Annotated in this window: 49 protein-coding genes and 1 pseudogene (1 of these 50 only partly in view); 23 read left to right on the forward strand and 27 right to left on the reverse strand. The window is 67.1% G+C overall.

Translation table 11 applies throughout. From position 1 onward, the window contains the following. Nucleotides 1-211 precede the first annotated feature (211 nt). Complete coding sequence (locus G7B69_RS10375) at nucleotides 212-3,580, reverse strand: TonB-dependent receptor (RefSeq protein ID WP_243415116.1); 3,369 nt, start codon at nucleotides 3,578-3,580, stop codon at nucleotides 212-214. 136 nt (nucleotides 3,581-3,716) lie between these two features. Between G7B69_RS10375 and G7B69_RS10380 the strand changes: the two genes are divergently transcribed. From G7B69_RS10380 to G7B69_RS10390, 3 genes are read left to right on the forward strand one after another with little or no spacing between them, the layout of a single operon-like run. Beyond that, nucleotides 3,717-5,285 (forward strand): tryptophan halogenase family protein, encoded by a 1,569-nt coding sequence (locus G7B69_RS10380; RefSeq protein WP_166178940.1) that lies wholly within the window; start codon nucleotides 3,717-3,719, stop codon nucleotides 5,283-5,285. Beyond that, nucleotides 5,282-6,817, forward strand: coding sequence for a tryptophan halogenase family protein (locus G7B69_RS10385; protein ID WP_166178942.1), 1,536 nt, complete (start codon nucleotides 5,282-5,284; stop codon nucleotides 6,815-6,817). Before G7B69_RS10380 ends, G7B69_RS10385 begins: the two co-directional genes overlap by 4 nt. Beyond that, nucleotides 6,814-7,833 (forward strand): cupin-like domain-containing protein, encoded by a 1,020-nt coding sequence (locus G7B69_RS10390; RefSeq protein ID WP_243415117.1) that lies wholly within the window; start codon nucleotides 6,814-6,816, stop codon nucleotides 7,831-7,833. Before G7B69_RS10385 ends, G7B69_RS10390 begins: the two co-directional genes overlap by 4 nt. Here the strand turns inward: G7B69_RS10390 and G7B69_RS10395 are convergent. From G7B69_RS10395 to G7B69_RS10415, 5 genes are all read right to left on the reverse strand, one after another. Beyond that, nucleotides 7,830-9,284, reverse strand: a complete 1,455-nt coding sequence (locus tag G7B69_RS10395) for a tryptophan 7-halogenase (RefSeq protein WP_166178944.1) — start codon at nucleotides 9,282-9,284, stop codon at nucleotides 7,830-7,832. The two genes, G7B69_RS10390 and G7B69_RS10395, sit on opposite strands and share 4 nt — an antisense overlap. Further along, on the reverse strand, nucleotides 9,281-10,801 hold the full coding sequence (locus tag G7B69_RS10400; RefSeq protein WP_166178946.1) for a tryptophan halogenase family protein: 1,521 nt from the start codon (nucleotides 10,799-10,801) through the stop codon (nucleotides 9,281-9,283). The genes G7B69_RS10395 and G7B69_RS10400 overlap by 4 nt, the downstream gene beginning before the upstream one ends. A 51-nt stretch (nucleotides 10,802-10,852) precedes the next feature. Next, nucleotides 10,853-12,307: a sugar porter family MFS transporter gene (locus tag G7B69_RS10405; protein WP_166178948.1), complete on the reverse strand. Its 1,455-nt coding sequence runs from the start codon at nucleotides 12,305-12,307 to the stop codon at nucleotides 10,853-10,855. Nucleotides 12,308-12,412: 105 nt separating this feature from the next. Beyond that, nucleotides 12,413-13,099: a TorF family putative porin gene (locus G7B69_RS10410; RefSeq protein ID WP_166178950.1), complete on the reverse strand. Its 687-nt coding sequence runs from the start codon at nucleotides 13,097-13,099 to the stop codon at nucleotides 12,413-12,415. A gap of 108 nt (nucleotides 13,100-13,207) precedes the next feature. After that, nucleotides 13,208-13,672, reverse strand: coding sequence for a MarR family winged helix-turn-helix transcriptional regulator (locus G7B69_RS10415; protein WP_166178952.1), 465 nt, complete (start codon nucleotides 13,670-13,672; stop codon nucleotides 13,208-13,210). Nucleotides 13,673-13,746: 74 nt separating this feature from the next. Here G7B69_RS10415 and G7B69_RS10420 point away from each other — a divergent pair, with 74 nt between their 5' ends. From G7B69_RS10420 to G7B69_RS10470, 11 genes and pseudogenes are all read left to right on the forward strand, one after another. Continuing rightward, on the forward strand, nucleotides 13,747-15,156 hold the full coding sequence (locus G7B69_RS10420) for an aldehyde dehydrogenase (protein WP_166178954.1): 1,410 nt from the start codon (nucleotides 13,747-13,749) through the stop codon (nucleotides 15,154-15,156). Between the two features lie 10 nt (nucleotides 15,157-15,166). After that, nucleotides 15,167-16,336, forward strand: coding sequence for a 4-hydroxybenzoate 3-monooxygenase (pobA, locus tag G7B69_RS10425; RefSeq protein ID WP_166178956.1), 1,170 nt, complete (start codon nucleotides 15,167-15,169; stop codon nucleotides 16,334-16,336). Nucleotides 16,337-16,411: 75 nt separating this feature from the next. Beyond that, a pseudogene (locus G7B69_RS10430) lies at nucleotides 16,412-17,945 on the forward strand (acyl-CoA carboxylase subunit beta). A 6-nt stretch (nucleotides 17,946-17,951) separates the two neighbouring features. Then, nucleotides 17,952-18,428, forward strand: a complete 477-nt coding sequence (locus G7B69_RS10435) for a hypothetical protein (RefSeq protein WP_166178958.1) — start codon at nucleotides 17,952-17,954, stop codon at nucleotides 18,426-18,428. After that, on the forward strand, nucleotides 18,425-18,841 hold the full coding sequence (gene mce, locus G7B69_RS10440) for a methylmalonyl-CoA epimerase (protein WP_166178960.1): 417 nt from the start codon (nucleotides 18,425-18,427) through the stop codon (nucleotides 18,839-18,841). The genes G7B69_RS10435 and mce overlap by 4 nt, the downstream gene beginning before the upstream one ends. After that, entirely contained in the window at nucleotides 18,831-20,978 is a 2,148-nt protein-coding gene (gene scpA, locus G7B69_RS10445; protein WP_166178962.1) for a methylmalonyl-CoA mutase, read from the forward strand. The genes mce and scpA overlap by 11 nt, the downstream gene beginning before the upstream one ends. A gap of 301 nt (nucleotides 20,979-21,279) precedes the next feature. Then, entirely contained in the window at nucleotides 21,280-22,308 is a 1,029-nt protein-coding gene (gene bioB, locus G7B69_RS10450) for a biotin synthase BioB (RefSeq protein WP_166178964.1), read from the forward strand. Nucleotides 22,309-22,531: 223 nt separating this feature from the next. Next, nucleotides 22,532-24,547 carry an acetyl-CoA carboxylase biotin carboxylase subunit gene (locus G7B69_RS10455; protein ID WP_166178966.1) on the forward strand — a complete coding sequence of 672 codons (2,016 nt, stop codon included), beginning with the start codon at nucleotides 22,532-22,534 and terminating at the stop codon, nucleotides 24,545-24,547. Between the two features lie 28 nt (nucleotides 24,548-24,575). Beyond that, nucleotides 24,576-25,694, forward strand: a complete 1,119-nt coding sequence (locus G7B69_RS10460) for an 8-amino-7-oxononanoate synthase (RefSeq protein ID WP_166178968.1) — start codon at nucleotides 24,576-24,578, stop codon at nucleotides 25,692-25,694. After that, the gene (gene bioD, locus G7B69_RS16825; protein ID WP_166178970.1) at nucleotides 25,691-26,299 is read left to right on the forward strand and encodes a dethiobiotin synthase; all 609 of its coding nucleotides are present in this window, start codon (nucleotides 25,691-25,693) and stop codon (nucleotides 26,297-26,299) included. The genes G7B69_RS10460 and bioD overlap by 4 nt, the downstream gene beginning before the upstream one ends. Then, nucleotides 26,296-27,546: an adenosylmethionine--8-amino-7-oxononanoate transaminase gene (locus tag G7B69_RS10470; RefSeq protein ID WP_166178972.1), complete on the forward strand. Its 1,251-nt coding sequence runs from the start codon at nucleotides 26,296-26,298 to the stop codon at nucleotides 27,544-27,546. Before bioD ends, G7B69_RS10470 begins: the two co-directional genes overlap by 4 nt. Here G7B69_RS10470 and G7B69_RS10475 read toward each other — a convergent pair. Further along, the gene (locus G7B69_RS10475) at nucleotides 27,539-28,183 is read right to left on the reverse strand and encodes a queuosine precursor transporter (protein ID WP_166178974.1); all 645 of its coding nucleotides are present in this window, start codon (nucleotides 28,181-28,183) and stop codon (nucleotides 27,539-27,541) included. The genes G7B69_RS10470 and G7B69_RS10475 overlap by 8 nt on opposite strands. Nucleotides 28,184-28,301: 118 nt before the next feature. Here G7B69_RS10475 and G7B69_RS10480 point away from each other — a divergent pair, with 118 nt between their 5' ends. From G7B69_RS10480 to G7B69_RS10495, 4 genes are all read left to right on the forward strand, one after another. After that, nucleotides 28,302-29,615, forward strand: coding sequence for a NupC/NupG family nucleoside CNT transporter (locus G7B69_RS10480; RefSeq protein ID WP_166178976.1), 1,314 nt, complete (start codon nucleotides 28,302-28,304; stop codon nucleotides 29,613-29,615). A 289-nt stretch (nucleotides 29,616-29,904) separates the two neighbouring features. Further along, nucleotides 29,905-32,574 carry a TonB-dependent receptor gene (locus G7B69_RS10485; protein ID WP_166178978.1) on the forward strand — a complete coding sequence of 890 codons (2,670 nt, stop codon included), beginning with the start codon at nucleotides 29,905-29,907 and terminating at the stop codon, nucleotides 32,572-32,574. A gap of 90 nt (nucleotides 32,575-32,664) precedes the next feature. After that, the gene (locus G7B69_RS10490; RefSeq protein ID WP_166178980.1) at nucleotides 32,665-34,416 is read left to right on the forward strand and encodes a bifunctional metallophosphatase/5'-nucleotidase; all 1,752 of its coding nucleotides are present in this window, start codon (nucleotides 32,665-32,667) and stop codon (nucleotides 34,414-34,416) included. Between the two features lie 203 nt (nucleotides 34,417-34,619). Beyond that, complete coding sequence (locus tag G7B69_RS10495) at nucleotides 34,620-35,000, forward strand: hypothetical protein (protein WP_166178982.1); 381 nt, start codon at nucleotides 34,620-34,622, stop codon at nucleotides 34,998-35,000. Here the strand turns inward: G7B69_RS10495 and G7B69_RS10500 are convergent. Next, entirely contained in the window at nucleotides 34,997-36,145 is a 1,149-nt protein-coding gene (locus tag G7B69_RS10500; protein ID WP_166178984.1) for a two-component system sensor histidine kinase NtrB, read from the reverse strand. The two genes, G7B69_RS10495 and G7B69_RS10500, sit on opposite strands and share 4 nt — an antisense overlap. Before the next feature lie 106 nt (nucleotides 36,146-36,251). On the opposite strand from G7B69_RS10500, the gene G7B69_RS10505 reads away from it, so the two are divergent. Then, nucleotides 36,252-36,929, forward strand: a complete 678-nt coding sequence (locus tag G7B69_RS10505; protein WP_166178986.1) for a response regulator transcription factor — start codon at nucleotides 36,252-36,254, stop codon at nucleotides 36,927-36,929. On the opposite strand, the gene G7B69_RS10510 is transcribed toward G7B69_RS10505, so the two are convergent. From G7B69_RS10510 to G7B69_RS10520, 3 genes are all read right to left on the reverse strand, one after another. Beyond that, on the reverse strand, nucleotides 36,922-38,115 hold the full coding sequence (locus tag G7B69_RS10510) for a L,D-transpeptidase family protein (protein ID WP_166178988.1): 1,194 nt from the start codon (nucleotides 38,113-38,115) through the stop codon (nucleotides 36,922-36,924). The genes G7B69_RS10505 and G7B69_RS10510 overlap by 8 nt on opposite strands. Before the next feature lie 97 nt (nucleotides 38,116-38,212). Then, complete coding sequence (locus G7B69_RS10515; protein ID WP_166178990.1) at nucleotides 38,213-38,848, reverse strand: NAD(P)H-dependent oxidoreductase; 636 nt, start codon at nucleotides 38,846-38,848, stop codon at nucleotides 38,213-38,215. Between the two features lie 19 nt (nucleotides 38,849-38,867). Next, nucleotides 38,868-39,683, reverse strand: coding sequence for a universal stress protein (locus G7B69_RS10520; protein WP_166178992.1), 816 nt, complete (start codon nucleotides 39,681-39,683; stop codon nucleotides 38,868-38,870). Nucleotides 39,684-39,841: 158 nt separating this feature from the next. Between G7B69_RS10520 and G7B69_RS10525 the strand changes: the two genes are divergently transcribed. The 3 genes from G7B69_RS10525 to G7B69_RS10535 are packed head-to-tail and all read left to right on the forward strand — an operon-like array spanning nucleotide 39,842 to nucleotide 42,546. Then, nucleotides 39,842-40,225 carry a protocatechuate 4,5-dioxygenase subunit alpha gene (locus G7B69_RS10525; RefSeq protein WP_243415118.1) on the forward strand — a complete coding sequence of 128 codons (384 nt, stop codon included), beginning with the start codon at nucleotides 39,842-39,844 and terminating at the stop codon, nucleotides 40,223-40,225. Next, nucleotides 40,222-41,076 (forward strand): class III extradiol dioxygenase family protein, encoded by an 855-nt coding sequence (locus tag G7B69_RS10530; protein ID WP_166178996.1) that lies wholly within the window; start codon nucleotides 40,222-40,224, stop codon nucleotides 41,074-41,076. The genes G7B69_RS10525 and G7B69_RS10530 overlap by 4 nt, the downstream gene beginning before the upstream one ends. 12 nt (nucleotides 41,077-41,088) lie before the next feature. Further along, nucleotides 41,089-42,546, forward strand: a complete 1,458-nt coding sequence (locus G7B69_RS10535) for a lignostilbene-alpha,beta-dioxygenase (RefSeq protein WP_166178998.1) — start codon at nucleotides 41,089-41,091, stop codon at nucleotides 42,544-42,546. Here G7B69_RS10535 and G7B69_RS10540 read toward each other — a convergent pair whose 3' ends face one another. From G7B69_RS10540 to ccoN, 11 genes are all read right to left on the reverse strand, one after another. Continuing rightward, on the reverse strand, nucleotides 42,547-42,807 hold the full coding sequence (locus G7B69_RS10540; RefSeq protein ID WP_166179000.1) for a hypothetical protein: 261 nt from the start codon (nucleotides 42,805-42,807) through the stop codon (nucleotides 42,547-42,549). It abuts the gene before it with no gap. Between the two features lie 154 nt (nucleotides 42,808-42,961). After that, on the reverse strand, nucleotides 42,962-44,275 hold the full coding sequence (hemN, locus tag G7B69_RS10545) for an oxygen-independent coproporphyrinogen III oxidase (protein WP_166179190.1): 1,314 nt from the start codon (nucleotides 44,273-44,275) through the stop codon (nucleotides 42,962-42,964). Nucleotides 44,276-44,307: 32 nt separating this feature from the next. Further along, complete coding sequence (locus G7B69_RS10550; protein WP_166179002.1) at nucleotides 44,308-44,538, reverse strand: hypothetical protein; 231 nt, start codon at nucleotides 44,536-44,538, stop codon at nucleotides 44,308-44,310. After that, nucleotides 44,535-44,678, reverse strand: a complete 144-nt coding sequence (gene ccoS / locus G7B69_RS10555) for a cbb3-type cytochrome oxidase assembly protein CcoS (RefSeq protein ID WP_166179004.1) — start codon at nucleotides 44,676-44,678, stop codon at nucleotides 44,535-44,537. Before ccoS ends, G7B69_RS10550 begins: the two co-directional genes overlap by 4 nt. Then, a complete protein-coding gene (locus G7B69_RS10560; RefSeq protein ID WP_166179006.1) occupies nucleotides 44,675-46,795 on the reverse strand; it encodes a heavy metal translocating P-type ATPase in 2,121 nt (706 codons plus the stop codon). Before G7B69_RS10560 ends, ccoS begins: the two co-directional genes overlap by 4 nt. Next, nucleotides 46,792-47,241, reverse strand: a complete 450-nt coding sequence (locus tag G7B69_RS10565; protein ID WP_243415119.1) for a FixH family protein — start codon at nucleotides 47,239-47,241, stop codon at nucleotides 46,792-46,794. The genes G7B69_RS10560 and G7B69_RS10565 overlap by 4 nt, the downstream gene beginning before the upstream one ends. Beyond that, on the reverse strand, nucleotides 47,238-48,680 hold the full coding sequence (gene ccoG / locus G7B69_RS10570; RefSeq protein ID WP_166179008.1) for a cytochrome c oxidase accessory protein CcoG: 1,443 nt from the start codon (nucleotides 48,678-48,680) through the stop codon (nucleotides 47,238-47,240). Before ccoG ends, G7B69_RS10565 begins: the two co-directional genes overlap by 4 nt. Beyond that, on the reverse strand, nucleotides 48,667-49,569 hold the full coding sequence (gene ccoP, locus G7B69_RS10575) for a cytochrome-c oxidase, cbb3-type subunit III (RefSeq protein ID WP_166179010.1): 903 nt from the start codon (nucleotides 49,567-49,569) through the stop codon (nucleotides 48,667-48,669). Before ccoP ends, ccoG begins: the two co-directional genes overlap by 14 nt. Beyond that, a complete protein-coding gene (locus G7B69_RS10580; protein WP_166179012.1) occupies nucleotides 49,559-49,732 on the reverse strand; it encodes a cbb3-type cytochrome c oxidase subunit 3 in 174 nt (57 codons plus the stop codon). The genes ccoP and G7B69_RS10580 overlap by 11 nt, the downstream gene beginning before the upstream one ends. Further along, nucleotides 49,729-50,475, reverse strand: coding sequence for a cytochrome-c oxidase, cbb3-type subunit II (gene ccoO / locus G7B69_RS10585; RefSeq protein ID WP_166179014.1), 747 nt, complete (start codon nucleotides 50,473-50,475; stop codon nucleotides 49,729-49,731). The genes G7B69_RS10580 and ccoO overlap by 4 nt, the downstream gene beginning before the upstream one ends. 12 nt (nucleotides 50,476-50,487) lie before the next feature. Further along, the gene (ccoN, locus tag G7B69_RS10590) at nucleotides 50,488-52,143 is read right to left on the reverse strand and encodes a cytochrome-c oxidase, cbb3-type subunit I (protein ID WP_166179016.1); all 1,656 of its coding nucleotides are present in this window, start codon (nucleotides 52,141-52,143) and stop codon (nucleotides 50,488-50,490) included. Between the two features lie 212 nt (nucleotides 52,144-52,355). Between ccoN and G7B69_RS10595 the strand changes: the two genes are divergently transcribed. Beyond that, nucleotides 52,356-53,027: an OmpW/AlkL family protein gene (locus tag G7B69_RS10595; protein ID WP_166179018.1), complete on the forward strand. Its 672-nt coding sequence runs from the start codon at nucleotides 52,356-52,358 to the stop codon at nucleotides 53,025-53,027. Here the strand turns inward: G7B69_RS10595 and G7B69_RS10600 are convergent, their stop codons facing one another. The 5 genes from G7B69_RS10600 to hmgA all read right to left on the reverse strand — a co-directional run. Further along, nucleotides 53,028-53,711, reverse strand: coding sequence for a Crp/Fnr family transcriptional regulator (locus G7B69_RS10600; RefSeq protein WP_166179020.1), 684 nt, complete (start codon nucleotides 53,709-53,711; stop codon nucleotides 53,028-53,030). Between the two features lie 116 nt (nucleotides 53,712-53,827). Beyond that, on the reverse strand, nucleotides 53,828-54,046 hold the full coding sequence (locus G7B69_RS10605; RefSeq protein ID WP_166179022.1) for a hypothetical protein: 219 nt from the start codon (nucleotides 54,044-54,046) through the stop codon (nucleotides 53,828-53,830). A gap of 110 nt (nucleotides 54,047-54,156) precedes the next feature. Further along, a complete protein-coding gene (maiA, locus tag G7B69_RS10610) occupies nucleotides 54,157-54,807 on the reverse strand; it encodes a maleylacetoacetate isomerase (protein WP_207786002.1) in 651 nt (216 codons plus the stop codon). Next, on the reverse strand, nucleotides 54,804-56,096 hold the full coding sequence (gene fahA, locus G7B69_RS10615) for a fumarylacetoacetase (RefSeq protein WP_166179024.1): 1,293 nt from the start codon (nucleotides 56,094-56,096) through the stop codon (nucleotides 54,804-54,806). Before fahA ends, maiA begins: the two co-directional genes overlap by 4 nt. Beyond that, a protein-coding gene (gene hmgA / locus G7B69_RS10620; protein ID WP_166179026.1) for a homogentisate 1,2-dioxygenase crosses the window boundary here: on the reverse strand, nucleotides 56,093-57,192 show its 3' portion. Its footprint extends 181 nt past the window's final position; the window shows 1,100 of its 1,281 coding nt (coding positions 182-1,281); the start codon falls outside the window, past its right edge — the gene reads right to left on this strand; the stop codon is at nucleotides 56,093-56,095. Before hmgA ends, fahA begins: the two co-directional genes overlap by 4 nt.

A 57,192-nucleotide genomic window follows, 5' to 3' on the forward strand; every position in this document is an offset into this window, starting at 1 on the left:
CGGGGTCTAACCCGGCAGAAGGAGGAAGACGTGTGCACCCGCGCCTCCCGGCCCCTTGCTTCCTCAGGTAAGGAAGCGGCGGTCCACATAACCGATATGGTTCGTTATGTCAATAGAAAAGTGCCGATAGCGCCTATAAACAAAGGCGCCGCCGTCCCGGATGGAACGGCGGCGCCCCGAGAGAGCCGCGAAAGGAGCTACGCGGCGGGTTCTAGAAGCTGCCCCTGACGATGAACGAATAACGCCGGTCGTTCATGAAGTAGGAGCGCGGAGCCAGCGCGGCGGGATCGCCGGTGTAGGCCTGCAAGGTCTTGGTGACCTCGTTGAGCAGGTTCACACCCTGGACGCCGATCTTGATCTGCGGAGTGACGCTGAAGAAGATCGACCCGTCGAGCTGTCCGGTCGCTGCGTTGAAGATCGAGAAGTACGGAATGATCACGTCCGAAGCCGTGAGCAGGAACTTCGACCGCCAGTTGTAGGCGGCGCGAATGCTGATCGGGCCTTTCTCGTAGAACGCTGCGACGTTGAAGTTGTGCTTCGACAGCTGCTCGAGGGGCAGGTGGCCGGGTGGCACCGGCGAGGTGTTGGCGACGCCGCCGCCGTTGAGGAAGCTGTTCGGCAGGCCCGAGCTGTCGATGTAGGTGTAGTTCGCGCTCATCCCCAGGCCCGAGAGGAGCCCCGGCAGGAAATCGTAGGTCTGCTGATAGGCGACCTCGAAACCCTTGATCTTGCCGTGGCCATTGTAGTTCGCGGGTCCGCGGATGATGATGTCGCGCGACTGGCCGAGGTCGTTGGTGAACTGCTCGGTGCGAACCGACTGGTAGAAGAAGTTCGTGACGTCCTTGTAGAACGCATCGAACGTCAGCGAGCCGACCCGGGCGAAATACCACTCGGCGGTGACGTCGAACTGCCACGCCGTCGCCGGCTTCAAGGTCGGATCGCCGGCGGTGGCGGTCAGGTTGCCGGTCGTGTCGAGCCCCGCCGTGAAGTAGTCGCGAATATAGCCGTTCTGCGGCCGGGTGAGGACCTTGGAGCCGGCGAAGCGCAGGATCACGTCGTCGCTCACGCCGAGCTTGAGGTTCAGGCTCGGCAGGAAGTAGTCGTAGTGATTCTTCACCGTCTCGGCGACGGGGGTGCTGTTGGCGACGAAATCGCGCAGGGCCTGATAGCCGGCAGCGCCGAGATTGCAGACGCCGCCGGGCCGCGAAGGCGCCCCGAACGGCCGGTTGGCAATGGCGCAGCGTGTATTATAGTCCTGGTTGATTCCCAGCGCCTGCTGCGTGCCGATGCCGATCACGCCCGACGAGTTCAAGTGCGTGGACACCCAGCGCACCCCGATGTTGCCTGAGAGGCGCAGCATGCCGTCGCTCTCGAACTTGATCTGGGTGTAAGCCGCGAAGTCCTTCTGGTCGACCGGCTGGATTTCCGACGGCAGGTAAGGCGTGCCGGCGATGACGCCGGCCCGGTCGCTGAGCTGGTTCCAGGTCGAGCTGCCTCCCTGAGCGGAATACAAGGCTTCGATGCCGTGGGCGAAATCGACGCCGCTGGCGTAACCCTTGGTCAGGTTGCCGTTGTAGTAGTAGCCTCCCGGCGGGCCGGGAACCTCACCGCGGAAGAAGTTCGGGAATTCGTAGAACGAGATCCTGCTCTGGTCGACGTCGGCGAAGTTGATCGGGCGGTTGCCGCCCCACACTTCGCTCAGCATGCCCCAGTTGTAGGTCGTGTAGCGAACCGTCTGGCTGGCATCCGAATAACGGGCGCCGGCCTTGACGCTGCGGATGAACGAGCCGTCGTCGAACTTGTACTCGAGGTCGCCCTTCAGTGCGTACTGGTGGCCGGTGCTGTTCTCGATGTGATCCATCGCCGAACGCCAGAACTGGAAGTGCGGATCGGTGAAGTAGGTCTCGTCGGTCGCCGCGGCCAATTGCGGGCTCGGCGCGGACCAGGTGTAGGACAGCGTGCTCGGCTTGTGCGGAATGATCACCGGCAGGTTGCCGGTCAGGTCGAGCTCCTGGTCGGTGAAGTTGGAGCCCCACAGTCCGAAGTCGAGGTTCTGCACGTGTGACTTGGCGTACTGCGCATCGCCCCACAGGGTCAGCCTGTCGGTCAGCTCGGACCTGAAGTTGAGGCCCCAGTCCTGGTTGAGCGTCTCTTCGTGAACCTGGCGGTTGACGAGAGCCGATTGCATGCCGCCGATCGGCACGTAGGGATCGCCAGGCCCGTTGGTCGCACCGCGCCAGCCGTTGTTCGGGTTGGTGATGTAGCCCGACTGGAACAGGTTGTTCGAATCGTAGACGTAGTTCTCGAACCCGCCCATCGGGCACTGCGCGCGCGCTTGCTGCGAAGCGTTCGGCGCCGGGAGGCCGGCGCTGTCGATCGAGATCGGGCCGTTGGCGTTCTGCTGGCAGCCGAGCGGATAAGTATTGTAATCCGACAGGTCGGACGAGGTCTCGAAGGTCTTCTCGCCCCAGTTGTTGACCGAGTGAGACCGAATGTACTCGGCGGTGACCACGGTGCCATGATCGGCCGTTTCGAACTGGGCGGCGGCGGAGAAACCGTCACGCTTGCGGTCGAACTCCTGCGTGCGGAACTGGCCGCCGATCGGCGCATAGCGGACGCTGGCATAGTCGGCAAAGCCGTCGGCGCCCGGCGTTTCGGGCGTGCCGCAGTTTGAGCCGCCCGGCGGCAGCGTCATCGTGTCGGTGTCGCTGGGCAGCGGGTTGCGGCAGACGAGCGTGTCGGTGGTGTTCGAGGCGCGCACCCGGGTGTTGTCGCGCGTCTGGAAGTTCGAGATCTGCGCGCCGTCGGCGCGGCTCTTGATCTCCGAGTACGAGCCGCTGAGCAGGATCCCGAAGGTGCCGCCGCCGGCGGTATCCCAGGTCTTGCTGATCAATCCGGAGAACGTCGGCGTCCACTTCTTGCGGAAGTCGCCGTAGTTGGCCTCGCCGTCGAACGCGATGTGGAAGCCCTTGTTGTCGAACGGCTTGCGGGTGTTGAGGTTGACCGTGCCGGCCAGGCCGCCCTCGATCATCTCGGCGGTCGCGTTCTTGGAGACGATCACCGAGCCGAGCAGCTCGGAGGGAACGTCGGCGAAGTTGAGCGCCTGGCCGTTGACGCCGGCCGCGAAGGAGGTGCGCCCGTTGAACTCCGAACGAACGAAGGTGAGGCCGCGGATGGCCACGCCCGAACCTTCGACCGAGAAGTGGTCGGGGTCGTTCGATCCGGCGAAACGGTTGATCTCGACGCCGGGGAGGCGCTGCAGCGCCTCGGTCACCGAACGGTCGGGCAGGGCGCCGATGTCCTGCGCGGTGATCGCGTCGACCACGGTGTCCGATTCGCGCTTGATGTTCTGCGCGGTCGCCAGGCTCTGGCGGATGCCGGAGACGACGATCTCGTTGCCGTTGGCGTCTTTGGTGGTGTCGCCCGCCGGCGGGGCAGGCGGATTGTCCTGCGCGTAAGCCCCCGCCGAAGCGAGCAGCGCACCGACCGCAAACAGCGAAGCGCCGCCCCTCAGCGAGCGCCGCAGCATCTTCGTGGTACCCGAATCGACCGTCAAACGATCGTACCGTGACTTAGCCACGAGCCGTCCTCCCCCATGTTAGCGCTACCAATTTGCGGCAGGCTTTTGCTTTTTCAATCGTGCTGATTATGCGGTAAGACGCGCTTTGGCAAGAGCCTCTCGTCTGCGGTGAAGTGAAAATCGGGAAGGGTTGTGGATGAATCGGGCTGACGGCGACCGAAGCCGAGGTAGCGATACCGAAATCGGCCGGGTGGTGATCGTCGGCGGGGGTACCGCGGGGTGGATGGCGGCAGCCGCGTTCTCGCGTTTCCTCAACAACGGGCGACGCCGGATCACCCTCGTCGAATCGGACGCCATCGGCACGATCGGCGTCGGCGAGGCGACGATTCCGCCGCTGATCACCTTCAATCAGATGCTCGACATCAATGAGAACGCCTTCCTCAAGGCCACGAGGGGCACGTTCAAGCTGGGCATCCAGTTCGTCGACTGGGGTCGTGCCGGCGACAGCTATTTCCATCCCTTCGGCACCTACGGGCAGGACCTCAACGGTGTCTCGTTCCATCAGTTGTGGCTGCGCGAGGTCGCCCGCGGCGCCGATCCCGGCAGCCTCGACGAGTATTGCGTCAGCGCCCTCGCCGCCAAGTCGGGCCGCTTCGGCCGCCCGGCGCCTGGCGCGAAGTCCGCCATATCCAGCCTGTTCTACGCCTTCCACTTCGACGCCAGCCTCTACGCGCGGCACTTGCGCGATCTGGCCGAACGGCAGGGTGCCGAGCGGCGGGAGGGCACGATCGTCAAAGTCCACCGCGACGGCGAAAGCGGCGACGTGACGGCGGTCGAGCTCGCCGGCGGCGAGGTGGTCGAGGGCGACCTGTTCATCGACTGCTCAGGCTTTCGCGCGCTGCTGATCGGGGAGGAGCCCGGCGCCACATGGGACGACTGGAGCCGATGGCTGCCGTGCGACCGGGCGATCGCGGTGCCGACCGCGCTCGCCGGGCCGCCGGAGCCGTTCACCCGCTCCACGGCGCGGCCGGCGGGCTGGCAATGGCGCATCCCCCTTCAGCACCGGATGGGCAACGGCCATGTCTTTTCGAGTCAGTACATGGACGAGGACGAGGCTCGCACGATCCTGCTTGCCAACCTCGAAGGCGAAGTGCTCGCCGAGCCGCGGACGATCCGCTTCGCCGCCGGCCGGCGCAAGAACAGCTGGAGCCGCAACGTCGTTGCCCTGGGATTGTCCTCGGGCTTCATCGAGCCGCTCGAATCGACCAGCATTCACCTGATCCAGAACGGCATCCAGCGGCTCCTGGCGCTGTTCCCCGACGAGCCGATCAGCCCGGTCGAACGCGACGAGTACAACCGCGGGATGGGCGAGCTCTACGACGACGTGCGCGATTTCATCATCCTCCACTACAAGATGACCCAGCGCGACGACACGGCGTTCTGGCGCTACGTCCGTGACATGGAGATTCCCGAGGGCCTGGCGCGCAAGATCGAGCTGTGGCGGCTGCACGGGCGGATCTTCAGGGAGAACGCCGAGCTGTTCGGCACCGCCAGTTGGGTCGCGGTCATGCTCGGCCAGAACCTGTGGCCCGAGGCTCACGAGCCGCTGGCCGATTCGCTGGACGAGAACAAGGTGGCACAGGCCATGGCGGCGATGCGGGCCCACTTCAGCAAGGCCGTCGAGTCGCTTCCGACGCAGGAGCAGTTCTTGCGCGCAGCCGGGGCGTGGGCCGGGGTAGGCGCGGGCGAAGAGATCATCGCGTGATCGGCGAACCGATCCGCAAGGTGGTCATCGTCGGCGGCGGCACCGCCGGGTGGATGGCCGCGGCGGCGCTGTCGCGGATCGTCGGCGGCTTCCCCGGCCTCGCGATCGAGCTGGTCGAGTCCGAGGCGATCGGCACCGTCGGCGTCGGCGAGGCGACGATCCCGCAGATCACCCATTTCAACGCCATGCTCGGGATCGACGAGAACGAGTTCGTGCGCGAGACCCACGCGACCTACAAGCTGGGCATCGAATTCGTCGACTGGACGCGGCCCGGCCACCGCTACATTCATCCGTTCGGCTCGCACGGGCTCGACATGCTGGGGATCGAATTCCACCATCACTGGCTCAAGGGCCGCACGCTCGGCGATACCAGCGAGCTCGACGCCTATTCGATCGCCGCGGTGGCCGCCAAGGCCGGCAAGATGGCCTGGCCGACGCCCGAGAATCCGAAGTCGCCGCTGAGCAAGCTCGGTTACGCCTTCCAGTTCGACGCCGGCCGCTACGCCCGCTACTTGCGCGGCCGCGCCGAGCACCAGGGCGTCACCCGCACCGAAGGCCGCATCACCTCGGTCGAGCGCGACGGCGAGAGCGGCTTCGTTACCGCCGTGGTGCTCGAAAGCGGCGCCCGGGTGGAAGGGGAGCTGTTCATCGATTGCTCGGGCTTCCGCGCCCTGCTGATCGGGGAGGAGCTGGGCGTTCCGTTCGTCGACTGGAGCCACTGGCTACCGTGCGATCGCGCGGTGGCAATTCCCTGCACCCTCGCCGGGACCAGCGAGCCGCTGACCCGCTCGACCGCGCGCCCGGCCGGCTGGCAATGGCGGATCCCGTTGCAGCACCGCATCGGCAACGGTCACGTCTACTGCTCGGCGCACATGAGCGACGACGAAGCGATCCACCTGCTGCTGGCGAACCTCGACGGCGAACCGCTCGCCGAGCCCAACCGCCTGCGCTTCACCGCCGGCCACCGGGCGAGGGCGTGGGACAGGAACGTCGTCGCGCTGGGCCTCGCCGGCGGCTTCCTCGAGCCGCTCGAATCGACCGCCATCTATCTCGTGCAGACCGGCATTGCCCAGCTGATGACGCTGTTCCCGACCCGCGCCTTCGGCGAGGCCGAGATCGAGCGCTACAACCGGCTGACCGAGCGCGAATACGTCGACATCCGCGATTTCCTGGTACTGCACTATCGCGCCACCGAGCGCGACGACACGGCCTTCTGGGACTATTGCCGCAACCTCGATCCGCCCGAAGGGCTGGAGGAAAAGCTCGCCCTGTTCCGCTCGTCGGGACGGATATTCCGCGAGCACCACGAACTGTTCACCGAGAGCAGCTGGCTCGCCGCGATGGTCGGCCAGGGCATTGCCGCCGGCGGCTATCACCCGGTCGCCGACATGCTGTCCGACGCCGAGACGCTCGACCGGCTTGCCCACATCCGCGCGGTGATCGCCCGCACCGTCGAACAGATGCCGACGCAGGAGCAGTTCCTCGCCGCCAACGGGTCGGCGATCGATGCCTCGCTCCGGTTGAGCGCGTGACCGGCCTGCCCGCGCCGCAACCGATCCGCGAGGTCGCGGAGGTCGATCTGGCCCGCTTCCGCGACGAGATCCGCCCGGCGGGCGAACCGGTCGTCATGCGCGCCCTGGTGCGCGACTGGCCCGCGGTTGCCGCGGCGCGCGAAAGCGACGCGGCGATTGTCGACTATCTGGTCGCTTGCCGCCCGGCGCGGCCGATCCAGGCCATCGCCGCGCGGCCGGAGGAGAACGGCCGCTTCTTCTACAACGCCGACATGACCGGGCTCAACTTCATCCAGGGCCGCGGCCGGCTCGAGGACTTCCTGCGCGACCTGCTCCTCGCGAAAGGCTCGGAGCACCCACCGGCGATGGCCGTCCAGTCGGAAATCCTGCCGGAAGTCCTGCCGGCCTTTGCCGAGGCGAACCGCCTGGCTCTCGTGCCGGGGATCGCGCCGCGCATCTGGATCGGCAATCGCATTCGCGTCGCTCCGCATTACGACATCAAGGAGAACATCGCCTGCTGCGTTGCCGGGCGCCGCCGCTTCACCTTGTTCCCCCCGGCGCAGCTGGCGAACATGTATCCCGGCCCGTTCGAAATCACCCCGGCCGGCACCCCGGTAAGCATGGTCGATCCGCAGGCGCCCGACCTGGCGCGCTACCCGAAGTTTCGCCAGGCCTGGGCGGCGGCGCAGCAAGCCGAGCTCGAACCGGGCGATGCCCTCTACATTCCTTACACCTGGTGGCACGGCGTCGAATCGCTCGAGCCGGTCAGCATCCTGGTCAACTACTGGTGGAACGACGCTCCGGAGGGGGTCGCACCGGCCTACGACGCCCTGCTGCACGCGATGCTGGCGTTTCGCCATCTTCCGCCGGGCGATCGGGAAATCTGGAAGATGATGCTCGATCATTACGTGTTCGAGGCGAACGGCGATCCGGCCGCTCACCTGCCCGAGCATGCCAAGGGGATCATGGCCCCGGCGAGCCCGGCCTTGTTCGCCCGGCTGCGCGCGGCGCTGAAGGAAGCGTTCGGCCGGTCCTAACCGGCCATCGTTTGCCGCATCCACTCGCCATAAGGCGGCGCGGCGTTCACCGCTGCCGCGGCACGGGCCTCGAAGGCGCGCGCCAGATGTTCATCCGACCCGTCGCCGGCCAGCGCCAGCGGTCCTTCGCCCTGCGGACGGCCGAGCGCCTGGAGCAGGGCGCCGAATTCCTGCACCAGCATCGGCGCATCCTCGGAAAACGGCACCCGTCCGCGGCGGCCGAACTGGTCGAGCGTGCGGTCGAGCTCGGCCGAGCAGACGAGCCCGGGAAATCGCGCCACCGCAACGGGGGCGGCATAATGCGCGGCGAGCCAGTCGCAGGCGCGGTCGGCCATCATCGAGGCGCGGCGGTTGAACTCCGCGCGCTCGGCCGGATCGACGGTCCGGCCGGGCAGCAATTCGAGCAGCAGCGCCAGTTGCCGATGCGCGAGATCCTGCGCGATCCCGCCGAGCGGCTCGAGCTGCGCGGCGGCGTCGCCGAGGGCGACGACATTTCCGAGCCACGGTGCCTCGGCGCGGCCGGGCGCGAAGGGAACCAGGGCCGAGGGCTCGGCACCGAGGGCGGCGCGCATCGCCGCGCCGTCCGCTTCGCCGGCCAGTGCGAGCACCGCCAGCCGGCCGTCGCGGCCGCCGAGTTCCCAGCGCCAGCCGAGCGGCGTCCAGGTCGCCCGGTCTTCGAGCGCGAGGATCCCTTCGCCGGACAGGCCCATGAGCACCGCGCGCGAAGGGATTTGCCCACCCCAGTCGACCCACCGTGCGCCGGGCATCTTGGAAAGCAGCATCGCGCCCGAACCGCTGCAGTCGATGAACAGGTCGGCCGCCAACTCGCCGCCGCCATCGATGGCCAGCGCGGCGATGCCGCCGTCGCTGTCCGGGACCACGCTGAGAACCGCCCGCCGCTCGTGCTGGACGCCGAGTGTCTCGGCGATGCCGATCAGGTGCGCGCGGTAAGCGGGTACGTTCCAGCGCAGCGCATAGTCGACTTCGGCCAGCGGCGAGTCCGCCTCGCCCGAAGGCGGCGCGAAGCGGCCCGCGGCGGCGAGCACTTCGCCGAGCGAGCGCGGCGGCGCGCCGGTTTCGGCGTTGCGCGGCCCGCCGCCCCACTCGCGGGCGAAGGCGGTCTTCATCGCCGGATCGATTGCCGCGCCATAGCCGGCCGCGCGCTGCCATGCGGGGCCGTTGCCGCCGAAATAGCGCGTGACCAGCCGATGGCTCGCGCCGGCCTGGCGGACCAGATCCTCCTCCTCGATCCCGAGCCGGTCGTGAAAGCGGTTGGTGAACGGCAGCGCGGTTCCAAAGCGCTCGGCGAAGGCCGCCGGGTCGGGCGGTATCGCGATGACCACCACTTCCGTTCGCGGCAGCGCGCGGCGCAGCGCGACCGCGGCGAGCACGCCGAGCGGCCCGTCGCCGAAGACGACGATGCGCTGCGGCAGTTCGCGCGGTTCGCTCATGATTGCATAGCCAGCCGCCGCTCGTTGGCGGTCAGGAACTCGCGGTGGCCGGGCATCGCCCCGACCTCGGCGACGATGGCGTTGCGCAGCGCGGCCATCGCCCGCGCGACTTGCTCGGGATCGGGCAATCGCACGCGCGCGTCGTGCCGCTCGGGCCAGACCCCCTGGCCGAGGTACACGGCGATCCAGCTGGCGTCGTAGAACAGCCCGTCGGAGTATTTCTCGACCCGTCCCGCCTCGCGCCACAGCGCCATCTTTTCGGCCAGGGTGTCGGGCACGGCCATCGTGCGCACGTGGTTCCAGAACTCCGAATCGTCGCGCGTGGTGGCGTGGAAGTGGAGGATCAGGAAGTCGCGCACACGGTCGTATTCCATGTCGACCAGGCGGTTGAATTCGTCGCGGTCGCGCGGGTCAATGGGGCCGCCGATCGGGAACAGCTCGATCAGGTAAGTGATCGCCATCTGCGAGAGATAGATCGAGGTCGATTCGAGCGGCTCGAGGAAACCGCTGGAGAGCCCGACGGCGATGACGTTCTTCTGCCAGCTCGCCTTGCGCCGCCCGGCGCGGAAGCGCAGCACGCGCGGATCGGCGAGGGGCTTGCCGTCGACAGCGCCGACGATCGCCGCGCAAGCCTCGTCCTCGGAGAGGAACTGGCTCGCGAAGACGTAGCCGTTGCCCATCCGGTGCTGCAGCGGAATGCGCCAGCGCCATCCCGCGGGCATGGCGATGGCGGCGGTGAAGGGGGTGATCTCCTCGCTCACATGGCTGCACGGCAGCGCAGCGGCGCGGTCGCACGGAAGCCAGCCAGACCAGTCCTCCCACTCCTCGCCCAGGGTGGTGCCGAGCAGCAGCGAGCGGAAGCCCGAGCAGTCGACGAACAGGTCGCCGGCGATCTCCTGCCCGCTTTCGAGCTCCAGCGCGGTGACGTCGCCGCTTTCGGGGTCCTGCCGCACTTCGACGACCTTGCCTTCGATCCGGTCGACCCCGAGGGTCTTGCCGTGCTCGCGCAGGAATGGCCCGAACAGCGTGGCGTCGAACTGGTAGGCGTAGCCGTACGTCGAGTTGAGCGTGCCGTCGGTGGTCGGCGGGCGGAACTTGCCCGCCAGCGCGGCGGTCACCGCGAGCGAGTAGTGGCCGATCGGCTCGGCCAGGCCCAGGCGCTGCAGCTCGAGCCAGTAGTGATGGAACGGCACCCCGGCGACTTCCTCGCCGAACGTGCCGAACGGGTGGACGTAGCTCTCGCCGATCCGGCCGAAGTCCTGGAAGTCGATACCCAGCTTGTAGGTCGCATGGGTCGCCTGCATGAACGCGGCCTCGTCGATGCCGAGCCGCTCGACGAAGCCGCGGATGTGCGGCAGCGTCGCCTCGCCGACCCCGACGATGCCGATGTCCTCGCTCTCGACCAGCGTAACCGTGACCAGCGGCCCGAGCAGCTTGGCGAGCGCGCACGCGCTCATCCACCCGGCGGTTCCGCCGCCGAGGACGACGACGCGCAAGGGCGACGGGCGTTCGCTCATGTCCGCGAGACTAGAGCGGCGCGGGCGCTCACGCCAGCGCCGCTCTCAGGCCTAGCCCAGCGGGGTCGTCGCGACCTCGGCGTCGCCCGCCGCGGTCGGGGCGGTCCAGCCTTCCATTTCCTCGAGCTCCTTGCCCTTGGTTTCCTTGATGAAGGCGCGGACGAGGAAGAAGCTGATCACCGCGCTGGCGGTGTAGAAGGCGTAAGTCGCGGCGAGGCCGAGGCTGTCGGCCATCCACGGGAAGATCTGCACCACCAGGAAGTTGGCTCCCCACTGGGCGAACCCGGCCACCGCCAGCGCCGAGCCGCGGATCTGGTTGGGGAACATCTCGCCGAGCATGACCCACATCACCGGGCCCCAGCTGAAGTTGAAGAAGATCACGTAGAGGTTGGCGGCGACCAGCGCGACCCAGCCTTGCGTCGGGGCGAGGATCAGGTTGCCGGCGGCGTCGGTGCCGGCGGCGCTGAACGCCCAGGTCATCGCCCCGAGGGTCACCGCCATGCCGACCGAACCGATCAGCAGCAGCGGCTTGCGGCCGATCTTGTCGATCAGCATGATCGCCGCGAACACCGCCGCGATCGATACCAGCCCGGAGACCACGTTGCGCTCGAGCGCGGCGGATTCGGACACCCCGGCGAGCTTCCACAGCGTCTCGCCGTAATAGAAGATGATGTTGATGCCGACGAACTGCTGGAACGTCGCCAGGAGGATTCCGGCCCAGACGATCGGGCGGAACACGGTGCCCGGCACGAACACGTCGGCGATGCGCGGGCGATGATCGCCGGCAAAGCTCGCCTGGATGTCGCCGACCTTGCGCTCGGCTTCGGCGGGACCGAACAGGCTGGTGAGGACCTTGAGGGCCTCTGCCTTGCGCCCCTTGCTGACGAGGTAGCGGGGGCTCTCCGGAATGAAGAACAGCGCGACGAGGAACACCACCGCGGGCAGCGCCTGGGCGAGATACATCCAGCGCCAGGCTTTGACGCCGGCGAGTTCGCCGAGCGAATCGCCGGCCGCGTTGGCGACGAAGTAGTTGACCACGAACGCCGCTGTCAGGCCGGTGATGATCATCACCTGCTGCACGGTCGTCAGCCGCCCGCGAATGTTCGCCGGGGCGACTTCGGAGATGTACAGCGGGCTGAGCACGCTCGCCGCGCCGACCGCCATGCCCCCGCAGAAGCGGGCGATGACGAAGATGGTGTGGTCGTGCGTGAGGCCCTGCGTCACGGCGCCGGCGACGAACAGCGCCGCGGCGATGAGCATCACGTTGCGGCGGCCCATCACGTCGGCGAGGCGGCCGGCGAGCGCCGCGCCGACGGCGCAGCCGATCAGCAGCGAGCCGACCGTGAAGCCGAGCGTGGCGGGCGTGAGATTGAATTCCGCGGTCAGGCCGGTCTGGGTGCCGTTGACCGCACCCGAGTCGTAGCCGAACAGCAGGCCGCCGATGGTGGCGACGGCGACGATCGCCGAGATCAGCGCCATGTTCACGCCGGTACGCGAATTGCTCATAAGGTCCTCTCCCCTCGCGCCTTTGGCAGCGCGTAATGTTAGCGCTACCTTACCGCGCGCAGCGGGTTCGGCAAGTGTCTTTGCGTCAAGATGCTCGTCTTGGCCTCAGAAGCCGTGGATCAGGCTCACGACGAGGGCGGTCGCGTCGGTCGCCCGGCCCGCCGGGCTGCCCTGGACCCGGCCCGAAAGATCGAGCCGCAAGGAAGTCGCTCCGAACTTGCGCGCGGCGCCGATCCGCCAGTCATACCGCTCGCGCGGGAGGAAGACGGGATGCAAGCCGAGATAGCTGAATACGCCTGCGTGAGCGCTCAGCACCCAATTGGGCGCCGGCTGGATCCCGCCGTCGACTTCGGCGTAAAGCGTCGACGTGCCGGCGCGATAATAGTCGGGCGAATAGCTGACCCGCGCGCTGACGTGCGGTGCGGCCACGCCGAGGTACAGCTCGGTATAGGCCAGGCGCCGGTTGCCGTAGGCGTAGTAATAGACCGACCGCGATACGCCCGCGTCGAGCGACACTTGCGGTGTGACCCGCAGCGCATAGCCGCCGTTGACCTGGAACCCGGCGAACTCCGGCTCGCCGTCGTGGAGGCTGCCGATGGCCGTCGCGCCGATATAGACCCCCGAGGGATCGTCGTAGGACAGCGACAGCGAGGCCGCCGGATCGCCTTCGCTGACCGAATACCCGCGCACGCGGTAATCGCTGAGCACTGCGCCCTCGACGGCGACCTGGGCAGAGACGGGGGCCGGGAAAACGCCGGCCGCAGCGATAGCCGCTGTTGCAAGGCAGCTCATCCCGCGGGATCGCCAAGGCTGTCGGAACGGCAAGGGTGTCATCGGCCGCGCGAGGGGTAACATCTCGCATGAGGGCTGAAAAGCGGGCCCTGACGGTCGCGTCGCGATTCAATCCGCGTCGGCGCGCTCGGGCCCGATCGCAGCGAGCATCGCGGCGAGGCGGGCCCGGCTGGCCGCGTCGAGACGTCCGAACATGCGCTCCTCGTGCGCCCTCACGCGTTCCAGCGCGGCGGAAAACACGTCCGCTCCCACTGCCGTCAGGGTCAGGGTAATGGCTCGGCGGTCGCTCGGCGCCTGCCCCTTTTCGATCCAGCCGGCCGCCGCCATGTCGGCGACCAGGCTGACCATGTTGGCGCGCTGGATGTCGAGCAGCCGAGCGGCGGCGCCCTGGGCGATGCCCGGATTGGCCTGCACGACCGAGAGCAAGCCGATCATGCCGCGGGTAATCCCGAGCGACCCCAGCTCCGCTTCGAAATCGCGCCGCACTTCGTTCCACGCCCGGCGAAGGCGGTAACCGAGCAGCCCGTCGAGGGGCCCGAGAGCGAGGGTCCGCGGCTGGGATCGGCGTGCCATGAGCCAACAATAACGACTTTATTGCGGATGCAAACTTGTTATACGGTACAACAAACAAATCCGGAGAGATCGACATGGCCACGCCCACTTTCGAACGACACAACCCGATGACCGGAGAGGTCGCTTCCTCTGCCCCCGCGATGGGCGCGGCCGATGTGCCGGCGATTGCCGCGCGGGCGAAGCAGGGATTCGCCGCCTGGTCGAAATTCGGGCCCAATGCCCGCCGCGCCGTGCTGACGAAGGCCGCTGATGCGCTGATGGCGCGCAAGGATGCGTTCGTCGCGGCGATGATGGGCGAAATCGGGGCGACCGCCGGCTGGGCGATGTTCAACCTCGCCCTCGCCGCCGGCATGGTGCGCGAGGCGGCCTCGCTGACCACGCAGATCGGCGGTGAGGTCATTCCCTCCGACCACGAAGGCACCATCGCCATGGCCTTGCGCGAACCGGTCGGCGTCATTCTCGGGATTGCCCCATGGAATGCGCCGATCATCCTCGGCGTGCGGGCCATTGCCGTGCCGCTCGCCTGCGGCAACAGCGTCATCCTCAAGGCCAGCGAGAGCTGCCCGCGCACGCACGCGCTGATCATCGAGGCTTTCGCCGACGCGGGTTTCCCCGAAGGTGTGGTCAACGTGGTGACCAACGCGCCGCAAGATGCCGCCGAGGTGGTCGGCGCGCTGATCGACGCACCCGAAGTGAAGCGGATCAACTTCACCGGCTCCACGGCGGTCGGCAAGATCATCGCCAAGCGGGCGGCCGAGCACCTCAAGCCGGTCCTGCTCGAGCTCGGCGGCAAGGCGCCGATGCTGGTGCTCGAGGATGCCGACCTCGACGAAGCAGTGAAGGCGGCGGCGTTCGGCGCCTATATGAACCAGGGCCAGATCTGCATGTCGACCGAACGGATCATCGTGGTCGAAAGCGTGGCGGACGAATTTGCCGCCAGGTTCGCGGCAAAGGTCAAGTCGATGCCGGTGGGCGACCCGGCGGCGGGCAACACCCCGCTCGGCGCGGTGGTGGACCGCAAGACGGTCGACAAGTGCTATGGGCTGATCCAGGACGCCATCGAGAAGGGCGCCGAGTTGCTCACCGGCGGCGAAACGACGCACAACGTGCTCATGCCGGCGCACCTCGTCGACAAGGTCACGCCCGACATGAAGCTGTTCCGCGACGAAAGCTTCGGACCCGTCGTCGGCATCGCCCGCGCACGCGACGAGGCCCACGCGATCGAGCTCGCCAACGACACTGAGTACGGTCTCTCGGCCGCGGTGTTCACCCGCGACACGGCGCGTGGAATCAAGGTCGCGCGGCAAATCGAATCGGGCATCTGCCACGTCAACGCCTCGACCGTGTCGGACGAGCCGCAAATGCCGTTCGGCGGCATGAAGGCCTCGGGCTACGGCCGCTTTGGCGGCAAGGCGGGGATCGACGCCTTTACCGAGCTGCGCTGGATCACCTTCGAGACCGAACCCGGCCACTACCCCATCTGAGGGCCCTGCGATGAAGACCCAGGTGTGTATCGTCGGCGCCGGGCCGGCCGGGCTTCTCCTCGGCCACCTGCTGCGCGCGGAGGGCATCGAGTGCGTGGTGATCGAGCGGCGCTCGCCCGATTACGTGCTCGGCCGCATCCGTGCGGGCGTGCTCGAGCGGGTCACCGTCTCGCTGATGGAGCGGCTCGGGCTCGACGCCCGGCTCAAGGCCGAGGGCCTGCCGCACGACGGCTTCAACCTCGCCGACGGCGAGCGGCTGGTGCGGATCGACCTGGCAGGCCTGACCGGCCAGCACGTCGTGGTCTACGGGCAGACCGAGCTGACCAGGGACCTGATGGACGCGAGCGAGGAGCGCGGCCTCGAGGTGATCTACGAGGTCGAGGACGTCGCCCTCCACGATGTCGACGGCGACGCGCCGTTCGTCACCTTCAGCAAGGGCGGCGCCGGGCAGCGCATCGACTGCCGCATCATCGCCGGCTGCGACGGGTTCCACGGGCCGAGCCGCCGGGCGGTCCCGGCGAGCGTCGGCAAGGATTACGAGCGCGAATACCCGTTCGGCTGGCTCGGCATTCTCGCCGACGTGCCGCCGTGCAACCACGAGCTGATCTACGCCAACCACGAGCGCGGCTTCGCGCTCGCCTCGATGCGCAGCAAGACGCGCAGCCGTTATTACGTCGATGTGCCGCTGACCGACCGGATCGAGGACTGGCCGGACGAGCGGGTCTGGGACGAGCTGGCGATCCGCCTCGGGCCCGAGGCGGCCGCGCACATGACCCGAGGCCCCGCGCTCGAGAAGTCGATCGCCCCGCTGCGCAGCTTCGTGTTCGCGCCGATGCGCCACGGCAGCCTGCTGCTGTGCGGCGATGCGGCGCACATCGTCCCGCCGACCGGGGCCAAGGGCCTCAACCTCGCGGCGAGCGATGTGCATTACGCCGCCGAGGCGCTGCTCGGCTTCTTCAAGCGCGGCGATGCCGATGCGATCGCCGGCTATTCCGACAAGGCGCTCGCCCGGGTGTGGAAGTCCGAACGGTTCAGCTGGTCGCTGACCCGGCTGATGCACCGCTTTCCCGAGGACGGGCCGTTCGAGCGGGCGATGCAGGTCGCCGAACTCGACTACATCGCCTCCAGCCGCGCGGCGCAGACCAGCATCGCCGAGAACTACGTCGGGCTGCCGGTGTAGGCCGCTGCCACTTGCCCCCATTGGCGCACCCGGTTACGGCCGCAACTAAAGCGTAACACTCGCCGGGAGAGCGCATTGTCGGCCAACATCGAGGAGCTCGAACGCCGCCGCGCCGCCGCGCGCCTCGGCGGGGGCGAGAAGCGGGTCGCGGCGCAGCACGCCAAGGGCAAGCTGACCGCGCGCGAGCGGCTCGAGATCCTGCTCGACGAAGGCAGCTTCGAGGAGCTCGACATGTACGTCGAGCACAACGCCACCGACTTCGGTATGGACCAGCAGCGCGTGCCCGGCGACGGCGTGGTCACCGGCAGCGGCACGATCAACGGACGGCTGGTCTACGTCTTCAGCCAGGACTTCACCGTGTTCGGCGGTTCGCTGAGCGAGCGACACGCCCAGAAAATCTGCAAGGTCATGGACATGGCGATGAAGGTCGGCGCGCCGGTGATCGGGCTCAACGACTCAGGGGGCGCACGCATCCAGGAAGGCGTCGCCAGCCTCGCCGGCTATGCCGAGGTGTTCCAGAGGAACGTGCTCGCCTCGGGCGTGATACCGCAAGTCAGCCTGATCATGGGCCCGTGCGCGGGCGGCGCAGTCTATTCGCCGGCGATGACCGACTTCATCTTCATGGTGAAGGATTCGAGCTACATGTTCGTCACCGGTCCCGAGGTGGTGAAGACCGTCACCAACGAGGTCGTGACGCAGGAAGAGCTGGGCGGAGCGGTCACCCACACGACCAAGACCGGCGTTGCCGACCTGGCGTTCGAGAACGACATCGAGGCGCTGCTCGCCGCGCGCGAGTTCGTCAGCTACCTGCCGGAGAACAACCGCTCGGGCGTGCCCGAGCTGCCGACCGGCGATCCGTGGGACCGCATCGAGGACAGCCTGGACACGCTGATCCCGGCGAGCGCCAACCAGCCCTACGACATGCACGAGCTGGTGCGGAAGGTGCTCGACGAGGGCCAGTTCTTCGAAATCCAGCCGAACCACGGCGGCAATATCCTCTGCGGCTTCGGCCGGGTCGAGGGGCGCACGGTCGGCGTCGTCGCCAACCAGCCGATGGTGCTCGCCGGCGTGCTCGACATCAACGCCAGCCGCAAGGCCGCGCGCTTCGTGCGCTTCTGCGACGCGTTCTCCATCCCGATCGTGACCTTCGTCGACGTCCCCGGCTTCCTCCCCGGCACCGCGCAGGAGCTGGGCGGGATCATCAAGCACGGCAGCCAAGCTGCTGTTCGCCTATGCCGAGGCGACCGTGCCCAAGATCACCGTGATCACCCGCAAGGCCTATGGCGGCGCCTACGACGTCATGGCCTCCAAGCACTTGCGCGGCGACCTCAACTACGCCTGGCCGACCGCCGAAATCGCCGTGATGGGTGCCAAGGGCGCGGTCGAGATCATCTTCCGCTCCGAGCGCGACGATCCCGACAAGATCGCCGAGAAGACCAGGGAATACGAAGACCGCTTCGCCAACCCGTTCGTCGCCGCGAGCATGGGCTTCATCGACGAGGTGATCTATCCGCACTCGACCCGGCGGCGTATTGCGCTGGGGTTGCGGAAGCTGCGCAACAAGCAGCTCGAGAACCCGTGGAAGAAGCATGATAACCTGCCGCTGTGAGGTCTCTTGAAAGACGACGAGCCTGATTGGATTTTCGAGGAGCGTAAGGCGATTGCCCGCGACGCGATTGCGCGGTTTTTTGACGGCTCGGTAACACTCCTAAAGTGGGTTCTGACGTCCACTGCAGTTTTTCATTCGGCCGCATTGATCGCTGGTTTCAACTCTGAGCGCTTTGCTCCGATCATGTTCGCGGGACCGGCGTGGGCCTTTCTTGGAGGTATCGGACTAACCCTCGGCAGTGGCATCCTGCTTTCAATCGGTGCGGCCGATTATGCGGGAAACCTTACCAACTCACTTTGGAGAGGTGAGGGGCTAGATACGGTAGACAATAACACCTACGATCCTGAGCCGAATGCTACGATTGTAATCGGAGCTGCGCTTCTAGGACTATCGATAGCCGCGTTCATTTTAGGCGTCGGTTCCGCAGCATATCAGATTGGCAAATTGCCATCGCCAGCAGCACAAATAGAGAAAACTAAATGAAACTCGGGCGTCTCAACCATGTAGGTGTCGCCACGCCCACGCTCGACCGGGCGATCGCCTTCTGGCGCGAGACCATGGGCGCGGAGGTGATCCGCGAGCCGTTCGATTTGCCCGCTCAAGGCGTGCGGGTGTGCTTCGTCGATACCCCGAACGGCCAGGTCGAGCTGCTCGAACCGCTCGGCGAGGATTCGCCGATCGCCGGCTTCCTCGCGAAGAACCCGCTCGGCGGGCAGCATCACTTGTGCTTCGAGGTGCCCGAGATCCACGCGGCCAAGGCGTGGTTCGAAGGGCAGGGCTGCCGCGTGCTCGGCGAGCCCCGTATCGGCGCGCACGGGACGCCGATCTTCTTCGTCCACCCGAAGGACATGGGCGGCGTGCTGACCGAGATCATGGAGACGCCCCGTGACCACTAAGGGTGCGGCGACCACTGACGACTGGCAGGCTCGCGCCGCGAAGGAAACCAAGGGCAAGGCCCTGACCTGGCGCACGCCGGAGGGGATCGCGGTCAAGCCGCTCTACACCGCCGAGGATACCGCCAGCCTCGACCCCGGCCTGCCCGGCTTCGCGCCGTTCACTCGCGGGCCCTACGCCTCGATGTACGCCGGGCGCCCGTGGACCATCCGCCAGTACGCCGGGTTCTCGACCGCCGAGGATTCGAACGCGTTCTACCGCCGCAATCTCGCCGCCGGGCAGAAGGGTCTCTCGGTCGCGTTCGACCTCGCCACCCATCGCGGCTACGACAGCGACCACCCGCGCGTGGTCGGCGATGTCGGCAAGGCGGGGGTGGCGATCGACACCGTCGAGGACATGGAGATCCTCTTCTCGGGCATCCCGCTCGACACGATGAGCGTCAGCATGACGATGAACGGCGCGGTGCTGCCGGTGCTGGCGTTCTACATCGTCGCGGCGGAGAAGCAGGGCGTCAGCCAGGACCAGCTCAGCGGGACCATCCAGAACGACATCCTCAAGGAGTTCATGGTCCGCAACACCTACATCTACCCGCCCGGGCCGAGCATGCGGATCGTGTCGGACATCATCGCCTACTGCGCGGGCCACATGCCCAAGTTCAACTCGATCTCGATCTCGGGCTATCACATGCACGAGGCCGGGGCGACGGCTGTGCAGGAACTCGCCTTCACCATCGCCGACGGCAAGGAATATGCGAAGCGGGCGATGGCTGCGGGGCTGGCGCTCGACGACTTCGCGCCGCGCCTGTCGTTCTTCTTCGGCATCGGCATGAACCTGTTCATGGAAGTCGCCAAGCTGCGCGCCGCGCGCACGCTGTGGTGCGAGGTAATGGAAAGCCTCGGCGCGAAGGAGGAACGCAGCAAGGTCCTGCGCACCCATTGCCAAACCAGCGGCGTGAGCCTGCAGGAGCAGGACCCCTACAACAACGTGATCCGCACCACGATCGAGGCGCTGGCGGCGGTGCTCGGCGGCACGCAGAGCCTGCACACCAACGCCCTCGACGAGGCGCTGGCGCTCCCGACCGATTTCTCCGCGCGGATCGCACGCAACACCCAGCTGGTGCTGGAGGAGGAAACGGGGATCACCCACGTCGCCGATCCGCTCGGCGGGTCGTACTACGTCGAGGCGCTGACGGCTGAATTGGTGGAGAAGGCGGGGGCGCTGATCGCCGAGGTCGATGGGCTCGGCGGGATGACAGAGGCGGTGGCGAGCGGCATGCCCAAGCGGCTGATCGAGGAAGCCGCCGCCGCCAAGCAGGCGCGGGTCGACCGGGCCGAGGACGTCATCGTCGGGGTCAACAAGTTCGCGCTCGACGAGCACGCTGGAATCGACACGCTCGACATCGACAACCACAAGGTCCGCGACGGCCAGATCGCGCGCATCGCCAAGGCCCGCGCCGGGCGTGATGCGGCGAGGTGCCTGGCGGCTCTTGATGCCCTGACGGAGGGGGCGAGGGGCGGCGCGAACCTGCTCGAACTGTCGATCGAAGCGGCGCGTGCGAACGCCACGCTCGGCGAGATCTCCACCGCGCTCGAAATCGCCTTCGGCCGCTACGACACCGTGCCGACCCCGGTCACGGGCGTCTATTCGAAGGCCTACGCGGGCGACCCGCGCTATGCCCAGGTCCTCGAAGGCGTGCAGGCGGTCGGCCGCGCGCTCGGCCATGCGCCGAAGATCATGGTCGCCAAGATGGGCCAGGACGGCCACGACCGCGGCGCCAACGTGATCGCCAGCGCCTTTGCCGACATGGGCTTCGAGGTCGTCGCCGGCCCCCTGTTCCAGACCCCGCGCGAGACGTGCGCGATGGCGCTCGAGCGCGAGGTCGACGTCGTCGGCGCCTCGAGCCTCGCCGCCGGGCACAAGACGCTGATCCCCGAGCTGATCGAGGCCCTGCGCGAAGCCGGCCGGACCGACATCAAGGTCATCGCCGGCGGCGTGATCCCGCCGCAGGACTACGACTTCCTCCGCGAGGCCGGGGTGCAGGCGATCTTCCGCCCCGGCACCAACCTGCTGGACGCCGCCGAGGAAGTGCTACGGCTGCTCGGCCACAACATGCCGCCGCTGCGGGAGGCTGCGGAGTGAGGCGGAAGCTTATTCAAGCTCTCTTTGTCGTGCTCGGCCTGGCTTGGCTGGGTTACTCCGTATTCGATCCTTTTTGCGTCCACGTTCGGAGATTGCTTCGACGATCAGGTTTGCCAAAATTTCAAGAGCGCGTCGGCCCAACTGGTCTTCTGGCGCGGCTTGTGCGTCGCAATCATCCTAGTTCTTGCCTATCGTGTTTTCCGAGTGGAGCCTGAAGAGTGACCGCCTCCCATTGCCGTCACCCTGAACTTGTTTCAGGGTCCATCGCGCCCCACGACCATCCGCTTGAGAGGAAAAATGGATGCTGAAACAAGTTCAGCATGACGAACTAAGAAACGACTGGACCCGCGCCGAGATCGCCGCGCTGTTCGAGCTGCCGTTCACCGAGCTCGTGTTCCGCGCGGCCGAAGTGCACCGGGCGCACCACGCGGCCGGCGAGGTGCAGCTGTGCACGCTGCTCTCGATCAAGACCGGCGGGTGCCCGGAGGATTGCGGCTACTGCTCGCAGAGCGCCCACGCCGACAGCGGGGTCGAGGCGACCAAGCTGATGGACGTTCAGGCGGTGCTCCAGTCCGCCGCGCAGGCGAAGGACGCCGGCAGCCAGCGCTTCTGCATGGGCGCCGCCTGGCGCAATCCCAAGGACCGCGACATGCCGGCGATCGTCGAGATCGTACGCGGGGTGCGCGCGATGGGGCTGGAGACCTGCATGACGCTCGGCATGCTGACGCCCGCGCAGGCCGACCAGCTCGCCGAGGCCGGGCTCGACTACTACAACCATAACATCGACACCGGCCCCGAGTATTACGAGCGGGTCATCACCACCCGCAAGTTCGAGGACCGGCTGGAGACGCTCGACAACGTCCGCGCGGCGGGGATCAACGTCTGCTCGGGCGGGATCGTCGGCATGGGCGAGACGCGCGAGGACCGCGTCGGCTTCGTCCACACGCTGGCGACGCTGGAGCGGCATCCCGAAAGCGTGCCGGTCAACGCGCTGGTGCCGGTCAAGGGCACCGTTCTCGGCGACATGCTCGAAGGCACGCCCCTGGCGAAGATCGACGACATCGAGTTCGTCCGCACGGTGGCCGCGGCGCGGATCACCATGCCGCTGAGCATGGTGCGGCTGTCCGCCGGGCGCGAGAGCATGAGCGAGGCGACCCAGGCGCTGTGCTTCATGGCCGGCGCGAACTCGATCTTCACCGGCGACAAGCTGTTAACCGCGCCGAATGCCGGCGACGACGAGGACGCCGCGCTGTTCGCCAAGCTCGGGCTGACGGCGCTGCGCGGCGAGGAGCCGATGCGGGCGTGTGCGAGGGCGGAGGCGGCGGAGTGAGGCGCGTTGCACCAGCCTTAATCGTCCTCCTGGTGGTGATCCTCATCGCTTTCGGGATGTTTCGTTCCGGCATGTTCATGCACGGTGATTGAGGTGGGCTGCGCTTTCTCCACTCGTCGTGCTGAACTTGTTTCAGCATCCATTTCTCGTCCTGCTCCGTCCGTGCGTGGTGCGCGATGGACCCTGAAACAAGTTCAGGGTGACGAGCTTGGGGGGCGATAGGGTGTTCTCCAAAATCCTCATCGCCAATCGCGGCGAAATCGCCTGCCGGGTGATCCGCACCGCGCGGCGGATGGGGATCGCCACGGTCGCGGTCTATTCGGATGCCGACGCCCGCGCGCCGTTCGTCAGGCTGGCGGACGAGGCAGTGAACATCGGCCCGGCGCCGGCGGCCGAGAGCTATCTCGTGCCCGAAAAGATCATCGCCGCGTGCAAGGCGACCGGGGCCGAGGCGGTGCATCCGGGTTACGGCTTCCTGTCCGAGCGGGCGAGCTTCGTCGAGGCGCTGGAGTCCGAAGGGATCGCCTTCATCGGGCCTCCCGCCAGCGCCATCGCGGCGATGGGCGACAAGATCGAAAGCAAGAAGCTGGCGCAGGCCGCGGGGGTCAACGTCGTCCCCGGCTTCCTCGGCGAGATCGCCGATACCGAGCACGCCGTGCGGATCGCCGGCGAGATCGGCTATCCGGTGATGATGAAGGCCAGCGCCGGCGGCGGCGGCAAGGGCATGCGCCTCGCCTGGTCTGAACAGGACGTGCGCGAGGGCTTCGAGGCGACCAAGCGCGAGGGGCTCAACTCGTTCGGCGACGACCGGGTGTTCATCGAGAAGTTCATCGAGGACCCGCGCCACATCGAGATCCAGCTGCTCGGCGACAAGCACGGGACCGTGCTCTACCTCAACGAGCGCGAGTGCAGCATCCAGCGGCGCCACCAGAAGGTGGTCGAGGAAGCACCGTCGCCGTTCGTCACGCCCAAGATGCGCCAGGCGATGGGCGAGCAGTGCGTCGCGCTGGCGCAGGCGGTCGGGTATCACTCGGCGGGCACGGTCGAGCTGATCGTTTCGGGCGCGGACCCGACCGGCGAGAGCTTCTACTTCCTCGAAATGAACACCCGCCTGCAGGTCGAGCATCCGGTGACCGAGGCGATTACCGGGATCGACCTGGTCGAGCAGATGATCCGCGTCGCCGCGGGCGAGAAGCTGGCGTTTTCGCAAACGGACGTCGGCATAAACGGCTGGTCGATCGAAAGCCGGGTCTACGCCGAGGACCCCTATCGCGGCTTCCTGCCGAGTACCGGGCGGCTGGTGCGGTACGGGCCGCCTGAGGCGAAATTCCACCAGGCGCCGGGCGAAACCGACGGCGAGGCCTACGTCCGCCTCGACGACGGCGTTGCCGAAGGCGGCGAAGTGTCGATGTTCTACGACCCGATGATCGCCAAGCTGATCACCTGGGCGCCGACGCGGGGCGAAGCCGCGGCGTTGCAGGTGGCGGCGCTCGACGCGTTCCGCATCGAGGGGCTCGGCCACAACGTCGATTTCCTCAGCGCGATCATGCAGCACCCGCGCTTCCTCGCCGGCGAGCTGACCACGGGCTTCATCGCCGAGGAATGGCCCGACGGCTTCCACGGCGCCCCGGCGAGCGAGGAATTGCTCAACGCCGTCGCCGCGATCGCCGCCGGCATCGAATGCTCGCACCGCGCGCGGGCCGGGCAGACCAGCGGCAAGATCAACGGCATCCCCGCGAACCTGTCCGACTGGGTCGTGACGATGACCGGCCGCGACTTCGCGGTGACGCTCGCCGAAGGCCACGCAATCGTCGACGGAAATCGCGTCGGGGGCCATTGCGACTGGCGGCCCGGCGATGCCATCGCAGTCGCCACCGGCGACGGGCACACGCTTGGCCTGATCGTCCGCCGCGACGGCGTCCACTGGCGCATAACCACCCACGGGCGGACTCACCGCGCGCTGGTCCTCCCGGCCAAGGTCGCCCCGCTCGCCCGGCACATGATCGAGAAAGTCCCGCCGGACCTGTCGAAGTTCCTCCTCGCGCCGATGCCCGGATTGCTCACGCAATTGCTCGTCGCGCCGGGCGACAAGGTCGTGGCCGGCCAGCCGCTGGCGGTGGTCGAGGCGATGAAGATGGAAAACATCCTCCGCGCCGAGCGCAGCGCAACCGTCACGGCGGCCAACTTCGCGCCCGGCGAAAGCCTCGCGGTCGATGCGGCGATCCTCGAGTTTGACTAGGGGGTCGCTTGGCAGCAGGAGCGGCGCCATGACCCATCGCGATCAGCTCGACGACCTGGAGGCAGCCGGCCGCTTGCGCCGCTTCGTACCGCGGACGGGCGCCGATTTCTCTTCCAACGACTACCTCGGTCTCGCCAACTCGCCCCGCCTGCGCGACGCCGTCCTCGATGCGCTGCTGAGCGGCGTGGCGATCGGCTCGGGCGGCTCGCGGCTCTTGCGCGGCAACGATCCCGAGCACGAGCGGCTCGAGGCCGAGGCGGCGGCGTTCTTCGGCTCGGAGAGCGCGCTTTACTGGTCGAGCGGGTTCGCGGCCAACGAGACGCTGTTCGCCACCTTGCCGCAGCGCGGCGATCTCGTGGTCCACGACGCGCTGATCCACGCCAGCACCCACGAGGGCCTGCGCTGCGGCCGGGCCGAGCGGGCGGCGGCACAGCATAACGACGTCGATGCCTTCGCCGATGCCATCCTCCAGTGGCGCACGGGCGGCGGCAAGGGCCGCGCGTGGATCGCGGTTGAAAGCCTCTATTCGATGGACGGCGACCGCGCGCCGCTCGGCGAGTTGGCGGCGCTGGCGGACGAGCAGGATGCATTCCTGGTCATCGACGAGGCGCATGCGGTTGGCGTGTTCGGTCCCAACGGACGCGGCCTCGCCGCGCACCTCGACGGGCTCGAGAACGTCGTGGTCTTGCGCACGTGCGGCAAGGCGCTCGGCGTCGAGGGCGCGCTGCTGTGCCTGCCGCGCCTGTTCCGCGACTTCCTGGTCAATCGGGGACGCGGGTTCATCTTCTCGACCGCCCCGTCGCCGCTGATGGCGCGAGCGGTGGGCGAGGCCTTGCGCATCCTCGCCGACGAGCCGGAACGGCGCGAGGCCTTGCAGCAGCGCGTTCGCCTGGCCGAGCAAGCGCTCGGCGAAGCGGGCGTGCCGGCGAGCGGATCGCAGATCATTCCAGTGATCCTCGGCGACGACACGCGGGCCATGCGCGTCGCCGGAATGCTCCAGGAGAGCGGTTACGACGTGCGCGGGATTCGCCCGCCGACGGTTCCGGCGGGCACCTCGCGGCTGCGCATTTCGGTGACGCTCAACGCCGGCGAAAATGACATTCGCGGCCTCGGCGAAGCGCTGCAAGCGGCGATGCGCGCGGCATGAGGCTGGTCGTCAGCGGCACCGACACCGGCATTGGCAAGACCGTGCTCGCCGCCGCCATCGCCATGGCGACGGGCTCGGCCTACTGGAAGCCGATCCAGGCGGGCCTAGACGACGAGACCGACAGCGAGCGCGTCGCGGCGCTTGGCGTGCGCGCGCTGCCCGAAGCGTACCGCCTGAGCGCCCCCTGCTCGCCGCACTGGGCCGCGGAGATGGACGGCATTCGCATCGAGGACGCCGAACTGGCGCTTCCGCCAGGCGAGGATCGCCTGGTCGTCGAAGGCGCCGGCGGCGTGCTCGTGCCGATCCGCGACGACCTGTCGTTCGCCGACCTCTTCGCCCGCTGGAACCTGCCGGTGGTGCTGGCGGCGCGCACCGCGCTGGGGACGATCAACCACACGCTGCTGTCCATCGAAGCGCTGCGGGCGCGAGGGGTGCCGATCCACGGCGTCGCCTTCATCGGCGAGGCGGTCGAGAACACCGAGGCGACCATTGCCCGTGTCGGCCAAGTCAAACGGCTCGGGCGGTTGCCGATGCTGCCCGAGGTCACCGCCGACGCGCTGCTCGCCGCGTTCGGGGCCGCGTTCGACCCGGACGACTTCGTTTGAGCGGTTCGCCCATCTGGCATCCGTTCACCCAGCATGGGCTGGGAGAGCCGATCCCCCTCGTCGCGCGGGGCGAGGGCGCGGCGCTGTTCACCGCCGACGGGGAGCGGGTCATCGACGCGATCTCTTCGTGGTGGGTGACGACGCACGGGCATTGCCATCCGCGGATCATGGCCGCCATCGCAAGCCAGGCGGAGAAGCTCGACCAGGTCATCTTCGCCGGGTGGACGCACGAGCCGGCCGAGGAGGTCGCGCGGGGTCTTCTCGGGATCATGCCGCCGGCGCTGACGCGGGTGTTCTTCTCGGACTCCGGCTCGACGAGCGTCGAGGTCGCACTCAAGATGGCGCTCGGCTTCTGGCGCAACCGCGGCGAGGAGCGGCACCGCATCCTCGTGCTCGAGCATGGCTATCACGGCGACACCGTGGGCGGAATGTCGGTCGGCGCGCGCGGGGTGTTCAACCAGGCGTACGCGCCGCTGCTGTTCGACGTCGGCACGATTCCCTTCCCGGGCGACGACCCGCAGCCGAGCTACGACGCGCTCGAGGCCGCGTGCGCCGCCGGGGCGGCGGCGTTCATCCTCGAGCCGCTGGTGCTCGGGGCGGCGGGCATGCTGATGTACCCGCCGGCGGTGCTCGCCGAGTTCGCCGCGATCTGCCGCCGCCACGGTGTGCTGCTGATTGCCGATGAGGTGATGACCGGCTGGGGCCGCACCGGCACCCTTCTCGCCTGCGAGCAGGCCGGGGTGGTGCCGGACATCCTGTGCCTCTCGAAGGGCCTCACGGGTGGCGCCGTCCCGCTGGCGGTGACGCTGGCGAGCGAGCCGATCTACCAGGCGCACTTGTCGCCCGACCGCGCGCGCATGTTCTTCCATTCGTCGAGCTACACCGCCAACCCGCTCGCCTGCGCCGCGGCCGCGGCGAACCTGACGATCTGGCGCGAGGAACCGGTGCTCGAACGGGTCGCCTTGCTCGCCGACCGGCAGGCGGGGCAGCTGGCGCGAATGGCCGCCAGCTCGATCGTGGAGAACCCGCGCCAGCTCGGCACGATCACCGCCTTCGAGGTCCGCGCGCCGGTTTCCGGCTACCTCTCGGACTTCGCGCCAAGGCTGATGGCCTTCTGCCGCGAACGCGGCGTCCTGCTGCGCCCCCTCGGCAACACGGTCTACGTCATGCCGCCCTATTGCGTCGGCGAAGCCGACCTCGACACGATCTATTCGACCATAGAAGCGGGTATCGCCAGCCTCAGCTGACGCGCGGCTCCATGCGTTTGGCCACCGCCACGAGCAGCGCGATCAGCAGTGGCACCAGCACCAGCGACAGCACCACTTTCGCCAGCGCCTGACCGAGGATCAGGTTGCCGATCGGCCGCTCGCCGTAGAACGACACGGTGATGAAGATCAGCGTGTCGATGATCTGGCTGACCATCGCGGCGACGGCTCCGGCAACCACCGTGATGCTGCCGGCGCGAGCCAGCCGGCTGAAGATCAGCACGTTGAGCGTCATCGACACGCCGTAGGCGATGATCCCGGCGATCATCAGCCGCACGCCCTGGCCGAGCACGATCGGGAAAGCCGCTTTGGCGGGCTCGTACATGCCCGGATCGGTCGGCAGCTGGATGACGAACCAGGTCAGGAGGATCGCGGTGACCAGCGGCACGAAACCGAAGCGCACCAACCGGTCGGCGGTGGCCTTGCCGTAGAGCCGCGCGACGCTGCTCGAAATCGCCACCAGCAGCAGGAACGGCAGGATGCCGGCCTCGACCGCGAGCGGGCCGAGCGCCACCTGCTTCGAGCCGAGCACACCGGCGATGCAGGTCATCCCGCCGTAGAGCAGGCTGAGCGCGAAGAGTGGCAGAGGAATGGGCGGAAGGTTGGCGTCGGCGTCCATCGTCACTGGCTATGGGCGAACGCACGAAAAGAAAAGCGGGAGGAAACGATTTTACCCTTTGACCTTCTCGCGCCGACGGGGCGATGTGGCAGCGCAGGACGGGTAAGGGGTCGGGATCATGCCGCTCATCGTGGTCAATCTTTTCGGGATCGTGGCCATTCTCGCCATCGCCGTGGCGCTGTCGAAGCGGCGGCGGAAAATCCGTCTGCGCGTGGTCGCCCCGGCTTTCGCGCTGCAGGCGGTGATCGCCTTCATCGTGCTCTACACGCCGTGGGGCCGGGCGGGGATCCAGGGCATGGCCAACGGCGTCGCGGCGCTGCTCTCCTATGCCACCGCCGGTACCGAGTTCCTCTTCGGGGCGAGCGCGGCCAACCCGCTGGCGGGCTCGTTCGCGCTCGGCGCGCTCCCGGTGATCATCTTCTTCGCCTCGCTGGTGTCGATCCTCTACTATCTCGGGATCATGCAGCTGGTGGTGCGCTGGGTCGGCGGCGCGATCGGCTGGATCACCGGGATCAGCCGGGTCGAATCACTCGGCGCGGCGGCCAACATCTTCGTCGGCCAGTCGGAAAGCCCGCTGGTCGTGCGGCCCTACCTCGCCGCACTGCCGCCGTCGGGGATCTTTACCCTGATGACGGTCGGCATGGCCGGAGTCGCCGGGACGATCCTCGCCGCATACGCCGGCCTGCTCGGCGCCAGGTACCTGCCCTACCTGCTTGCCGCAGCCTTCATGTCGGCGCCGGGCGGGGTGCTGATGGCCAAGATCATCATGCCCGACGACGAGGACGAGCCGGAGCCTGCGGGCGAGAACATCGTCCTGCCACACGGCCGGGTCAGCGCCGAGGGCCCGGCGGCGATCACCGAGGGCGGCAAGCCGCACGAGGTTGCCGTGGCCGAGGGGGAGGAACAGCGCGCGGCGAACGTGATCGAGGCAGCCGCGCAAGGGGCGCAGACGGGTGTCCGGCTGGCGGTCGCGGTGGGGGCGATGGTGCTGGCGTTCGTCGCCCTCGTAGCGCTCGCCAATGGACTGCTGGGCTGGGCTGGCGGGCTCTTCGGCTACCCGGCGCTGTCGTTCCAGGGCGTGCTCGGCACGCTCTTTGCTCCGGTGATGTACCTGCTCGGCGTCCCTTGGCAGGAGGCGCAGCAGGCCGGCGGGCTGTTCGGCACCAAGATCGTGCTCAATGAATTCGTCGCCTTCATCGATCTCGGCAAGATGGGGCCGGAGGTGCTCAGCGACCGCAGCCGCGCGATCATTACCTTCGCGCTGTGCGGCTTCGCCAACTTCAGCTCGATCGCGATCCAGCTGGCGGTGACCGGCGGCCTGGCGCCGAATCAGCGGCCGGTGATCGCGCGACTCGGGCTGCGCGCGCTCGCCGCCGGATCGCTGTCGAATCTGATGAGCGCCGCGCTCGCGGGTTTGTTTCTGTCGCTCTGACGGCGCTCCGCGCAACAGTGTTGCAAGCCGCGGCGTGGCAAAAATGCCGCACTGCAGCAGAACTTTAGACAGGTACGCTCGGCTGGCGCGGAACAGTTGCGAACGTTGGCTATGAAACCCGCAGAAATCCGCCGTTTTTGCGTCCTCAGTCGCGCGCACGCCTGGCCCGAGCATACGGTGGGAATGTCACTATTCCGTCACGTACCGAGTGCTTAGGACTGGCCGAAGGGGCGCATCCACCAACTCATGTTGGCCGATTCGCCCAGCCAGAACTGAGGGATCACCAGACATGAAAACCACGCTTCTTCGCAGCAGCGCGCTGATCGCGCTGGCTCTTCCAGCCGTCGCGCATGCGCAGTCGACCGGCACCGTGAACTTTGAGGAAAAAGAGATCGTCGTCACCGGCTCGGCCACCGCGCAGGGCGTCGAGGGTGTGCAGGTGCCCGATACCTCCAAGGCGAAGGAAGTGCTCACGCAAGAGCAGCTCGCGCACAACGCAGCCGGCCAGACGGTGCTCGACAGCATCAACATCATTCCCGGCGTGACCTTCACCAACAACGATGCCTACGGCACCTCGGGCGGCCAGCTCAGCATCCGCGGGTTCTCGGCCGACCGCATCAGCCTGACCTTCGACGGCGTTCCCCTGAACGATTCGGGCAACTACGCGATCTACTCCAACCAGCAGCTCGATCCCGAACTGATCGAGCAGGTCAACGTCAACCTCGGGACGACCGACGTCGACAGCCCGACCGCGGCCGCGACCGGCTCGACGGTCAACTACCGCACGCGGCTTCCTGCGAAGGACTTCGGCGTCCGCGCGGTCGGCTCGGTCGGCGAAGACAATTTCTGGCGCGTCTTCGGCATGGTCGACACCGGCGAGTTCACTTCGATCGGCACGCGCGCTTTCGTCGCCGCCAGCCATTCGCAATACGACAATCCGTACAACAACTACGGCAAGCTCAACAAAGAGCAGTACAACGCCCGCATTTATCAACCGATCGGCGAAAATGGCGATTTCATCTCGATCGCCGGCCACTACAACGTCAACCGCAACAACTTCTTCGGCTCGCTGCCGCTGCGCACCGATCTGACGCAAAGCGCGACGAACTCTGCTCCCCGCATCGTCGGCGGGCAGTCGGGCAACCGTTTCCCGCTCGACAACGATGAACGCCATTACGACATCAATTTCCCATGCACGATGGCCGTCGGGACGCCTGGCGTTGCCGACAAGGTGGCTCCGGCTCCCGCCGCGCCGACCGCGGGCGGAAGCTGCGGCACGGAGTTCGATCGCCGCTACAACCCGTCGAAAACCGGCAACATCCGCGGCTCGTCGCGCTTCACGCTGGCCGATAGCGTCACGCTGACGGTCGATCCGAGCTACCAGTACGTGAAGGCCAACGGCGGCGGCACGGTCACGGCTCGTGAAGGAACCTTCAACGCCGGCGGCAAGCAGATCACCGGTTTCATCGGCGGCTCTCCTTACTTTGGCCGCGACGTCAACGGCGACGGTGACGCGCTCGACCAGGTCACCGTTCTCGCGCCGAGCGAGACGAACACCCGCCGCATCGGGGTGATCACCAACCTGATCTGGGACATCGACTCGAACAACACCGTGCGCGTGGCCTATACCTATGACCGCGCGCGCCACCGGCAGACCGGCGAAGTCGGCTTGCTCGACGCGAACGGCGAGCCGCTCCACGTGTTCCCCGAAGTCGATCCGGAGAGCGACGTCAACGGCCGGGTATTGCAGAAGCGCGACCGGCTATCGTACGCAATCCTGCACCAGATCTCGGGCGAATATCGCGGCCGCTTCTTCGATGATGCGCTGTCGGTGACCGCCGGCATTCGCGCGCCGTTCTTCACCCGCAATCTCAACAACTATTGCGCCACCTCGAGCGCATCCGGCTTCGTCGAATGCTTCACGGATGACGCGGCAGCCCAGGCCGCCTGGCTCGCCGCCAACCCCACGCAGACTGTTCCCGGGATCGGCACCTATCCGACCCAGGGGCCGCAACATCGCGAGCTGAAGTACGACAAGGTCCTGCCTAACGTCGGCCTAGTTTATCACATCACCCAGCCGATTTCGGTTTTCGCCAACTATTCCAAGGGTCTCCAGGTGCCGGGCACGGACGCGCTCTACAACGCGTTCTACTTCCCGTTCGACACCGAGCAGGCGCGGCCTAAGCCGGAGACGACGGACAACTTCGATGCGGGTCTGCGGTATCGCTCCAGCAAGGTGCAGGCGCAACTGGTCGGCTGGTACACCAAGTACACCAATCGCCTGGCATCGGCTTACGATCCGGAGCTTGAGCGCAACGTTTACCGGAACCTTGGCGCGGTTGACAAATACGGCGTCGACGCCAGCATCGCGTACCAGCCGATCCCGCAGTTCGCGCTCTATGCCTTCGGTTCGTACATGAAGTCGAAGATCAAGGACAACGTGCAGAGCGGCACGTGCTCGAGCGCCAACGTCACCGCCAACGTCCCTGGTTGCACGGTTGCCGGCGATCCGCTGTTCGTCGCCACGGCCGGCAACCGCGAGGGTGGCGCTCCGGCATACACTTACGGTGCCCAGGCGCGCGGCTTCTTCGGACCGGTCGAAGTCGGCATCACCGGCAAGCGCACCGGCGGGCGTTACATCTACGACAGCAACCTGCCGGTCTACGGCGGGACTGCCGCAGCGCCTTACGTGATCTATCCGGCCAAGACGAACGCCTACTGGCTGGTCAACCTCGACGCCCGCCTGAACCTCGAGTTCATCGGGCTGAACGACAAGACCTACCTGCAGCTCAACGTCTACAACCTGTTCGACAAGCTCTACGTCGGCAACTACACCACGGGGCTCAACCAGGGGAACGTGCTCGGTGCCGGAGTCTTCACCGGCAATCCCGGAAGCCCGGTATTCGCCCAGATCGGCGCGCCGCGGACCATCTCGGCCTCGCTGAACGTCGGGTTCTAATCCGCGGCGACGAAAGCGGATGGATTGTCCCATCCGGCCGGAATCGAGAGGGGGATAGCGGCGCCGGCTGGCGCTGCTATCCCTTTCTTCATGCAATCGGAGCAGATCATGGTTTTCTTCGCTCGAACGGCCATCGCGCGCTTGCGTGGTGCGGCGGCCATGGCCGCGGCCGGCGCTCTTGCAGCCTGCGCGACCATCCCTTCACATGCTCCACCGGCGGCGGCGGCGAGCGAGGAAATCCAGATTCTCGCGGTCAACGATTTCCATGGCAACATCGAGGTGCCCGAGGGCACCACGACCTATTACGCCGGCGGCCAGCCGGTGAAGGCGAAGCTCGGCGGGGCCGCGCGGCTCGGGGCTACACTTGCGCATTTGCGTCAGGGCCATTCCGAAACGATCACCGTCGCCGCCGGCGATCTCGTCGGCGCGAGCCCGCTTGCCTCGGCCTATTTTCTCGACGAGCCGACGATCATGGCGCTCAATCGGATGGGCCTGGCGCTCGCCTCGGTCGGCAACCACGAATTCGACAAGGGCATCGGTGAGCTCAAGCGCATGCAGCAGGGCGGCTGTGCGGTGTTCACCCAGCGCGTGCCGTGCCGCCTCGACAAGCCCTTCGAGGGCGCAAAGTTCACCTACCTGGCCGCGAACGTGCTCGATGGCAGCGGAAAGCCGCTGTTCCCCGGCACCGCCATTCGCCAATTCGGCCCGGTCAGGATCGGCTTCATCGGGATGACGTTGAAGGACACCGGCCTGCTGACCTCGCCCGCCGCCACCAAGGGTTATCATTTCACCGACGAGGCCGAGACCGCCAACGCGCTCGCGGCGCAGCTCAAGGCGCAAGGGGCCGACGCGGTCGTTCTGCTGCTGCATCAGGGCGGACAGGTCGATCCGTTCTTCAGCCAGGACGCCTGCCCCAAGCTCGAAGGCGACATCCTGCCGATCCTCTCCCGGCTGGCGCCCGACATCCGCCTGGTGATTTCCGGCCACACGCACAAGGCGTACATCTGCGAAGTGCCCGACGCGAACGGCGCGCCCCGCCTGCTCACGAGTGGCGGGCGCTACGGCTATTTCGTGACCGACATCCGCCTGCGAATCGATCCCGCGACCGACAAGATCCTGTCGCTGAGCGCGGTCAACGATCCGGTAAGCGAAGCCGCCGGCGAAGAGGCCGACGTGAGGCAGATCGTCGACCGCTACGGCGCGGTCAGCGCCACGGTCGCCAAACGCGTCGTCGGCCGCATCACTGGCTCGCTCGCGGCCGGCGAGAACGCGCTCGACACGCCGCTGGCGCGGCTCGTGGCCGATGCGCAGCTCGCCGCGACCCGCGATCCGGCCAGGGGCGGGGCGCAGATCGGCTTCATCAACTCGGGCGGCGTGCGGGCGGGCTTCACCACCCAGCCCGATGGTTCGGTCACTTACGGGCAGATCTTCACGCTGCAGCCGTTCGGCAATACGCTCGAGGTGCTCGAGCTGACCGGCGCTGAGCTGAAGCAGACCCTCGAGCAGCAGTTCTCCGACGATCCGTCGGGCCGCTTCCGGCAATCGTTCCTGATCCCCTCGCAGGGCTTCACTTATGCCTTCGACCGCAGCGCTCCCGTTGGGCAGCGGATCGTCGCCGCGACGCTCTATGGACAACCCCTCGACCCGGCCAGGACCTACCGGATCACGGTCAACAACTTCCTCGCCAATGGCGGCGACGGGTTCTCCAACCTCGCTCGCGCGAAGTTCGTCGCCGACGGCGGAGTCGATCTCGATGCGCTCGAGGCGTTCATCGCCCGCGGTGCGACCGTCAGCCCGACGCCGCGGGTCGTCGACCGCAACCCGCCGGCGCCGCAGGGTTAGCCCCTCCGTACATTTGCGAATGCCGCGCCGCGGGCGAATCCGCGACAAGCCGATCTGCAGGTGCCCTTCCATGCCCCACCCCCCCCGCCGGGAAAGGCGCCTGCAAAGGGCCGCTCGCCAGCCGTCACTCCGTATATTTCCCAATGCCGTTGGGGACCCGTCCGCATGCACACTCGCGGTTTCGATCCTTGAGAGTTCATTCAATGCCGCAGTGGAATCTTGTCCGTCTCGAATTGGCCCGGACGCCGGAATTTCCCGGCGGCTCCGCGAGCCGGGCGTACATGCTGCGGGTGCCGCTCGATCCGGGCGGGCTGATCGACGAGGGGACGCTGGCCCGGCGCCCGGCGATGGCCACCGTGCGGCGGTTTTGGCCCAACGAACCCGACCAGACCGGCTATCTCGTCCGTAACGGCCGGGGCTGGGCATTCTCGTACGCCGTGGGCGAGGAAGACGACGAAAAGCTCTTCCATCTCGAAGCGCATCCAATGCGTGTCGGCGACTACATAACCATCACCGAACCCGACGGGACGGCTTACCCGTTCCGCGTCGTTCGCGCGCAGCCGGACGGTGTCGCCGGCGCTTAGGCTACCGCGCCTTCGCCGGAGGCGTCGGGCAAGGTGAAGTGGAACGAGGTGCCGCCGTAGGGCGAGGAGTCCGCCCAGATCCGCCCCTCGTGCGCCTCGATGATCGTCCGGCTGATCGACAGCCCGACGCCCATTCCGGCGGCCTTGGTGCTCTGGAACGGGGCGAACAGGTTCGCGGCGATCTCGGGAGCCAGGCCCGGCCCGCTGTCCGAGACGATCACCTCTGTGAAGCCCGGCTCGCGGTGGATGGTCCTTATCGTCAAACGGCCGTGCGGCAGATCCTGCATGGCCTCCACCGCGTTGCGGATCAGGTTGAGCAAGACCTGCTGAATCTGGACGCGGTCGACGAGTACCAGGTCATCCTCGCCGATCGAAACCGTCAGGTCGACCGTCTGGCTGCCGCTGCCGACGAAGGCCAGCGCGCTCGCTTCGTTGACCAGCCTGGCCAGCGAGAAGACTTGCCGCTCGGTCTCCCCGCGGGAGATGTAATCGCGCAGCCGGCGCACGATCTGTCCTGCACGGACCGCCTCCTTGGCGCATTCGTCCAGGGCTTCGCGGATCATCGAGATGGTGAGATCGCTTCGATCGTCCGCCAGCATCGTGCTGGCCGTCTCGACATAGTTGGCGATCGCCGTCAGCGGTTGGTTGAGCTCGTGGGCGATCGAGGTCGCCAGCGTTCCCATCGCGGTGACGCGAGAGACGTGCGCCAGCTCGGCCTGGACGGTGTGCAGGCGCTTCTCGTAGTCCTGCCGTTCGGTGAGATCGCGAATGAAGCCCGTGAACACGCGTTCGTCACCGATGGTGGCTTCGCCAACCGAGAGCTCCATCGGAAATGTCGTGCCGTCGCGGCGGCGTCCGGTGACCAGGCGTCCGATGCCGATGATTCGCTTCTCGCCGGTCTTGAGATAGCGCTCGAGATAACTGTCGTGCCGCTCGCGGTCGGGCGAAGGCATCAGCGTGCTGACGTTCTCGCCCACGAGCTCTGCCTCGGCAAAGCCGAACAGGCGCTCGGCCGCCTTGCTGAACGAGAGGATGTGGCCCTGCGCGTCGATGATGACCATCGCGTCGGGCACCGTCTCGAGAATTGAGCGCAGGTGCGCCGCGCTACCCATCTCGCGCAGGTCCGATGCGTGCTGGGCTGGCATGTCGTTGTTCATCCCTTCCGAACACGTTGTAACGCATGTTATGAAGACTTGCACATGCCGGTGATTTTTCCGAAGATTCGCCCGGGTATCGAAGGCGGGAGCGACGATGGCAGACAGCAAGCTGGTCCACGTGGTGGACGATGAAGACTCGATCCGCCGATCGCTCGACTTCCTGCTGCGCGCCGCCGGGTTCCGCACCGAACGGTGGGAGGACGGCGTATCCTTCCTCAAGGGCGCCGACCGGACCCAGCCCGCCTGCGTCCTTCTCGACGTGCGCATGCCCGAGATGGACGGGCTGCAGGTCCAGGCCGAGATGGCCTCGCGCGGTTACAACCTGCCGGTGATCGTGCTCACCGGTCACGGCGACATTTCGACCGCAGTGCGCGCGATGCAGGGCGGGGCGATCGACTTTCTCGAGAAGCCGTTCAATCGCGAGCGTCTGCTCGAGGCGCTGGAGGTCGGTTTTGCCCAGCTGGAAGACCGGGAGGCTGCCCGCAAGCGCGCAGATTGGGCAAAGACCGAGGTCGCCAAGCTCACCGACCGCGAGAAGGAAGTGCTCGAAGGGCTCGCCTGCGGATATCCCAACAAGACCATCGCCTACGATCTCGGCATCAGTTCGCGCACGGTCGAGGTCTATCGCGCCAACGTGATGAGCAAATTCGAGGTCAGCAACTTCGCCGACGCCTTGCGGGTGGCTTTCGCGGCTGGAATGGGTTCGGAAAAGCAGTGGCGCGAAACCTATAATGTCGGCGGGGCGAAGCCAGCGCCCCCTCAATCTAGCTGAGTTTCGCGGCGATCAGGGCATCCTGCTTGTAGGGGTCCTTCAGGTAGCGCACGCTACCGTCGGGCTGCGGGACCGCCGTCATGTAGACGACATAGACCGGCAGCGGTGCATCAAGCGCCACCCGCGTGGTCACCCGCGAGGCAACCACGGCGTCGATCCGCGCGCGGTCCCAACCGGCCTTGGCGAGCAGTTTATCGGCAAGGTCGAACGGATACTGCGTGCGGATGCAGCCATGGCTGAAAGTGCGGTCCTCACGGTCGAACAGCGCCTTGCTCGGGGTATCGTGGAGGTACACCGTGAGCGGATTGGGCATGTCGAGCTTGATCTGGCCGAGCGAGTTTCCAGGTCCTGGGCCCTGAGTGACCGAGAGGCGTCCGCCGGCGGTAGTCCAGGTATAGCCGCGGCTCCTCGCCGTCGCCGGGCGGTTGCGAACCAGGCTGCCGACGCTTTCGGCGACGATCGACTGGGGCACGTGCCACGAGGGGTTGAGGATGACCCCGGTGACCTTTGCCGAGAACTGCGGCGTCGGCTTGCCGACCTGACCGACGATGACCTTGTGGCTGTCGATAACCTGGCCGTTCTCGATCAGCCGAACCTGAAATTCGGGAATGTTCACGATCAGGTACTTGTTGCCCGGATTATGAGGAAACCAGCGCCAGTGCTCGAGCGTCGCTTCGATCTGCCGACGCTTTGCCGGGTCTGCCGCGTCGGGACCCGTGAGCGCCTTGCGCAGGGCGAGGTATTCCGAGTTCTGGGGGGCGAAGGAGTCGAGCACCCACGAGACCTGGTGCGCCGTGATCGCCATGTCGATCATCCGTGCGACCAGCATCGGGTCGAGCGAGTTGGGAGCGATGTAGTAGCGACCGCGCTGCCCCGGCGGCACATGGCCGACGGCAAGGTCTTCCGCGACCAGCCCAAAGCTTTCGGTCGCCTGCCTCTCGAGCGCGGAAGGATCGCCTGAATCGATCGCCGCGCGCAATTGGGCAGGCTCGTAATCCGCCGCGGCCAGCCCGTGGCTGTCGATCCGCTCGATGTAGGTGAGCAGCGTAGCCGCGGTCGCACGGTCCCAATGCTGCGGCGGAGGTTCCTGCGCGAAAGCCGCCACCGAGAACATCGCGACCATCCACAACATCGCGACCGCGGCAACACCGTAGAGGCAGGAAGTGGTGCGGGTGCTCGACGGCATTGTCGCGATCCTTTCGGGAGCCACCGTGGCAGAGCGCTATCTGGCGGTATCTTCGTAGATTTCCGGAAGTTGCCGACCCGAGGGTAAGCGCGACCGGCTAGCCGCCGATCGGCGGTTCGCCGGCGTTCGGATTCTTCGACCACAGGTGGCGCATCCGGCTCAGCACGCCCGCCGCGGCGTCGTCGACTTTCGCCAAATGGAAGCGATAGTCGCGCTCGGGCAGGCCCGGCTGCACACCGTCGAAGTGATAGTGGTGCGTCTCGGGCAGGCCGAACACCTCGCCCAGGTAGCGGTCGAACAGGTTGCGCAGCGATTCCAGCACGCCCTTTTCGTCGAGCCAGGCGCGCATGCTGCCGGACAAGGTGAGCGAGACGAGGTACTTGCCTTGCAGGATACTAGCCTTGTCACCTTCGCTCGCCTGTCCGCGGGTTCGGCCCGCGCCGAGCACGCGGTCGATGTAGCCGACCAGCATGGCCGGCGGCGCGCCGAACCAGACCGGATATACGAGCACGAAGACGTCGATTTCGCCGAGCGCATCCCATTCCGCGAGCACATCCGCCCGGGGGTGACCCTGGCGTTCGTCTTCGCTCAGCACGGGATCGAAGCCGAGCCGGTAGAGATCACGCACGATCGCTTCGTGGCCATGCGAACGAACCGCCTCGGCATAGCGGTTGGCGATCGCCAGCGTGAAGCTGCCCTCGGCGGGGTGGGCAGCGATGACGGCGTGCTTCAACGGCCGGTCCATAAGTGCCTCAGTGCGCTGTGAAGATAGGCAGCGGCGGGTTGGAAAACAGCTCACGAGTGACCCCGCCGAAAACCGTTTCGACCGCGCGAGCGTGGCCGTAGGCGCCGATGACGAGGTAGGCGGCACTGCGCGCCGCGGCGGCATTGACGAGCGCTTGCCCGACCGTCTGCTGACCGCGATCGATCTCGACGATCTCGCAACTGATTCCGTGGCGCGAGAGGTACTCAGCGCCATCCACGGCGGCGAACAATTCGTTCGCGTCGTCGATCCGCTCGGTGACGTTGGCGAGCGTTACCGAGGCGGCCGCTTTCAGCAGCGGGATCGAACCGCGCAGCGCGTGGCCCGCCTCCATCGAGCCGTTCCAGCCGATCACCACCGGACCGGCGACGTTCAGCGACCGCGCGCTCTCCGGCACCACCAGCAGGGGGCTGCGGCCGTGCACCGCCATGTATCCGGCGAGGCCCGACGGTCCCTTGCCGTCGCTCGCCGGATCGCGCGCGCCGAGCACGACCAGGTCGGTGAGGGTTTCCGCGCGCATCAGCAGCGGGCGGGTCGGGCCTTCCTCTTGCTGCCAGTTCCAGGTGACGTCCTCGTTGGCAAGTCGCGCGCAGATGCGGTCACGCAGCTTGTCGGCGTTTTCCTGGATCACCGGGATCAGCTCGGCGATCATCGTGCCGTAGAGATCGCCCGGAACGGAGAAGTCGAAAGCGACCGGTTGCAGGCACGTGATGTGCGAGTTGAACTCGCGCGCCAGGTCGAGCGCGACCTGCAGCCGTGCTTCCATGCAGGCGTCGTCGCTGACGTGAAGCAGTATCGAGCGCATCGTGAGAGTCCCTTCGTGCTGAATCTTCCCGAGGATGCGCCGGCGGCGGGGCTCGGTAACTCCGGAGATGTCCGGAGCGTATTCGGGTTTGACCTGGCGCAACGACGGGGGGTGCCGCCGGCGTATCATCGCCCGAGATCATGGAGGAACGCATGCTCATGACCCGCACCGACTCCACGGCCGCCCGCCGCGTGATTCCCGGCACGCCGGTGTTCGACGGAGACGCAGCGCAGAAGGGCCTCGGGCTCAACGCGATGTGCTATTCGTTCAACCAGGCCGCCAACCGCGCCGCCTTCGTCGCCGACGAGGCAGGCTATATGGACCGCTTCGCGTTGACAGACCCGCAGCGCGAGGCGGTCCGCCAGCGCGACGTGCCGGGGATGATCGCCGCCGGCGGCAACGTCTACTACCTGGCCAAGCTCGCCGGCATCCTCGGTCTCAACGTCCAGGACCTCGGCGCGCTGCAGACCGGCCTGCCGATCGAGGAATTCAAGGCCGCGCTGCTGGCGCACGGCGTGACCGAGAGGAGCGTGGCACCATGAGCGAGATCGTCGGCGGCATCTTCACCAGCCACGTGCCGGGAATCGGCGCGGCCATTGCCAAGGGGCTGCAACAGGACCCGTACTGGAAGCCGTTCTTCGACGGTTTCGTGCCGGTCCACCAGTTCCTCGAGCGCGAGAAGCCCGACGTCGCGGTGGTGTTCTACAACGACCACGGACTCAACTTCTTCCTCGACAAGATGCCGACCTTCGCGATCGGCGCCGCGGCCGATTACCGTCACGAGGACGAGGGCTGGGGCATCGGCGGCTTCAAGCCGTTCGTCGGGCATCCGGCCCTGTCATGGCACATCATCGAGCAGGTCGTCGGCGACGAATTCGATCCCGTCACCTGCCAGTCGATGCTGGTCGACCACGGGGTCTGCGTGCCGTTCGAGCTGTGCTGGCCCGATGCCAAGGCCTGGCCGGTCAAGCTGGTGCCGATCTGCATCAATACCGTACAGCATCCGCTGCCGAGTCCGAAACGAGCGCTGGCGCTCGGCCGGTCGGTGGGGAAGGCGCTGGAAAGCTGGCCGGGCGACGAGAAGATCGTCGTGCTCGGCACCGGCGGCCTGTCGCACCAGCTCGACGGTGAGCGCGCCGGGCACATCAATGTTGATTACGACAAGTTCTGCCTGCGCAACATCGTCGCCGATCCCGAGGCGCTGACCCAGCACGACACACTCGACATCGTCGAACTGGCCGGCAGTCAGGGAGTCGAGATCCTCAACTGGCTGGCGGCGCGCGGGGCGCTCACCGGCTCGGTCCGCGAGCTGGCGCACAACTACCACGTGCCGATCTCGAACACCGCGGCGGCGACGCTGCTGGTCGAGAACCACGCGACCGTTCACGCCTGAGGAGGCACAGCCATGGTCCACTTCCCGAAAGAACCGCTTTATGCCGACGTGCTGCGCTTGGGCCGCATAGAGGGCGACATCGCCGATCTCGAGATCGACGGCGAAGTTCCGGCGGGCATGGACGGCGCCTTCTACCGCGTGCATCCCGATCCTCAGTTCGCCCCCCGGAAGCCGGGCGACCAGTTCTTCAACGGCGACGGCATGGTGACGATGTTCCGGGTGAAAGACGGTCGGATCGCTTTCAAGCAGCGCTACGCCAAGACCGACAAGTGGAAGCTCGAGAACGCCGCCGGCAAGGCGCTGTTCGGCTCGTACCGCAATCCGCTGACCGACGACCCCGCTGTCGCCGGCGAGCATCGCGGCACCGCCAACACCAACGTGCTCGTGTTCAATGACGAGCTCCTCGCGATGAAGGAGGATAGCCCCTGCCTCATCATGGACAAGCTGACGCTCGATACCGAGGGATACACCGACTGGGACGGCGAGCTGACCCTGCGCACGTTCGGCGCGCATCCGAAGATCGACCCCGCGACCGGCAACCTGTGCAACATCAGCTATGCTGCCAAGGGAAGCCTCAGCCGCGACGCGACCTACTTCGAGATTTCGCCGGAGGGGCACGTGGTGCGGCGAGCCGAGTTCGAGGTGCCATACTATACGATGCTGCACGACTTCAGCATCGCCGGGGACTGCATCGTCATCCCGGTCTCACCCTACAGCTCCGACCTGAGCGTGCTCGAGCAGGACCGGCCGCATTTTTACTACGACCGCGCACTGCCCTCGTACCTCGGGGTCATGCGGCGCGACAGCGACGGCAGCGACATGCGCTGGTTCAAGCAGGAACCGGGCGTGTGCAGCTGCCACGTGATGAACGCCTACCAGGACGGCTCGAAAGTCCACCTCGACACTCCGGTCTCGAAGATCGGCAGCCTGCCGTTCTTCCCCGAACGCGACGGCACGCCGTTCGACCCGCACCTGGCGATGACCGAGCTGTCGCGCTTCACGGTCGACCTCAAGTCGAACAGCGACACCGTCGAGAGCATCGAGAAGCTGGGTCAGGCGCCGGGCGAGTTCCCGCGGATCGACGACCGCATGGCCGGCAAGCCCTACCGCCACGGCTGGATGATCACTTACGACCTCGAAAAGCCCTACAACGGGCCGCCGGGACCATTCGCCGGAGTGATCAACACGCTGACCCATTTCGACCTCTCCACCCGCGAGGAGCAAAGCTGGTGGTGCGGGCCGAATGGTTCGCTGCAGGAACCCTGTTTCATCCCGCGCTCGGCCGACGCGCCCGAGGGCGATGGCTGGATCGTCGCGCTGGTCGACGATCATGTGTCGAACTATTCGGACCTATGCATCTTCGACGCGCTCGATGTGGCGAAAGGGCCGATCGCGCGCGCCAAGCTGCCGGTCCGGCTGCGCCAGGGCCTGCACGGAAACTGGGCCGACGCGGGCAAACTGGCCGCCTGACTAGCCGATCAAGGCGTTGGCCAACCCCATCGTCGCCAGGACCTGTATGGCCATGGCCACGGTGACGCCCGCAGCGAAGGCGGCGAGCACCCGCCGCACGCTGCGCCGTGAGGCGCGAGCGGGCTTGGGCGAGGGGACGATGTCGGCCTTGCCGGCAAACGTCCGCGCAACCGCGGTCAGGTGCAGCAGCAGCCAGATACCGGTGCCGAGGGCGACGACGATCGCAACGCCGTAAACGGTCTCGAATATCCACAGCGGCATGGCGCACCTCGCGGGCAAAAAGATTTGACCCAATCACGCTTGGGCCGCAGGTCGGTTCCCGTCGTTCGTTCTACGAACCAACATGGGATAATTCTGGCGATTTCACTATGCTAATCGGTTAGTGCACTGGGATCGAGACCGTGCCGATCGAGCCTTACACCGCCGAGCTGAAGCGGCGCGGCGAATGCTGGCGGTAGGGATCGAACGCCGCGGCGATGCTGCGGGCGTAGGCCAGGGCGTGGTCGGCGATGACCAGGAACTCTCCTTCCACCGCGCACAGCCCGGTCTCGGCATAAGGCGCGAGCCGATCCCACGCCTCGTCGAGCATTGGCCGGCAAACCTTTGCCCGGCCTCGGCACAACAGTTCCTCGATCACCGCGCCGCGGCGGCGGTCGTCGGCGCTGCGCGCCTTGCCGAGCGCGATCGGCAGGCGGTCCTGCGACAGCAGCATGCGGTAGCGGCCGGCGTTCTTCTCGTTTTGCGCCAGTAGCGTCGGGAAGCTACCGATCGCCGAGGCACCGAGGCCGAGCAGCACCGGCGCGCCATCGTCGGTGAAGCCCTGGAAGTTGCGGTGCAGCCCCCCGCCGAGCGCTGCTTGCCCGAGCGGGTCGCCCGGTAAAGCGAAGTGATCGAAGCCGACCGGGACATAGCCGCTTTCGAGCAACTGCCTGAAGCCCATCTCGGCCATCCGGAAGCGCTCTTCCGGCCCTGGCAGCGCACTCCCATCGATGCGCTTCTGGCGGGCGATCAGGTGCGGCACATGGGCATATCCGAACAGCGCGATGCGGTCGGCCCCGAACGCCGAAGCGAGATCGAGCGTGGAGGCGAGGTGGTCCCGCGTCTGGCCGGGCAGGCCGTACATCAGATCGAAGTTCATCGACGTGACGCCGGCCTTGCGCAGCAGTTCTACCCCATGCTCGATCATGCAGAGCGGCTGCACCCGGCCGATCGCTTCCTGCAACGGTGGGCTGAACGTCTGCACGCCCATGCTCGCACGGGTCGCGCCGATTGCGCGCAGCACCGGGCTCCACTCGGCGCCTAGCGTTCGCGGGTCGAGCTCGATCGACACAACCGGATCCTCGAGCGGGAAGTGCAGCACCAGTTCATCGAACAGGCGGATGAAGTCGACCGGATTGAGCGCGTTCGGGCTACCTCCGCCGAAGGCGATGCGGCGGACTCGCGCGCTCGCCGGCAGTTGCGCGGCGACCAGGGCGATCTCGCGGTGAAGCGCGTCGAGATAGGTCGCCAGTCGATGCGCCTTGTTGGCCGCAGCGGTGTTGCACCCGCAGTACCAGCAGATCTTCTCGCAGAACGGGATGTGGACGTAGAGCGAAACATCGCCGGTCGCGGTGGAGATGGCGTCGGCATAGGTGCCGGCGTCAGCCCCGGGGCCGAATTCGGCCGCGGTCGGGAAGCTGGTGTAGCGCGGAACCGGTGTCGCCAGCAGGTCGGGATGATAGGGCCACATGCCAGCCTGCATCGCAGGCGCGGCTCAGAGGGTCATTGCTTTGGGTCAATCCGCCTGCGCTTGGCCCCGCTGCGGCAGCCCTTGGCGCAGCAGCAGGGGGTCGCGGGCTGCGGGCCCCTTCCCAGCGGCACCGTCATGCTGCCGCCGTTGCAGAGGGCAACAACCAACGCCCCGACGGCCGACAATTGCGGCGTGCCTTCGGAGGGAGCCGTCATCGCCGGGATCAGCGCGGCGGCGGCAAACAGGAGACCGGCCGGGCTCATTCGTCGTCCTCGATCAGGATGCGCGCGGCGTTGCCTTCAGGATCCTCGAACTGGCCATTGCGGAGCGCCCAGAAGAACGCCGCGAGGCCAAGCCCGCCGATCGCCAGCGCGGCAGGGATGAGCAGGAGAAGGATGGTCATTTCGCCGCCCTCGCCAGACGCAGCGAATTGGCGACGACGATCAGCGAGCTCGCCGACATCGCCACGGCGGCGACCAGCGGCGTGACCAAGCCGGCGATCGCCAGCGGCACGGCCAGCACGTTGTAACCGATCGCCAGCGCAAAATTCTGCTGCACCACCGCCGTCGTACGCCGGGCGGCGCGGACGGCACGGGGCAACGCGATCAGCGATTCCTGCACGAACACCAGGTCGGCGGCCTGCAAACCGACATCGCTCGCCGATCCCGGCGCCATCGAGGCGTCGGCGGCGGCGAGCGCGGGCCCGTCGTTAAGGCCGTCGCCGACCACCAGCACCTTGCGTCCGCTCGCGCGCAGCCGGGCGACGAGCGCCTGCTTGTCGGCCGGCCGGGCATTGGCCTGCGCGGTCAGGCCGGTGGCGAGCGCGATCTCTCCGACCGCACCAGGGCGGTCTCCCGAGAGGATCGAGCATTCGACGCCAAGCTGCCGCAGTTGCGCCAGCGCGGAAACCGCATCGGGACGCAGGCGGTCGCTGAAGGGGATGAGTCGCACTGGCCTGCCTTCGATGGTGAGCGCGGCGGCTATTGCCTCACCGCCGCCCAGCGGCCGGCTGAGCGAGACTTCGTGGCCATGCCAGCGGGCGAACACCCCTTCGCCTGCGCGCTCGGCGACGTCGCTCAGGGGCGCCGCGGCGATGTTTCGTCTCGCCAACGCCGCGGCGAGCGCGCGCGACAATGGATGCGAGCTGTGGGACGCGAGAGCGAGGGCAATCGCCGCCTCGTCAGTGGCCAGCGCCAGCAGCGCCGCGGAATCGGGCAGCGGCTTGCCCTGCGTCAACGTGCCGGTCTTGTCGAGCAGCGCGCGGTCGACGGTAGCGAGTCGCTCGAGCGCGGAACCATCCTTGACCATGATCCCGGCGCGCATGAGCGATCCGCTCGCGACCACTTGCGCCACGGGTACGGCGAGCCCCAGCGCGCAGGGGCAGGTGATGATCAGGACTGCCACGCCGGTCACCAGCGCCTGGTAGAGGGTTGCGCCGGAGAGCAGCCACCCGACAACCGTGAGCGCCGCCAGCGAATGCACCGCGGGCGCGTAAAGCCGGGCGGCGCGATCGGCGATGCGCACGTAACGCGAGCGGTTCTGGGTGCTCGCCTCCATCAGCCGGGCGATTTCCGCGAGGGTCGTGTCATGCCCGGCATGGCTCACGCGCACGTCGATGGGAGCGTCGAGGTTGAGCGTGCCGGCGAGCGCCTGGTCGCCCGTGTGCAGCGGCACTGGCGCGCTTTCGCCGGTCAGCAGCGACTGATCGAAGCGGCTGGCGCCCGAGACGATTTCGCCGTCGGCAGCAAGCCGCTCGCCGGCGGCGACGCGCATCACCGTGCCCGGCACGAGCTTGATCGCGTCAACCCAAGCGAGCGTGCCGTCCGCTCCGACTACCATCGCCCCTTGCGCCGCCTGGCTCAGCAGCGCGTCGACTCCGGCGCGGGCACGGTCGCGCATCATGGCGTCGAGCACGCGGCCGACAAGCAGGAAGGTGAGCAGCATCAGCGCGCCGTCGAACCACGCGTGCTCGCCGTGGCGGCCCGTCTCGTAGAGGCTGAGTCCGGTGGCGATGAGCACGCCGAGGCTGATCGGCACGTCCATGTTGGTCCGCCCGCGGCGCACCGCCTGCCACGCCGACTTGAAGAACGGCCGCCCGGCGAAGGCGATCGCCGGAACGCCGATGCCGGCGCTGATCCAGTGGAACATGTCGCGGGTCGAGCCTTCGGCGCCCGACCACACGCTGACCGACAGCAGCATCACGTTCATCGCCGCGAAACCGGCGACGGCCAGCGGGGCGAGCAAGGGGCGCGCGGCGGACAGGCGCGGGGCCAGCTCGTCGCGCCGCGCCTGTGCTTCGTAACCGAGTTCGGCGAGCGCATGGACGAGATCGTGGGCCTCGAGCGATAGGTCGTGCTCGACCGTCACAGTCCGCGCCGACAGGTTGACCCGGGCGGAGGCAATGCCAGGCATCACGCCGAGCCCGCGTTCGATCTTGCTCATGCAGCCGGCGCAATGGATCGACGGCACGGCGAGCACGGTGCGCTCGAAGGCGGGGGCCGGCTTGCGCAGCGCGGTCATTGCAGCCGCTCTTCGCGGCGCCAGACGTGCTCATTGGCGGCGAGGGTCAGGCGAACGTCCCAGCGTCCTTCCGGAAGCGCCTGGCGCGACAGGAATTGGCCGTTGGCGACGCGATCGAAGGTCAGCGCGCGGTCGGGCAGCCGGCCGAGCGGGTGGCGCGCCATGGCCTTGATGGCCACTCCAGCCGGCGCGCCGTGCACCGCAATGACGACACGGCCGTCGGGGCGCCAGGTGGTGACTTCGTCCCAGCCGAGCGCCTTTTCGCTCTTCGCCTCGTCGAGCCAGCGGTTGAAGCCCTGGCTGGCGACGTACGAATTCTCGACCACCACGCCGCCGAAGGTCGAACTGGCGTAGCGGGCGTTGAGCAGGTTGACCGCGATCACCAGTCCGAAAAAGCCGACCAGGATCGCCGCCATGTGCCGGCCGGTGAAAGTGCGCTGCATCATTCGTCTCCCGGAGCGCTGAAGTGGGTCGTGGTTTCGGCCATCTCGACTTGCTCATCGAGCGAGGTGACGTCGAACTCGAACTCCTGCCCCGGCGTGTTCGGCGGCGCGATCACGTAGACCCGCAAGGATGCGGTGGAATCCGCGGGGACGCCGGTCTTCAGCGCGCGCGAGGCATCCTCGCGTCCGATTTCGTCGGACCACATCGTCGCCCCGGGCAGGCCTCCGAGGGCGATGCGGAGCTGGCGCGGGCGGCTCTCCATGTTGCGCAACTTGAGGGTGTAGGAATTGCGCACGCTGCCGTCGCTCATCAGCATGTACGGTGGATTGCGATCGGGCGCGGCCGACAGGGCGGTGTGGCTGCGGTTGCCGAGCGCGAAGAGCATCGCGAGGCCGATCGCGCCCCAGACGGTGAAGTAGGCGACCGTCCGCGGGCGCAGCAGCGCCTTCCACGCCGGGCGTGGGGCGCCGCCGGCCTTCTCGCGCTCGGCGTCCTCGAGCGTGATGTAATCGATCAGCCCGCGGGGGCGTCCGATCTCGCCCATGACCTTGTCGCACGCGTCGATGCACAGCGCGCAAGTGATGCAGCCGATCTGGGGGCCCTCGCGGATGTCGATCCCGGTCGGGCACACGGCGACGCACATATTGCAGTCGATGCAATCGCCGAAGGCCTTGGGGTCCTTCTGCGCCTTCTTGAAGCTGCCGCGCGGCTCGCCGCGCCAGTCCTTGTACGTGACGGTGAGCGACTTCTCGTCCATCATCGCGCTCTGGATGCGCGGCCAGGGGCACATGTAGATGCACACCTGCTCGCGCATGAAGCCGCCGAGGATAAAGGTCGTCGCCGTCAGGACAGCCACCGTGATGTAGGCCGCGGCGACGGCGTGGCCGGTCCAGAAATCGTGCGTCAGCGTAGGCGCGTCGGCGAAATACATGATCCACGCGCCGCCGGTCCAGAAGCCGATGACGAGGTAGATCGTCCACTTGAGCGCGCGGCGGGCGATCTTCTTCGGCCCCCACGGGGCAGCGTCGAGCCGCATCCGCGCGTTGCGGTCGCCATCGATGAAGCGATCGACGTGCTGGTAGAGGTCGGTCCACACCGTCTGCGGGCACGAATAGCCGCACCATGCGCGGCCGACCGCGCTGGTCACCAGGAACAGCCCGATCCCGGCCATGATCAGCAGGCCGGCGACGAAGTAGAACTCCTGCGGCCAGATCTCGATGCCGAACATGTAGAATCGGCGATGGGCGAGATCGACCAGCACGGCCTGGTTGGGCGCGTAGGGGCCGCGATCCCAGCGGATCCACGGCGTGCCGTAATAGATCGCCAGGGTGACGGCCATGATCAGCCACTTGAAGCGGCGGAAAGGACCGTCGATCCGCTTGTTGTGAACCGTCTTGTGCTTTTCGTAGAACGAGACGTCGATGGTGTCAGGGTGCCGCATCGGTCTTCGCCGCCGGAGCGACCTCCACGAAGTCCTCGCCACCGCCCAGCGAGTGGACGTAGGCGGCAAGCATCTTGATAGTCACGGGATCGAGCCGTCCGCCCCATGCCGGCATCGCGCCGTGCCGGGGGTTGGTGACCTGGGCGGCGATGTCGTCCCTGGTTCCGCCGTAGAGCCAGATCGCATCGGCGAGGTTCGGCGCGCCGACCGTGCGGTTGCCGGTGCCGGCGGCGCCGTGGCAGACCGCGCAATTCTGCGCGAACAACTGTGCGCCGGCCGCGTTGTCGCGCGCCTTGCCGCTCAAGCTGAGCACGTGGCTCGCGACCTGGTCGATCTGCGCCGAGGTCAGAATGCCGGTTCCGAATGCCGGCATCTGGCTCTGGTGCGTTTGAGCGTCGCCCGGCTGGCGCGCGCCGTGCGTGATCGTGTACTCGATCGCCTTGAGATCGCCGCCCCACAGCCAGTCGTCGTCGTTGAGGTTAGGATAACCCTTCGAACCCGCCGCGCCGGCGCCGTGGCACTGCACGCAATTGACCTTGAACGCCGCGCGTCCGCCGGTCACCGCCGCGCGCATCAGCGCCGTGTTGTCCGGCAGCTTCTCGACCGGGACTGCACCGATGGCCGCAAGCATCGGCTTCAGCGCGGCCTGATGCTCGTCCATTTCGTGGGCCAGCTGACCGCGGCTGGACCAGCCGAGCACGCCTTCGGTCCCCTTGTGGAACATCGGCACGGCGGGATAGGCGATCACGTATCCGACGGCGAAGACTATGGTGATGTAGAAGGTCCATAGCCACCAACGCGGCATCGGCGTGTCGAGCTCCTCGATGCCGTCCCACTCGTGGCCGACCGTTTGCGTGCCGGTCGCTTCGTCGATGCGCTTATTGGCCATCGTTATCGTCCTTGAAGATCATGTGGGCCGCGGCGTCGTTGCGCTCGCGGTTGCCGCGCCGGAACGGCCACAGCACGCAGGCGACGAACACCAACAGCATGGCCAGCAGCGCCCAGCTGTCGGCGAAGTGGCGCAGCGCGTCGTAAGTCGAATGCGCGCTCACCGGCCGGTTTCCTTGGCGAGGTCTTCCTGCGCGGCGGCGGCGTTCACGTCGACCAGCGTGCCGAGCACCTGCAGATAGGCGACGAGGGCATCCATCTCGGTCAGGCGGCTCGGGTTGCCGTCGAAATCGCGCTGCTGCGCCTTGGGGTAGCGCTTCATCAGGTCGGCCGCGTCCGCCATCGGATCGGCTTGCGCCTTCATGTCGAGCACCGCCTGGGCGATGTCCTTCTTCGAGTAAGGCACGCCGACGTCGCGCAGCGCCTGCAGCTTGGCCGAGCCGTCAGTGAGATCGAGGTCCGTTTCAGCGAGGAACTTGTAAGTCGGCATGACGCTTTCCGGCACCACCGAGCGCGGGTCCCTGAGGTGCTGCACGTGCCAGGCGTCCGAGTAGCGGCCGCCGACGCGGGCGAGGTCCGGCCCGGTGCGCTTGGAGCCCCACTGGAACGGGTGATCGTACATGCTCTCTGCGGCGAGGCTGTAGTGGCCATAGCGCTCGGTCTCGTCGCGGAACGGACGGATCATCTGGCTGTGGCAGACGTAGCAGCCTTCGCGGACGTAGATGTCGCGCCCCGCTTGCTCGAGGGGCGTGTACGGCCGCATCCCCTGGACCTTCTCGATCGTGTTATCGATCCAGAAGAGAGGGGCGATCTCCACCGCGCCGCCGATGGCAACGGCGATGAAGGCGAAGACAGCGAGCAAGGTGACATTGCGCTCGAGCTTCTTGTGCTGTTCGGTAAACTTCATGTCTCGGGTTTCCTACTCGGCCGGGACCGCGGCGATCGGGCGGTCGGCTGCAGGGTTGAACTCGGCTTGATGCATCGGCTTCTCGGCGCGCTGGCGGCCGAGGACGGTCAGCCAGACGTTGGCCACCATCAGCACGGCGCCGGCGAGGTAGAGCGTGCCGCCGAACGCGCGCAGGACGTACATCGGGTGAAGCGCGGCAACGGTATCGACGAAGCTGTTCACCAGGTAGCCGTCAGCGCCGTATTCGCGCCACATCAGGCCCTGGGTGATGCCCGATACCCACATGGAGGCGGCGTAGAAAACGATCCCGACGGTCGCCATCCAGAAGTGCCAGTTCACCCAGCGCAGTGAGTAGAGCCGCTCGCGGTGCCACAGGCGCGGCACGAGGAAATAAACCGCCGCGAAGGAGATCATCCCGTTCCACCCAAGCGCGCCCGCGTGGACGTGGCCGATGGTCCAATCGGTGTAGTGCGACAGCGAGTTGACCGACTTGATCGACAGCATCGGCCCTTCGAAGGTGGCCATGCCGTAGAACGCCAGCGCCATCACCATCATGCGGATGATCGGGTCGGTGCGGACCTTGTCCCACGCGCCGTTGAGCGTCATCAGCCCGTTGATCATGCCGCCCCAGCTCGGCATCCACAGCATGATCGAGAACACCATCCCGAGGGTCTGCGCCCAGTCGGGCAGGGCAGTGTAGAGCAGGTGGTGCGGGCCGGCCCAGATGTAGAGGAAGATCAGCGACCAGAAGTGCAGGATCGACAGCCGATAGCTGTAGATCGGCCGCCCGGCCTGCTTCGGGACGAAGTAATACATCATCGCCAGGAACGGGACGGTGAGGAAGAACGCGACCGCGTTGTGCCCGTACCACCACTGGGTCAGCGCATCCTGCACGCCCGAGAACAGCGAATAGGAATGCGAACCGAGGAAGCTGACCGGCACCGCGAGATTGTTGACGATGTGCAGCAGCGCGATCGTCAGGATGAACGACAGATAGAACCAGTTGGCGACGTAGATGTGCGGTTCCGCCCGCTTCACCAGCGTGCCGACGAACACCGCCAGGTAAGCCACCCAGACGATCGTCAGCCAGATATCGACGTACCACTCCGGCTCGGCGTATTCACGGCTCTCGGTGATCCCGAGCAGGTAGCCGCTCGCCGCGAGGACGATGAACAGCTGGTAGCCCCAGAACACGAACCGGGCGAGACCGGGGAAGGCGAGCCGCGCGCGGCAGGTGCGCTGCACAACATAGAAGCTGCTGGCGATCAGGATGTTGCCGCCGAATGCGAAGATCACGCCTGAAGTATGCAACGGGCGCAGCCGGCCGAAGTTGAGGTAGGGTTCGACGTTGAACTGGGGCCAGGCGAGCTGGCAGGCGATCAGCACCCCGGCCAGCATGCCGACGATCGCCCAGAACACCGTCGCCAGCACGCCCCAGCGGACCGGGTCGTCATCGTACTTCGAAGGGTCGGCGGGCATCCGCAGGATGCCGCTGGCGATCGCGCCGACGTCCGCCCTAGCCACGCTGACCCACAGGCCGGCCAGGGCCACAACCGCGACGATCATCATCTGCGCGGCAAAGCCGCTGTCGTGCGCATAGGCAGCCGCAATGACTGCCAGCACCATGGCGCCGAACCACAATCCGGCACGCGTCAGAATTGCTTCCATGAACTTGAACCCTCGTCTGTCGCGCAGCCCGTGGGCCTGCCGTCCTCAAGGCTCTTTGATCGCCGTCAAAGGCGGTCCGCGGCATTGGGAAATGTACGGGGGCAGGCGTTTTGCGGCCGGTCAATGTTGCCCAAGCGCGACGGGTGCAGCGGGGCGGGGCGACGCGATGAGGCGGCTGCACGAGGCAGTCGGCGCGCCGCCAGGAGAATGACATGCGTAACATCCCCGCCTTGCTCGCCTGCGCTGCGATGACAGGCTTCGCCACCCCCGCTTTGGCGGACGACGGCGGCTCGAAGTGGCAGGTCAAGCTGATGGGCACGGCGGTGCTGCCCGATGGCAAGATAGACAAAGTAAAGACCGATCTCGTCGGCTTGCCGGCCACCCTGCAGACCAAGGCGAGCGACAACTACGTACCTACCGTGGCGATCGAATACTTCTTCACGCCGGCCGTCTCGCTCGAGACGATCTGCTGCGTGACCGAGCATCATGTCACCGGCACGACCGGTCTTCCCGGAGCGCGGCTCGTTTCGAATGCTCACCTCATTCCGGCGACCTTCACGCTCAAGTACCATCTCAACGCGGGCAGGATTTCGCCCTATGTCGGCGCGGGCCCGAGCTATTTCCTGTGGTTCGGCGAGAAGCCTGGCGCGACCGCCGTCGCGGCCGGTGCGGACGACTTCAAGATGAGCGACGAGCTCGGCCTGGCCCTGCAGGGCGGCGTGGACGTTCCGCTCAACGACAAGGGACTCGCGCTGAGCCTCGATGCCAAGCGCTATTTCGTCAAAACCACGGCGCGCTGGTATGCGGGGGGCACCAACGTGATCACGACCGTCCACCAGCTCGACCCGTGGGTGCTGAGCGCCGGGCTCGGCATGCGGTTCTGATCAGCCGGCGATGGCCTCAAGCTCTGCGCGATCGAGAATGGCGACCGCGCGGCGCGTCGGCAGGTCGATCACGCCGTCGCGCTTGAGCTTGGTCATTTGCCGGCTGACGGTCTCGATCGTCAGGCCGAGGACGTCACCGATCTGCTGGCGCGAGAAGGGCAGGTCGAAGCGGCCGAGCGAAGCGCTGCCGGGCTCGGCCAGCCGTTCGGACATGTCGAGCAGGAATGTGGCGATCTTTTCCTCGGCGCTCTTGCGCGCGAGCAGGAGCATCCAGCTGCGCGTGCGGTCAAGTTCGGCGAGCGTGCGTTGCAGCAGCTTGTGCTCGAGGCCGGGGTGCTCGCCGGCAAAGCGGTCGAAATCGGCGCGGGCGAACACGCACACTCGCGCGTCGGTCAGCGCGGTGACCGAGTGGCGGGTCGTAGCGCCGAACGGACGGCCGATGAAGTCCGCCGGATAGACCACGCCGACGATCTGCTCGCGGCCATCCTCGGTGCCGGTCGAGAGCTTGAGGATGCCATCGATGACATTGGCGACGAGGATCGAATCGTCGCCCTCCCAGATGAGCGGCTCACCGGCCTCGAGCGTTCGGCGACGGCCGATCGCGTTGAGCGAGTTGAGTTCGGCCGGCTCGAGCGCCGAGCAGATCGCGTGGTTGCGCACGCTGCAGGTGTCACAGGCTGTCATGGAGGGCCGCGTATCACGTCGGCCGGGGCTCACACGCTCGGGATATATCCGGAGTTGGCGGAGCGAAACGAAAACGGCCGGCTCGCCGAAGCGAGCCGGCCGTTCGTTCGGTATGATTACTGAGCGGTGGTGGCCGCAGTCGTCTCGGTCGTCGTGGTCTCGGTCGTCGCGGCGTCGGTGGTCGCGTCGGTCGCAGCCGCTTCCGTGCTCGCGTCCATCGCGGGCGCGACTTCGGTGGTGGCTTCCGTGGTCGCGGTGGTTTCGTCGGCCTTGTTGCAAGCGGCGAGACCAGTGACCAGCACGGCGGCCGTAAGTCCGATAACGAGTTTGCGCATAATAACTCCCCTAAGGAACCCTGTTGCGCCACTGTGGCGCGGCGCGACAATTAGACGAAATTGTGGCGGGCTCAAAGCGATTTGACTCGTGCGCAGGATTTCCGCGCTTTTCAGGCCGGATCGGCATCGGGTTGGTAGTCGGGATGGGCGCGCCGGACGGGCTCTTCGGCCATCGCGTTTCGGGCCGACTCGATCAGCCGCGGGTAGGCCGAGCAGTCGACCGAATAGCGCTGCGCGGCGTAGAACTGCGGGACCAAGTGGCAATCGGCGATGGTCAGGCTGTCGCCGAACGCGAATCGCCCGCCGTGGCGCGCGATCATGGTTTCGATCGCCGCGAATCCCTCGCCGATCCAGTGGGCGATCCACGAATCGATTGCCGGCTGTTCGTGCCCGAGCGGCTGCTTGAGGTACTTGAGCACGCGCAGGTTGCCGAGCGGATGGATGTCGCAGGCGACCGCCATGGCCATCGCCCGCACGATCGCCCGCTCCCCCGGCGCCTCGGGGAGCAGCGGGGGCTCGGGATGGCGTTCCTCGAGCCATTCGAGGATCGCCGAGGACTGGGTCAGCACCCCGTCGGCTGTCTCGAGCGCGGGCACCAAGCCCTGCGGGTTGAGCGCGCGGAACGCCTCGGATCGCTGTTCTCCGGCGCGCAAGTCGACCGGCGCCTGCTCGTACGCCACAGCCTTGATATTGAGCGCTATGCGGGTGCGGTAGCTGGTGCCCGAGCGCCAGTAGCCGTGGAGGACCAGCGCCTCACTCATCCGGCGATGCGCCCGCGACATTCGCCGAAGCCAATGGCGCGGTAGCCGTCGCGCACCGCGCGCGCGGTCATGATCACTTCGTCGCCGTCCTCGAGGAAGCTGCGCGTCTCGCCGTTGGCCAACGTCAGTGGCGCCTTGCCGCCCTGCGACAGCTCGATCAGGCTGCCGAAGCTGTCGCGTGCCTCGCCCGAGAGGGTGCCGGTGCCGAGCAAGTCGCCCGGCTGGAGATTGCAGCCGTTGACCGTGTGGTGGGCGACGAGCTGCGCCGCGGTCCAGTACATCGACGTCATCGGCCCTTTGCTTAGCCGCTCGGCCGGTTGGCCGGCGTCGCGCATCCTTTGGGTCAGAAGGCGAACTTCCATCTCGATTGCGTAGGCGCCGTGCATCTGGTCCTCGGCATCGAGCAGGTAGGGCAGGGGCGCGGGATCACCTTCGGGCCGCGGCGGCTGGGCAATGCGGAACGGCGCCAGCGCGGCGCTCGTCACCACCCAAGGAGAGACGGTCGAATGGAAATTCTTGGCCAGGAACGGCCCGAGCGGTTGGTACTCCCATGCCTGCAGATCGCGCGCCGACCAGTCGTTGAGCAGACACAGCCCGGCGATGTGCTCGGCTGCCTCGGCGATCTTGATGTCACTGCCGAGCTTGTTCGAGCCGCTTGTCCAGATGCCCATCTCGAGCTCGTAGTCGAGCCGCTGCGAAGGGCCGAACACCGGCGTGTCGCCGTCGGGGCTCTTGCGCTGCCCCTGCGGCCGGCGGACGTCGCCGCCGCTCGGGCGGATCGAGCTGGCGCGGCCGTGATAGCCGATCGGCACGTATTTGTAGTTCGGCAGCAGCGGGTTGTCGGGGCGGAACTGCTTGCCGACGTTGGTGGCGTGATGGATGCCGGTATAGAAATCGGTGTAGTCTCCGATTGCGAACGGCAAGTGCAGGCGGCAATCGCCCGCCGGGATCAGCGCAGGGTCGACCTCACGTTGACTTGAGCTATCGGTGAGGAGCCGGAAGATTCCCTTGCGCAGCGCATCGGCGGCCGCGTTGCCATCGGCAAACAGGGCGTTGAGGGTTTCGCCTGAGGCCAATCGCGCGGCATCGGAGGCCTCGCGCTCAAGGAGACCGGCGACGGCGCTCAGGTCAAGCACCAAGTCGCCGATCGCGACGCCGCCGCGCTTGCCGCCGCCGGGCGGCGAGAACACGCCGAGCGGCAGATTCTGCACCGGGAATTCGGCGTGGCCGTCTACGCCTTCGATCCAGCTCGTCGCCTGGGGGTCGTGGGTTTCGTCGATCTGCGTCATTCGGGCAGCCTCGCTTTCTCGAAACCTTGCCAGCAATCGTCGTAATCCCCTTGAAGTTCGGGTAGTTCCATTGCGGCTCGGGTCGGGCGGATCACCCAGCGGCTTTCGAACATGAAGGCGAGCGTATCGTCCAGCTTGACCGGCTTGAGCTCGGCACCGGATGCCCGGCGATGCGTCTCGGCGTCGGGCCCATGGCCGTTCATCTGGTTGTGCAGGCTCGCGCCACCGGGCTCGAAGCCGCCGCCTTCCTTGGCGTCGTAGGCGCCGCGGACCAGCCCCATGAATTCGCTCATCACGTTGCGGTGGAACCACGGCGGGCGGAAAGTGTCCTCGGCCACCATCCAGCGGGGGGGGAAGATCACGAAGTCGCAGTTGGCGGTGCCGGGGATTTCGCTCGGACTGGTGAGCACGGTGAAGATCGACGGGTCAGGATGGTCGAAGCTGATCGTGCCGACAGTGTTGAAACGGGCGAGATCATAGCGATACGGCGCCGAGTTGCCGTGCCAGGCGACGACGTCGAACGGCGAATGGTCGAGCGCGGTGCGCCACAAGGCGCCCTGGAACTTCTGGACGATTTCGTGCTCGCCCTCGACGTCCTCGAACCACGCGACCGGCGTTTCGAAGTCGCGCGGATTGGCGAGGCCGTTCGAGCCGATCGGACCGAGATCGGGCAGCTGGAACGGCGCGCCGTAGTTCTCGCAGACGTAGCCGCGGCTCGGGCCTTCGAGCGCGACTGAAAAACGCAGGCCGCGCGGGATGAGCGCGATATGGCCCGGCGGCACGTCCATCCGGCCGAGTTCGGTCGTAATATGCAGCGCGCCCTGCTGGGGCACGATCAGCAATTCGCCGTCGCTGTTCTGAAACACACGGCGCCCCATGGAACGGCTGGCGGCGTAGAGGTGCACGGCGACTCCCGAGCCGGTGCCGACATCGCCGTTGCCGCCGTAAGTGATCAGGCCTTCGAGCCAATCACCCTCGGCTGGGGGAAGCGGATCCCAGCGCAGGCGGTTGGGGCTCACGGGATCGGTGAACGGCGCGCTCGCGAGCACCTCGAAGCGGGCCAGCGGCTCGTATGGAGCGTGCTCGGCCATCGGCC

The sequence above is a fragment of the Croceibacterium segetis genome (assembly GCF_011320115.1).
GTDB lineage: Bacteria > Pseudomonadota > Alphaproteobacteria > Sphingomonadales > Sphingomonadaceae > Croceibacterium_B > Croceibacterium_B segetis.

Bases quoted from the DNA above. Each gene is read 5' to 3' on its own strand.
- G7B69_RS10380 (WP_166178940.1), top strand. From the start codon at position 3,717: ATGAATCGGGCTGACGGCGACCGAAGCCGAGGTAGCGATACCGAAATC.
- G7B69_RS10395 (WP_166178944.1), bottom strand. From the start codon at position 9,284: ATGAGCGAACCGCGCGAACTGCCGCAGCGCATCGTCGTCTTCGGCGAC.
- G7B69_RS10400 (WP_166178946.1), bottom strand. From the start codon at position 10,801: ATGAGCGAACGCCCGTCGCCCTTGCGCGTCGTCGTCCTCGGCGGCGGA.
- G7B69_RS10405 (WP_166178948.1), bottom strand. From the start codon at position 12,307: ATGAGCAATTCGCGTACCGGCGTGAACATGGCGCTGATCTCGGCGATC.
- G7B69_RS10410 (WP_166178950.1), bottom strand. From the start codon at position 13,099: ATGAGCTGCCTTGCAACAGCGGCTATCGCTGCGGCCGGCGTTTTCCCG.
- G7B69_RS10415 (WP_166178952.1), bottom strand. From the start codon at position 13,672: ATGGCACGCCGATCCCAGCCGCGGACCCTCGCTCTCGGGCCCCTCGAC.
- G7B69_RS10420 (WP_166178954.1), top strand. From the start codon at position 13,747: ATGGCCACGCCCACTTTCGAACGACACAACCCGATGACCGGAGAGGTC.
- pobA (WP_166178956.1), top strand. From the start codon at position 15,167: ATGAAGACCCAGGTGTGTATCGTCGGCGCCGGGCCGGCCGGGCTTCTC.
- mce (WP_166178960.1), top strand. From the start codon at position 18,425: ATGAAACTCGGGCGTCTCAACCATGTAGGTGTCGCCACGCCCACGCTC.
- bioB (WP_166178964.1), top strand. From the start codon at position 21,280: ATGCTGAAACAAGTTCAGCATGACGAACTAAGAAACGACTGGACCCGC.
- G7B69_RS10460 (WP_166178968.1), top strand. From the start codon at position 24,576: ATGACCCATCGCGATCAGCTCGACGACCTGGAGGCAGCCGGCCGCTTG.
- bioD (WP_166178970.1), top strand. From the start codon at position 25,691: ATGAGGCTGGTCGTCAGCGGCACCGACACCGGCATTGGCAAGACCGTG.
- G7B69_RS10475 (WP_166178974.1), bottom strand. From the start codon at position 28,183: ATGGACGCCGACGCCAACCTTCCGCCCATTCCTCTGCCACTCTTCGCG.
- G7B69_RS10480 (WP_166178976.1), top strand. From the start codon at position 28,302: ATGCCGCTCATCGTGGTCAATCTTTTCGGGATCGTGGCCATTCTCGCC.
- G7B69_RS10485 (WP_166178978.1), top strand. From the start codon at position 29,905: ATGAAAACCACGCTTCTTCGCAGCAGCGCGCTGATCGCGCTGGCTCTT.
- G7B69_RS10490 (WP_166178980.1), top strand. From the start codon at position 32,665: ATGCAATCGGAGCAGATCATGGTTTTCTTCGCTCGAACGGCCATCGCG.
- G7B69_RS10495 (WP_166178982.1), top strand. From the start codon at position 34,620: ATGCCGCAGTGGAATCTTGTCCGTCTCGAATTGGCCCGGACGCCGGAA.
- G7B69_RS10500 (WP_166178984.1), bottom strand. From the start codon at position 36,145: ATGCCAGCCCAGCACGCATCGGACCTGCGCGAGATGGGTAGCGCGGCG.
- G7B69_RS10505 (WP_166178986.1), top strand. From the start codon at position 36,252: ATGGCAGACAGCAAGCTGGTCCACGTGGTGGACGATGAAGACTCGATC.
- G7B69_RS10510 (WP_166178988.1), bottom strand. From the start codon at position 38,115: ATGCCGTCGAGCACCCGCACCACTTCCTGCCTCTACGGTGTTGCCGCG.
- G7B69_RS10520 (WP_166178992.1), bottom strand. From the start codon at position 39,683: ATGCGCTCGATACTGCTTCACGTCAGCGACGACGCCTGCATGGAAGCA.
- G7B69_RS10525 (WP_243415118.1), top strand. From the start codon at position 39,842: ATGACCCGCACCGACTCCACGGCCGCCCGCCGCGTGATTCCCGGCACG.
- G7B69_RS10530 (WP_166178996.1), top strand. From the start codon at position 40,222: ATGAGCGAGATCGTCGGCGGCATCTTCACCAGCCACGTGCCGGGAATC.
- G7B69_RS10535 (WP_166178998.1), top strand. From the start codon at position 41,089: ATGGTCCACTTCCCGAAAGAACCGCTTTATGCCGACGTGCTGCGCTTG.
- G7B69_RS10540 (WP_166179000.1), bottom strand. From the start codon at position 42,807: ATGCCGCTGTGGATATTCGAGACCGTTTACGGCGTTGCGATCGTCGTC.
- hemN (WP_166179190.1), bottom strand. From the start codon at position 44,275: ATGTGGCCCTATCATCCCGACCTGCTGGCGACACCGGTTCCGCGCTAC.
- G7B69_RS10550 (WP_166179002.1), bottom strand. From the start codon at position 44,538: ATGAGCCCGGCCGGTCTCCTGTTTGCCGCCGCCGCGCTGATCCCGGCG.
- ccoS (WP_166179004.1), bottom strand. From the start codon at position 44,678: ATGACCATCCTTCTCCTGCTCATCCCTGCCGCGCTGGCGATCGGCGGG.
- G7B69_RS10560 (WP_166179006.1), bottom strand. From the start codon at position 46,795: ATGACCGCGCTGCGCAAGCCGGCCCCCGCCTTCGAGCGCACCGTGCTC.
- G7B69_RS10565 (WP_243415119.1), bottom strand. From the start codon at position 47,241: ATGATGCAGCGCACTTTCACCGGCCGGCACATGGCGGCGATCCTGGTC.
- ccoG (WP_166179008.1), bottom strand. From the start codon at position 48,680: ATGCGGCACCCTGACACCATCGACGTCTCGTTCTACGAAAAGCACAAG.
- ccoP (WP_166179010.1), bottom strand. From the start codon at position 49,569: ATGGCCAATAAGCGCATCGACGAAGCGACCGGCACGCAAACGGTCGGC.
- ccoO (WP_166179014.1), bottom strand. From the start codon at position 50,475: ATGAAGTTTACCGAACAGCACAAGAAGCTCGAGCGCAATGTCACCTTG.
- ccoN (WP_166179016.1), bottom strand. From the start codon at position 52,143: ATGGAAGCAATTCTGACGCGTGCCGGATTGTGGTTCGGCGCCATGGTG.
- G7B69_RS10595 (WP_166179018.1), top strand. From the start codon at position 52,356: ATGCGTAACATCCCCGCCTTGCTCGCCTGCGCTGCGATGACAGGCTTC.
- G7B69_RS10600 (WP_166179020.1), bottom strand. From the start codon at position 53,711: ATGACAGCCTGTGACACCTGCAGCGTGCGCAACCACGCGATCTGCTCG.
- G7B69_RS10605 (WP_166179022.1), bottom strand. From the start codon at position 54,046: ATGCGCAAACTCGTTATCGGACTTACGGCCGCCGTGCTGGTCACTGGT.
- maiA (WP_207786002.1), bottom strand. From the start codon at position 54,807: ATGAGTGAGGCGCTGGTCCTCCACGGCTACTGGCGCTCGGGCACCAGC.
- fahA (WP_166179024.1), bottom strand. From the start codon at position 56,096: ATGACGCAGATCGACGAAACCCACGACCCCCAGGCGACGAGCTGGATC.